The sequence below is a fragment of the Streptomyces marispadix genome (assembly GCF_022524345.1).
Taxonomy (GTDB): Bacteria; Actinomycetota; Actinomycetes; order Streptomycetales; family Streptomycetaceae; genus Streptomyces; species Streptomyces marispadix.
Map to the genome: position 1 here is coordinate 6,238,332 of NZ_JAKWJU010000002.1, position 57,671 is coordinate 6,296,002.

Here is a 57,671-nt window from a genome sequence, read left to right on the forward strand (position 1 = left end):
GGACGAACTCCAAGAGCCGGGCGCGGAGGGCGAGTTGCTCTTCACCTCGCTCAACAAGGAGGCCATGCCGGTCATCCGCTACCGCACGCGCGACCTGACGCGGCTGCTTCCCGGCACGGCACGCCCCGCCTTCCGCCGCATGGAGAAGGTGACCCGGCGCTGCGACGACATGATCATCCTGCGTGGCGTCAACATCTTCCCCAGCCAGGTCGAGGAGATCCTGCTGCGTACCCCTGGTCTGGCGCCCCACTTCCAGTTGCGGCTCGTCAACCGCGCCCGGCTCGACCACATGACGGTGCGCGTCGAGGCACGGCCGGACGCCGCCCACGTGGAGCGCGAGGCCGCAGCCTCGTCGGTCGCCGCCGCGATCAAGGACGGGATCGGGCTGAGCGTCGAGGTCGAGGTCGTCGAGCCGGAGACGCTTGAACGCTCTGTGGGCAAGATCCGCCGGGTCGTCGACGAGCGCTCAGGGCGCTGATTCGCCCCCGCCCCGGGGCGTTTCGTCCCTCGCGCCCCTCGGCAGGCTCAATCGCCGTCGCGCGCACCGAAGTTGACGGTGGTGAACTGCGGGTTGGCGATGAGGAAGCCGCCGTCCACCGGGTACGACTGTCCGGTCGCGTAGGCCGCGGCGTCCGAGGCGAGCCAGACGATGAGCGAGGCGACCTCGCGAGGGTCGCCGGGCCGTGAGACGGGCAGCGCCGGCCGGTGCACCGAGTGCACGTCCGCGTCCTCCAGGCCCGACATCCTGGTGGCGATCAGGCCCGGCGCCACCGCGTTCACGGTGATGCCGTGCTCGGCCAGCTCCAGAGCCATCGACTTCGTCAGTCCGCCCAGTGCGTGCTTCGCGGTGTTGTACGAGACGGAGGACGGCAGCGGCGTGTGCTCGTGCACCGATGTGACGTTGACGATGCGTCCGCCACGGCGCTGGGCGATCATCCGGCGTGCGGCCCGCTGGCTCAGCAGGAACGGCCCCTCCAGATCCACCCGCATCACATGACGGAAGTCCTCGAAGTCCGTCTCGGTGAACGGTGCCGCACGGTTGTCGCCCGCGGCGTTGACGAGGACGTCCAGGCGGCCGAAGCCGTCCGCGAACTCGTCGATCACGGTCTCCGCGCCCGGCAGTCGCGTCAGATCGAGGTGGGCTACCTCCGCGCGCCGACCGCGCTCTCGCACCAGCTCGGCGGTGCGATGGCCCGCGGCCTCGTCCGCGAACCAGGTCACGCCGATGTCGAAGCCGTCCCGGGCGAGCGCGAGGGCCGTGGCCCTGCCGATGCCCGACTCGGAGCCGGTGACGACGGCCGCCCTGGTTCCGGCGTCCGATGAGGAGGCGGTGGCGCCGCCGAGGTCCCTGCCGACGTCACTGCCGAGGTCGTGGTCCATGGTGATGCTGCTCCTGTCCGCCGAGACCGAACCTGCCTTACGGGTACGGAACTACGCGGCGGGGCACGGCACTTGGACGACGCCCCGGCGGTCCGCCGCCGCCCCGAAGGTGCCGTAGTCCGAAGGCTCCGCGCCCGGTCTCCGTGGAGCCGGAGGAGACGGCGTGAACTCCGCGACGCATGTTCCGAGTCGTTCATTCGTACCCCGCAAGTGTTCCCAGCCCGGGTCCGCGCCGATCATGCCGCGCCCTCCAGAGCCAGCAGCGTCCGCTTGGCCTCCGCGCCCCCCGCGTAGCCGCCCGCCGAACCGTCCGAACGGACCACCCGGTGACAGGGAAGGACGACCGGCAGCGGATTGGTCGCACACGCGGTGCCCACGGCGCGCACCGCCCGAGGGTTTCCCGCCGCCTCGGCGACCTGCGCGTAGCTCTCCGTACGGCCGTAGCCGATGGACGGCAGACGTGCGATCACCTCGCGGCGGAATCCCTTCGTCAGCCGCATGTCCAGGGCCAGTTCGAAGCTTGTGCGCCGCCCCTCGAAGTACTCCTCGATCTGCCGGACGGCCTGCTCCAGCCGCGCGGGCGCACGCAGTACGCGCGGGCTGACGCGACCGGCGAGATCCGCCAGCGCGGCGTCGTGGTCCTGCACGTCATACGCCACCCGCACCAGGCCCTCCTCCGTGGCGGCCAGCAGCAGCGACCCCACGGGTGTCTCCAGCGTGCGGTAGGCGACGTCCAGCAGCCCGTCGCGCTCTGCTGCACCCACGAGGCGTTCGTGGAGGCGCAGTTGTGCCGGCGTGTCCTCGACGGGCAGCGCCGCGAACACCGGCTCCTCCCGCCGCTGCGGTCCGGATGCCGAACCGGATGCCGAAACTGTCATCGCTTCTCGCCTTTCTCCTCGGCGTGGGTCCCAAGGCTGCTGCGCAGGGACTTGATGCCGTCGGCCGCGGCCCTGCGCGCGGCGTCGGCGGTGCCGCCGGTGATGGCGGCGATCTCCTTGTAGGGCAGCCCGGCGAGATGGTGGTACGCGACGGCGGCCCGCTGCCGCTGTGGCAGCGCCTTCAGCGCCTGCCAGAGCTCTCCGTCCCAAAGCTGCCCGTTCCACAGGTCCCCGTCGGAGCCCGACCCGGCCGCAGGGCCTTCGGCGAGTGCCCGCGGCCCGGGTTCGGGGACCTCGGGCACGGCGATGGGACGGCGTGAGTCCGCCCTCGCCGCGTCGACGGCCTTGCGGTGTGCGATCGTCACCAGCCACGCCTCGACGTCCGCGTCGCCGGGCAGGCCCGGATACGCCCTCAGCGCCGCCAGGAACGTCTCCGACCAGGCGTCCTCCGCGTCGACCGGTCCGACGACCGCGCGGCACACGCGCAGCACCATGGGCCCGTACTCGGCCACGACCTGCTCGAAAGGTCTCAGGGTCAACACCGGCTCCAGCTCAGAAGAGACGGGGCGTACGCGTCACCGATTCCGCCCCCTCCAGCTCCAGCAGTGCCCGCTTACGCTCCAGCCCGCCCGCGTAGCCCGTGAGCGAACCGTCCGCACCCACCACGCGATGGCAGGGCACGACGACCGAGAGCGGGTTGCGGCCGTTGGCGGCGCCGACCGCCTGGGCGAGCGCCGGGTCGCCCAGCTCGCGTGCGAGTTGGCCGTACGAGCGGGTCTCGCCGTAGGGGATGTGCCTCAGCAACTGCCATACGCGCTGCCGGAAGGGCTCGCCGCGTGGTGCCAGCGGCAGATCGAACTGCCGGCGCTCTCCCGTGAAGTACTCCTCAAGCTGCCGCCTGGCCTCGTCGAAGCCGCCGGGGTCGCGGGGGCCGAGCGCGCCGGGGGAGGGGCCGCGCAGATGGTCCTCGAAGTAGATGCCGGTCAGCGCCTCTCCGGACGCCACGAGTGTGAGGGCGCCGAGCGGCGAGTCGACGACGGTGTGCCGGACGGCGGTCCCGGCCTCGGTGCTGCCGAGCCGGAGTGGCCGGCCGGTGCCGCCGGTGCGGCTCGTGGTGCCGTCGTGAGTGTTCGCTGTCATGGGCCCCGCTCCCTTCGTGCCGTGTGGCCGATTCTTCCGCCCACACCAGGAAGACGTTCGCGGAGCCCCGAACGTGAGATCGCTGGCGGAGCGAATCCGGGCGCGGGCGCACGGGTGCCGTAGCCGGGGGTGGAGCGCCGCTCGCTCAGGCGCCGTCGCCGTCCTCCGCTGCCACCTGCTTCAGCGTCCGGCCGGTATGCGCCGAACGTGCCCGCATCGGGTCCGGCGTACGGCCCTCGCGCACGGCTCGCTCGTCGTTCTGCTTCACCAGCAGCCAGGCCTCGCGGTCGCCGTCGCCGCCACCCCGGAAGCGGGTGAGCGCATAGCCGCCGCGGACCTTCGCGCCGTCCATCCAGAACGTGGCATGCCCGTGGCGCAGTGCTTCGGCGAAGTTCTCCGAGTGCGGCCGGTAGGTGCCCTCGTCCCAGACGATGACGGTGCCCGCCCCGTACTCGCCCGGCGCGATGACGCCCTCGAACTCCCGGTATTCCAGGGGGTGATCCTCGGTGGGCATCGCCAGCCGCTTCTCGTGCGGATCGGGCGACGGGCCCTTGGGGACCGACCAGGACTTCAGCACCCCCTCCACCTCCAGCCGGAAGTCGAAGTGCATGGTGGTCGCGTCGTGGATCTGCACGACGAAGCGTGCGCTGCCGTCGCCGGAGGGCTCACCTTCGCCGCGTGGCTCGGCGGTCTTCTCGAAGTGCCGCTTCTCGCGGTACCGCTTCAGCGCGTCCTGATCCGCGGCGCCTCCGTCGCGCTTGTCGCGCCCGGCGCCCCGCGTCCGGGTGCTCTTCGCAGCGCTGCGTGCCGTGCCCCGTGCCGTGGTGCGCCCTCCCGTACCCCGTCCTGCGCTCTGACCTGCGCTCTTGGCGGGCTTCTGCACCGTGCTGCCCCGGCCTCGCGTGCTCTTGCGGGTCTTCTCGCTCACCGCGCCTCCTTCCGGTCGGACGGTCGTCCCGACGGGTGCCCGCGAGCGTGCCTCCCAGTACCCGTACGAGTACGAGTCAGTGTGCGCTTACGGGAAGAGCGCGGCCCCTGTGCGCGCTGTAGTGAACGGCGTGATTACGGGTACCTCCGCCCTTCCGGAGAGTCACCGGCCGCGCGGACTCCTCACGCGGCCCGGCCGCACTCACCGGCACGCGCATCCGAGAGACGCGAACCGAAGGGAAGCAACCACCGTGAAATTCGGCGTATCGACCTTCATCACCGATCAGGGGATCGCCCCCGACGCCCTGGGCCGCGCCGTCGAGGAACGCGGTTTCGACTCGCTGCTGATCGCCGAACACACGCACATCCCCGTCGAGCGCCGCTCGCCCTATCCCGGGGGCGGCGACCTGCCCGAGATGTACTACCGCACGCTCGACCCCTTCGTCGCACTGAGCGCCGCGGCCTCCGTCACCGAGCGGCTGCTGCTGGGCACGGGCATCGCCCTCGTCGCACAGCGGGACCCGATCATCACGGCGAAGGAGGTGGCCTCCCTCGACCTGGTCTCCGGCGGCCGTGCGATCTTCGGAATCGGCGTGGGCTGGAACCGCGAGGAGATGGAGAACCACGGCACCGACCCGTCGACGCGAGGTCGGCTGGTCAACGAGCGGCTGCGTGCGATCCGCGAGCTGTGGACGGCCGAAAAGGCCGAATTCCACGGGGAGTTCGTCGACTTCGACCCCGTCTACGCATGGCCCAAGCCCGTGCGGCGCCCGCATCCGCCCATCTGGATCGGCGGCGGCGAGGGAGCGTTCCCGCGTATCGCGGAGATCGGGGACGCATGGCTGGCCAACAGGACCCCGCCGGAGGACCTCGGCCCGCAGATCGAGCGGATGCGCCAAGTCGCCGGACGGGACGTGCCGGTGACCCTCTACGCGGCTCCCGACGACCCCGCCGCCATCGAGGCCTATGAGCGGGTCGGCGTGGAGCGGCTGCTGCTGTATCTGCCGACCCGCCCCGAGAACGAGACGCTCGCGCAGCTCGACCGGCTCGCCGCCGTGGCGGGCCTCGGCTAGGGCGCAGCCGTATGCCGACGATGACGGGCGACGAGGCGCGGGAACGCTTCGCGGCGGCGCGGTCCGCCACGCTGGGTACCGCCGACGCGGACGGAAGCCCGCACCTCGTGCCCGTCACCTTCGCCCTCGCCGGTGAGTCGGGAGACACGGTCGTATTCGCCGTCGACCACAAGCCGAAGCGTTCCCAGCGGCTCAAGCGGCTCGCCAACATCGCCGCGAACCCCGCCGTGACCCTGCTCGCCGACGCTTACGACGAGGACTGGGAACGGCTCTGGTGGGCCCGCGCCGACGGCACCGCACGCGTAATGGCGCCGCCGGAGCACTCCGCCGCATCCGCCCGGCATGTGGGACTGCTCGTCTCGCTCGTGCTCAAGTACCGGGAGCAGTACGGTCCCAGGCCGCCGCGGGGCCCCGTCGTGGAGATCACCGTGGACCGGTGGACGGGCTGGCGCGCCGTCTGACGTAGCCGCGGGCGAGCGGCCCGCCCTGATGCCGGGGAAGCACCGCGGAAGCAGCGATTCCATTTCCCGGGCCCCGCCTTTTCCGCTCTTCCGTGAACGTGCAACGATCCGCCCCATGGCGACAGTGAGTGATCTCCTGCCCAAGGACGCCGTGCGGCTGGACGCCTCGGCCGGGGGCTGGCGGGCGGCCGTCCGGCTCGCGGGCGAACTGATGACGAACACGGGCACGACCTCGGACGATTACACCGCCGAGATGATCCGGAACGTCGAGGAGAACGGGCCGTACCTGGTGATCGCGCCCGGTTTCGCGCTGGCTCACGCCCGTCCCTCACCGGCGGTGCGGCGTAGCGGAATGTCATGGGTGCGACTCGCGGAGCCCGTGGAGTTCGGGCACGAGTCCAACGACCCCGTGGATCTGGTCGTCGGCCTCGCCGCCGAGGACCAGGGCGCCCACCGGGAGGCACTGGCCGGACTGGCGAGACTGCTGGCCGATCCCGGCACCGAGCGGGCGCTGCGTGAGGCCGCCTCGCCGGACGAACTGCTCGCGGTGCTGGCCGGCGACCGCTCCGGTGCGGGCGCCGCGGCACCCGCCGGCACGGCCCGCGCGGACACCACCGCCGCACGGCAGAGCGGTGCGAGCGTGCACAAGATCCTCACGGTGTGCGGCAACGGACTCGGCACGAGCCTGTTCTTGAAGAACACCCTCGAGCAGGTGCTACAGCGCTGGGGCTGGACCGCGCACGTCACCGTGGAGGCCACCGACACCGTCTCGGCGAAGGGCAAGGCGTCCGAGGCCGTCGCCGTCTTCACCTCCCGTGAGATCGCCGCCGCCCTCGCGGACATGGCCGTACCGGTCCGCGTCATCGAGGACTTCACCAGCACCGCCGAGGTCGACGGTGCTCTCCGCGACACCTACGACGTCTGAGACCAGACGCCTGACGACCAGAAGGGAGCAGGCGGCACCATGGGCCCGCTCATCTCCACCGCCGAGTTTCTCGTCGACGAGATCCTCAGCCAGCCCCCGTATCTGATCGGCCTGATCACCGCCGTCGGCCTGATCGCGCTGAAGAAGCCCGCCGGCCAGGTCGCCGGCGGCGCCATCAAGGCGACCCTCGGCTTTCTGCTGATCAACGCCGGCGCGGGCCTCGTCGTCGACTCCCTCGCGCCACTGGGCGAGATGATCCAGGGCTCCACGGGAGCGCACGGTGTCATCCCCACCAACGAGGCCATCGTCGGCATCGCGCAGGAGCAGTTCGGAGCCCGCGTCGCCTGGCTGATGATCACGGGCTTCGCGCTGAGCCTGCTGCTGGCGCGCCTCACGCCGCTGCGCTACGTCTTCCTGACCGGCCATCACGTCCTGTTCATGGCCACGCTGATCACGATGGTGCTGGCGACTGCCGGTCTGTCGTCGGTGGTCGTCGTCATCGTCGGTGGCGTGCTGCTGGGCATCATGCTCGTGTCCATGCCGGCGTTCGCACACCCGTGGACGAAGCGGATCACCGGCGGAAACACCATCGCCATCGGGCACTTCGGCACGGCGGGCTATGTCGCGGCCGGTGCCGCCGGTCAGCTCGTCGGCAGGCGCAGCCGCAGCACCGAGGAGATGAACCTGCCCGAGGGGCTGCGTTTCCTGCGGGACTCCATGGTCGCCACCGCCCTGTCCATGCTGCTGATCTACGTGGTGACGGCGCTGGTGCATCTCGGGCACTCGGGCAAGAAGATCGCGTTCCAGGCGTTCGCCGCCGGTGGCGGGGAGGCCGCCGCCGACGTCGGCGACTACGTGATGAGCGCCGTCATGCAGGGGCTTCAGTTCGGCATCTCCGTCGCCGTCATCCTCTTCGGCGTCCGTACGATCCTCGGCGAACTCGTGCCCGCCTTCCAGGGGATCGCCGCGAAGGTCGTACCCGGTGCGGTGCCGTCGCTGGACGTGCCGATGGTCTTCCCGTACGCGCAGAACGCCGTGCTCATCGGCTTCATCGCCAGCTTCACCGGGGGCCTGGCCTCGCTGGGCCTGCTGACCGCCGTCTTCGGCCCGGCCTTCGGGCTCGCGCTCGTACTGCCGGGCCTCGTACCGCACTTCTTCACCGGCGGCGCCGCCGGTGTCTACGGCAACGCCACGGGCGGCAGGCGCGGCGCCGTCGCCGGCGCCTTTCTCAACGGCGTGCTGATCACGTTCCTGCCCGCGCTGCTGCTGAAGGTGCTGGGCGCCTTCGGCGAGGAGAACACGACGTTCGGGGACGCGGACTTCGGCTGGTTCGGCACGGTCATCGGCAACGCCCCCAAGGCGGGCGGCAGTTGGGGCGTCGTACTGATGCTGCTGACCGGAGCCGTCGTACTGGGCGGCGCCGTGGTGATGCAGAAGCGTGTGGTGGACACCGGCTGGGACCCGGGCGCACACCGCGACGCCCTGCTGCCGCGGCCGGACGAGGCGAACGAGGCGGACGAGGCGAACGAGGCGAACGACGACGATGCGGACACGGACCCGCACCGGGACGCGACGCACCCGGACCGGGCGAACGTCCCGGAAGCCCCCAGGGTCCCCGCCCAGGCCACGGGCGGTACGGACGCCGGCGCGAGGCACGGCTCGGCATCCGGCGGGAGGCGCGGCGCGGCCGGTTCGAAGATCGCACCGCCGCGCGGCGCCCCGGCCCCGCCGCCACCGCCGTCAGCGGACGACTGACCCCCGCCCGAATGTGCACCCGGCCCGAACGACCGTGACCCGTACGGCAGTTCAGACGGCCGGGGCCAGGCCGGGGCGTGCGGCGACGGCCGCCGGCGGCGACGCGGCGAGGCTGTCGAGGAGACGGTCCACGGTCTCCGTCACGCCGTCCGCGGCCTCCGCGGCGACGACCCCGGACCCCTCCGTCTCCGGGGCGTCCGGCGAGACGTGCCTGTCGAGCACGAACCAGCCGCGCAGCACGTTGTCCGTGCCGAGCGAGGTGAGGACGGGCCGCAGCGCGTAGTCGATCGCCAGTACGTGTGCGGTGCTGCCGCCCGTCGCCAGCGGCAGCACCGTCTTCCCTGCGAGTGCGAACTGCGGCAGCAGGTCGAGAAGCGTCTTCAACAGGCCGCTGTAGGCGGCCTTGTAGACGGGAGTGCCGACGACGAGGGCGTCCGCCCAGTCGACCGCCTCCACGACCTCCCGTATCGCGGGATGGGCGGCGTTCCCCGCGAGCAGCGGTTCCGGGGGCAGGTCTCGTACGGCGATGTGCCGCACGTCGTGGTGTTCGTCGGTGAGGAGCCTCCCTACGTGGCGTACCAGCGACGACGTACGTGAACGTGCCGACGGACTGCCGGAGAGGGTGAGGACGTTGGGCATCGTGAATCTCCTTGAAGGTCGGGGAAGTTCCAGGGCGGGAGGGCGAGGAGGCGGAGCCGGGCGGGAAGCACGAGGGCGAGCGAAGGACGCGTGAGGAGCGCTGCGGCCGTGCCGTCAGCCGGAGAGGGCCGCGGCCCGGCCCTGCCGCCGCTGCGAACCCCCTGTCTCCTCGCGCGACTTCGACTCCGTACGGGGGCCTCCGCCGGTGATCACATACAGGTCCCGCTCCCGTAGCCGCGACGTGGCCCACATGCTCACCAGCGCGGTCAGTGCGAGATAGCCGCACGCCGCCCAGGGCGTGCCGTCGCCGAGTGCCAGCAGCGCCGTCATGATCAGCGGGGTGACGCCCGAGGCGAAGATGCCCGACATCTGGTAGACGAAGGACATGCCGGTGTAACGCACCCGCGTCGCGAACAGCGCGGCGAACAGGGTGCCTTGGGCTCCGTAGAAGTACGCGTGCACCAGCCCGAGCGTCACCACGAGCACCGCCGCGAACCCCCATGGTCCGCCGAAGCCGAAAACCCAGAAGGCGGGGAAGACGGACAGAGCGAACAGGCCCATGCCCACGAAGTAGACGCGCCGCGCACCCTGACGGTCGGTGAGCGCGCCGGAGACCGGTATCACCACGGCCATCACCAGCGCCGCCGCCGTGACCGACAGCAGCACCGAACTGCGGTCCAGCTTCAGCGTGCCGGTCGCATACGTCAGGGCGAACACGGCCCAGGTGTTGAACGCCGCGCCCTCGCCCCAGCGGGCCAGCATGCCGAGCAACGCATGGCGGCGCGCGGGCCGTTCACGCAGCAGCTCCACCAACGGGGCCGACCGCGCGAGCTGCCGGGCCTCCCTCAGCTCCCGGAAGGCGGGCGTCTCGTCGATCTTCAGCCGTACGGTCAGGCCGACCGCGACGAGCACCAGCGACACCAGGAACGCCACGCGCCACCCGTAGCCGAGGAACGCATCGTCGCTCAGCACATTGTTCAGCAGCGCGAACGCGCCCGTGCCCAGGGCGAGTCCGAGCGCCAGGCCGATCTGCGGATAGCTGCCGAAGCGGCCCTTGCGGCCCCTCGGCCCGTACTCGACGGCGAGCAGCACCGCACCGGCCCACTCGCCGCCCAGGGCGACGCCCTGCGCTACGCGCAGCACCAGAAGCAGCGCCGGTGCGAGGAGCCCGGCTTGCTCGTACGTCGGCAGCACCCCGATCAGGGCGGTGGAGACGCCCATCAGGCTCATCGTGAAGGCGAGGGTGCGTTTGCGGCCGATGCGGTCGCCGATGTGCCCGAAGAGCAGCCCTCCCACGGGCCGGGCGAGGAAGCCCACGGCGAACGTGGCGAACGACAGCATCGTGCCGACGGGGCCGTCGGTCGTGGGGAAGAACAGCTCGCCGAAGACGAGACCCGCGGCGGTGCTGTAGAGGAAGAAGTCGTACCACTCGACCGTCGTGCCCAGCAGGCTGGAGAGCACGACCGTCCTGAGCCTGCGGGGGGCCTCGGCCGCAGGGGTTTCCGTGGCAGCGGTGATTTCCGTGGCCGCGGTGGTTTCCCTGGCCGCCGCGCTCTCCGTGGGCGGCGGCGTCTTGGGGGTGTCCGGTCGCATCGCGCTCACCGGCCCGCGAACGGGACGATGCCCGCCTCGGTCGCAGCGTCGCCGTCCGGGTGCTGCCACAGTCCGCGCTGCCGCAGCAGGGGCAGGACGCCCTCGCCGAACCAGTACGCCTCCTCCAGGTGCGGGACCCCGGAGAGGACGAACTCCTCGATTCCCAGGCGGTGATACTCCTCGACGAGGTCGGCGACCTCCGAGTGGCTGCCCACCAGAGCTGTGCCCGCGCCGCCGCGTACCAGCCCGACTCCCGCCCAGAGGTTGGGATAGATCTCCAGCCGGTCGCTGGTGCCGCTGCCGTGCAGCTCGCGCATCCGCCGCTGGCCCTCCGACTCGCTTGCGGCCAGGCCCTGTTGGACCGCCTTGATGCGCTCCGGGTCCATGCCCTCCAGCAGGCGCTCAGCCTCGGCCCACGCCTGTGCGGAGGTGTCGCGGCTGATGGTGTGCAGCCTTATGCCGAAGCGCACGTCCCGCCCCTGCGCCTCGGCGAGGGAGCGTATCCAGTCGATCTTCTGCTTCACCTGCTGCGGGGGTTCGCCCCAGGTGAGATACACATCCGTATGACGGGCGGCCACTTCGCCCGCGGCGGGGGAGGAGCCCCCGAAGTAGATCCTCGGGGCGGGCTCAGGGAGCCGGTTGAGCCGGGCGCCCTCGACGCGCAGATGCTCGCCCTCGTGGTCGACCCGCTCGCCGGTCCACAGGCGGCGCACGATGTCCAGGAACTCCCCGGTGCGCGCGTAGCGTTCGTCCTTGCTCAGGAAGTCGCCGTAGGCGCGCTGCTCTGCGGACTCGCCGCCGGTCACCACGTTCAGCAGCAGCCTGCCGTGCGACTGGCGCTGATACGTGGCGGCCATGTGCGCGGAGAGCGTCGGCGAGATCTGGCCCGGCCGGAAGGCCACGAGGAACTTCAGCCGCTCGGTGACCTGAGTGAGCATCGCGGTGGTGATCCAGGCGTCCTCGCACCACGCACCGGTCGGAGTGAGCGCGCCTGCGAAACCCAACTGCTCGGCGCTACGGGCGATTTGGCCGAGGTACTCCACGGACGCCGGACGGTCGCCGCCGGCGGCGCCGGGCGTGGAGCCATGGCCGCCGCCGACGACGTGGCGGCTGTCGCCCGTCGTGGGAAGGAACCAGTGGAACGTCAACGGGGGCGAGGATTCAGGTGAGGAGGCCGGTGAGGACGCTTGCGGATCAGCGGGCCGCGCGGTCGAGGCGGACGGGTCGGAAGACACGGAGACTCCAGAACTGGGAACGGGATGCTGGGAGTTGAGGGTTTGCTGGGATTGCGCGCTGTGAACTGCCGGCGGAGGAACGGCAGTCGGCCCGCGCAACGGCCCCCGCGAGACGCAGCCACGTACCGGCGTCCCCTACGCGCCTGCGTACGGACGTCGGGACGAAGGGCGCCATCGGCGTACGAGCGCACGGCTGTGCCCGCTACCGCACGGCCGCGCCCGTGCACCGGACCAGGGCAGGCGAGCCCCGGTCGGCGTCAACGGGACGGCAGGCGTCAACGGGCCGGAGAACCGGGCGACTTCGGTCGCGGGGAGATCCTGCGGGAATTCGGCCGCAGAAGGCCGCCGAGAGGCGGGCGGAAGACGGCGGGCCGAAGGGCCCTGCCGGAGAGTCAGCTCTGACAGGTCGCGCTGGACTGGCGGCACAGATCGACGTGGAGGCGTTCCACGAGGAGTCCTGCTGCGGCTGTCATGTCCGGCATTCTGTGCGAGCGACCCCGTCGGCTTCAACCCCAACCGGCCCACGTTTCAGCAGGTGAGACGGACGGCACGGGCGAGGCGAGCGCTGCCCGGGCGATGACGGGACCGCACGCCTCCTGTTCGGGGCACGTGGAGGACGCGTCCCGGGACGACTGCGGACGGTCTCTCAGGCGCCGCCCAGGACGCCCTTCGCCGCCTTGATCTGAAGCTCGTCGATGGTCTCGATCTGCCCGTGCGCACGCCGCAGCAGCTCCGCCAGCCGGTCCTCGTCGAGCACGGCCGACGGCGGTCCGTCCAGCGAACTCAGCGCCTGCCACATCAGCTTCTTGCCCTCGACTCCCAGGCGCAGCGCCTCCAGTTCGACGAGGTCGCTCAGCGGAGCCCGGCGTACCAGGGAGCCGTTGCTCTTGAGCCTGCCTGCCTTCTCCAGCAGCCATCCGGCGGTCATCCTGTACCGGCGTACGGGCACGCCCAGATCGCGCATGATCCGCAGCAGGGCCATGCGGTCCTGTGCGATCTCGTCTGCTACGCGGACGAGCGCCGACCCCGCCGGTGACGCCGCGTGCTGCTTGGCGATCCTGCGGGCGAGTTCCGAGCCGCTGGTCGCCCCGAGGAGATGGTCGTTGAGATAGATCGGCAGCGGCTCGGTCATCGGTCCGGCGGTACGTGTGCCCGCGCGGGAGCCGTTGCGGCCGTGCCGGCCGGAGTGGCCGGTCGCGCTGTTCGCGGTGTGCGTCATCGGTGGCTCCCGTCGGGGTGCGGAACCTCGGTGCTGCCACCGCCGTATTCGCCGGACCGGCGTCGCCGCGGCTGGGGCGCTGCCGCGTCGCGACGGGCGCCGCCACCTGCCGCGATCGTCGCCGCGACCCGGAGTCCGGCGAGGCGGTGGACCTGCTCCCTCCAGGCTCGCAGCCCGGCCCCGGCTGTCAATTCGCGGACGGTCTCCGACAGGCGCTGTCCGCGGGCCTGGGGCTCCGGGCGGTGTGCCGTGCCGCTGCCGTGCCGCCGCCGCGTTCCCGGCCGCCCGCCCCCCGCCCCGTTCCGCTCGCGACCCGCCCGCGAGGGCCTGCGACCGGCCACCACCCGCGGTGATCCGTCCAGGTGTGCCTTGGTCCGTTCGGAGGGCAGATCCGTTTGAGGATCGGTGCGGGCTCCGGTGAAGTGGTCGTAGCGGAGGTTCACGGCGGCCCACGGCCGTGCCGGGCCTCCTGTTCCGGACCGCCTCGCGAGACGGGAAGACCATGACCGACACCGCCCCCATCAGCACTCCCTTCACCGCCGAGTCCACCGCCGGAGAGGTCATCGAAGGCATCGATCTGACCGGACGGCGTGCCGTCGTCACCGGTGGCGCCTCCGGCATCGGCGCCGAGACGGCCCGGGCACTGGCAGGCGCCGGGGCACAGGTGACGCTCGCCGTGCGCGACGTGCAGGAGGGGCGGCGAAAGGCCGCGGAACTCGTCACGGCGACGGGCAACGAGGAGATCCGCGTCGCCCCGCTCGACCTCGCCGACCGCAAGTCCGTAGCGGGCTTCCTGGCCGCCTGGGACGGGCCGCTGGACATCCTCGTGAACAACGCCGGGGTCATGGCGTCACCGGAGGTACGCACGCCCGAGGGCTGGGAGTTGCAGTTCACCACCAACCACCTCGGGCACTTCGCGCTCTCCGTCGGGCTGCACCGGGCCCTGGCGGCGGCGAACGGCGCCCGCGTGGTGTCCGTGGGCTCGGGCGCACACCGGCAGTCGCCGGTCTGCTTCGAGGACATCCACTTCCGCGGCCGTCCCTACGATCCGTGGGCGGCGTACGCACAGTCGAAGACGGCGAACGCGCTGTTCGCCGTCGAGGCATGGGAGCGCTGGGAGAGCGACGGTATCGCCGTCAACTCCCTCACCCCCGGGGCCGTACGCACCAGAATCCGGCGCCACGTCGGCGAAGAGGAGGCCGAGCGCGGCAGCACCGAGGCAGGCGGCGGCGCCGTGGAGTGGAAGACGCCCGAACAGGGCGCGGCGACCTCGGTCCTTCTCGCGACCTCCTCGCTGCTGGAGGGCGTCGGCGGACGCTACTTCGAGGACTGCAACGAAGCACCGCTCGACGAGAACGGCTCCGGTCGCGGAGTGGCGCCGCACGCCGTCGATCCGGAAGCCGCCGCGCGACTGTGGGACGTCTCCGTCGCGACGCTCACAGCCTGAACGCGGACTCCCCGAGCACCGACGGCACTTCACCTTCATTGGGCGTACCTGCGGAATCCGCAGCATCCGCCTGTCGGCACAAGCCGTACTCCTGTCCGGATGCCCGAGTCCGCTTGTGCCCATCGCGTGAAGGAGTGTGGTCGCGGGGGTTGCCGCCGAGAAGGGCGGCACCAGGATGTGCCTGCTTCGGGCAGGTGGCCCGGGGCGGGTACAAAGCCCCCCACCAAAGAGGAGCGGAATGTCTTTGACGTCCCTCAGCCGGCGAGCACGTATCGCGCTGGCAGCCACGGCGGCAGGAAGCGCCGCCGTTCTGGGCTTCGCGGTGCTGCCGTCGTCCGCGACGGCGACCCCCGCCGAGAAGCCCGCCGCGTCCGCGGCGAAGAGCGAGAAGTCGGCCAAGGCCGATGCGATCACCCGGGCCCAGATGCTGGAGCGCGCGGCCACCTGGCTGACCGCGAACAACGGCGCGCAGGTTCCCTACAGCCAGACCGAGGTCTGGTCGGACGGGTACCGGCAGGACTGCTCCGGCTACGTCTCCATGACGCTGGGCCTGTGGAAGTCCGGGCCCAACACCGTCGAACTGGCGAGCAACCGGGACCTGACCACCCCGATCAACCTGGGTGACCTCAAGCCCGGCGACCTGCTCATCGACGCCGACGGCTCGAACACCACGCGCCACGTGGTGATCTTCGAGAAGTGGACCGACGACTCGCACACCGCCTACTCGGCCTTCGAGCAGCGCGGCGGCCACGGCACGGACCACCGGACGCTGGACTACGGTCTCTCGTCCGGCAGCGAGTACAAGCCCTACCGTCCGAACAACCTGACGGACTGAGGCGGTACGCCGCAACCAGGGCCGCCGGACGGCCCGTTGAGCACGACGAGCGCTCCCGTCCCCTCCTGGGGCCGGGAGCGCTTCGTGTCATGCGTGCCCGCACGCGGGCCGTTCCGACCGGTGCCGCTTCGCCTACTCCTTCACCGCCCCGGCGTTCGCCCCGCGGATGAAGTAGCGCTGGAAGCAGAAGAAGAGCACCGCCACCGGAATCGTGGACAGCAGCGCCGCGCCCAGCTTCAGCGGATACTGCGTACCGGCGCCGAGACCGCCGGAGACGAAGCGCGCCAGACCGGTGGTGAGCGTCTCGTAGTCGCTGGACTGCGTGGCCACGAGGAAGTGCGTGAACTCGTTCCACGAACCCTGGAACGACAGCAGCGTCACCGTGATCAGAGCCGGACGCGACATCGGCAGCACCACGTACCAGAAGGTCCGCCCGACGCCCGCACCGTCGATCCGGGCGGCCTCCTCCACCTCCCTCGGCACGGACTCGAAGAACTGCTTCATGATGAAGATGCCCGCCGCGTCGAAGAGCAGCGGCACGATCATGCCGGTGTAAGTGTCGAAGATGCCGAGGGTGTTGAGGACCAGGAACTTCGGGATGAGCAGCACCACCGGCGGCACCGCCATCACCGCGACGACGAAGGCGACCAGCAGCGCACGGCCCCGGAAGCGCAGCCGCGCGAGCGCGTATCCGGCCGCCGAGTCGAACGCCACCCGGCCCAGGGTCACCACCACCGTCACCAGCGTGCTGTTGCCCAGCCACCGCATGAACGGCACGCCTTCGCCGCCCCCGCCGGAGCCGGTGAGCTGCTCGAAGACCGCCGCCGTGGGCGCCGCAGGCAGCAGGGACAGCGGATGCGACGCGGCCTCCGGGTCGCTCTTGAAGCTCGTGGAGAGCTGCACCAGGAACGGCAGCGCGTACAGCAGGGCGAAGCCCAGCAGCAGCGCGTAGCCCGCGAGCCGCGCGGGGCGGGGGAAGCGTGCCAGTACGGGCCGCTCGTCCGTCGCGGCGGGTTTGTCAGTCGTGCGCACGGGGTGCCTCCTTCCCCTCGCCGTGCTCCGGCTTCCCGCCGGGTCCGGACTTCGCCGCGGCGGGCACGGCCCCCCGTGCCGCACCCGCCGCGAGCCTCTGCCTCAGCGGGCCCTGCCCCGACAGCCCCCGCCCCGACAGCCCCCGCCCTCCGCGCTCCCGCAGCAGGAAACGCTGAACTCCCGTCATCAGCAGCACGATCGCCAGCAGGATGAACGAGATCGCGGCCCCCTGCCCGAACTCCGCGTTGTCGAAGCCGTAGGAGTACGACAGATACGCGGGCGTGAGCGTGGTGTTGGCCGGATCGCCCTGACCGAGCACGTACACCTGGTCGAAGACCTGCCAGGTGGCGATCAGTCCCAGCGTCGTCACCAGGAACATCACCGGACGCAGGGCGGGCAGCAGCACATGGCGCAGCACATGCCTGCGGGAGGCGCCGTCGAGGGCGGCGGCTTCCTCCAGTTCGCGGGGGATGTTCTGGAGCGCCGCGAGGAAGATCAGCATGAACGTGCCCGAAGTCGTCCATACGGCAAGGAGGATGAGGGTGCACATGGCGACCGACGGTCCGGCCAGCCACTCCGAGAAGGGCAGGCCCATCATCCTGTGGTCGGCGAGGAAGCCGCCCGGCACCCCGTCGGTGATGCCCATCGCGTCCAACAGCACCCACAGCACGCCGCGTGAATCCTGGAACCAGTTCGGGCCCTTCACGCCGATCCAGCCGAGCAACTGGTTCACGGCGCCGCTGCCCTGGAAGAGGAAGAGGAAGACCGTGCACACCGCGATGGAGCTGGTGACGGAAGGGAAGTAGAACGTGGTCCGCAGCATGCTGCGGCCGCGCAGCATCCGCTGGTTGACGATGATCGCCAGGGTGAGCGAGAGCGCCGTCTGAAGAGGCACCGTCAGCAGCACGTAGTAGGCGTTGTTCCGCAGCGACGTGGCCAGCAGCGTACGGGCGAGCCCGTCCTCGGCAAGCAGGGAACGGTAGTTGTCCAGCCCCACGAAGTCGGCGTCCGGGGTGAACGGATTGGACTGGCCGTCCCAGTCGAGCAGGCTCACCCAGGCCGCCATCAGGATCGGCAGCGCCAGGAAGAGTCCGAGGCCCAGGACCATGGGGCTGACGAAGAACCAGCCCCACAGCCCCTCACGTCCGCGGATCGTACGGGTCGGAGAGCGCCCGGGAACCCGGGCCGGGCCGGGCCGCCGCTCAGCGGGCGGCGGCGCCGGGCGCTCGGTGGCAGTGGTCGGCATACGAGGTCAGTCGCCCTTCTTGATGGCCTGCTCGCCGTTGCGCTGAAGCGTGGAGAGGATGTCGGAGGGAGAGCCCGTACGCAGTGACTGCAAGTCGGCGTTGAACTGGTCGAGGACCTTGGTGAAGCCGGGCACGGTCACCGGGCTCTGTGCGTAGGAGTTGCCCTCCACCCATGCCTTGGACTCGGGGTGCTCCTCGGCGAAGGTCTTCATGATGCTCTCGCGTGAGGGCATCACGCCGATCGCGTCGGAGGAGGCCAACTGCTCCTTCTTCGAGGTGAGATGGCGTACGAGTTCGACGGCGGCCTCGTGGTGGGTGCTCTCCTTGGCCACGCCCCAGCAGTTGCTGAAGGCCAGGGTGCCCTTGCCGGCGGGGCCCGCGGGCAGCGGCAGGATCTTGTAGTCGACGTCCGGGAAGTCCTGCTTCATCGCCCCGGCCAGCCAGTTGCCCTCGATGATCATGGCTGCCTTGCCCTTGCCGAGCGCCTCACCGGCCCAGCCGGTGTCGACCTGCTTGGCGAACTTCATCGAGCCGGACCGCAGCAGCTTCCGTGCGAACTGAAGCCCCTTGGCGTTCTCTTCGCTGTCGGCGGTCATCTTCGACTCGTCGGCGTTGGTTATCCAGCCCCCGGCCTGCTTCATGAACACCCCGAGCCGCTGGTACTCGTTGGTCGTCACCAGGCCCGTGGTCTTGCCGGTCGTCAGCTTGTCGGCCGTCTTCTCCAGCTCGTCCCAGGTGGTGGGGTAGTCCTTCGAAGTCAGCCCGGCCTCCTTCCACTTCTTGGTGTCGACGGCCAGGCCGAGAGTGGAGGAGTCCTTCGGCAGGCAGACGAGCTTGCCGTTGTACGTGAACGCCTTGCGAAGCTGCGGGGCGAAGTCCTTCGCGTCGGGGATCTTGTCGCCGTAGGCGTAGAGGGAGCCCCCCTTGGCGTAGTTCGCGAACTGGTCGGAGTTGACGTAGAAGGCGTCCGGCGGGCGGTTGCCCGCGAAGGCCTGTGCGAGCTGCTGGTCCATGTCCTTGGCGAGCTGCACGGTGACCTTGTGCCCGGACTTCTTCTCCCAGGCCGCCGTCGCCTTCTTCACGGCCTTGGTCTCGGCGTCACCGGAGGTGGCGATCAGCACGCGCAGGGACTGCTTCTTGCCGTTGTCCTGCTCGGGTCCGTTCTTGTTCTTGTCGAACCCGGACGAACAGGCGGTCGCGGTGGTGGCCAGCACCGCGAGCGCGGTGACGGCCACTGTGGAGCGACGGAACATTCGGGCCTCCTGAGGGAGTGGATCGTGGGCTGGGAATTCCGTGGGATTACGGGAGTCGCGAGGAGTCCTCGTAGTACGAACTCGACGGGACGGGACGGGACTTGACGGGGTGGAGCTTGACGGGCGGTGGCGATGGCAGCCCGGCGTCAGCCGGAGGCGGCACCGAGGCTGGCCCGTACGACGAGAGCGGGCGGGAGCAGCACCCGTTCGGGAGGTTTCGCGGGATCGGCCATGCGGGCCAGCAGCATCCGCATCGCCTCCCGGCCGACATCGCCGAGCGGCTGCGCCACGCTCGCGAGTCCGGGAGAGAGCAGGGGGGCGACGGCCGAGTCGTCGAAGCCGACCACGGACACCTCACGCCCCGGGGTTCCTCCCGCGTCGGTGACGGCGCGGTAGCAGCCCAGGGCGAGCGTGTCGCTGGCGGCGACGACCGCCGTGACGCCCGCTTCGAGCAGTGGCCGCACGGCGCGGGATGCGGTGGCCACGTCGTCGAGACTGTGCACACGCAGGTCCGGGTCCTCCAGGCCGTGAGCACGCAGCGCACGCTGCCAGCCCTCGGCCCGGTCGTCGCCGACACCGGAACCGGGCGGCCAGCCGAGGAAGCCGATCCGCTCGTGGCCCTCGGCCACGAGCCGCTCCACGGCCGACTCGGTGCCCGCCGCGCCGTCGACGTCGACCCAGTCGCCGATCTTCTGCTCGGACCACATACGGCCGAACGCCACGAACGGGATGCCGCGTTCATGGAGCCACGCCTGGCGCGGGTCGCCGTGCGCGGTGTTGCTGAGCACGAACGCGTCCACGCCGTGCTCGCCCAACAGCTCCTCGTACGCGGCCAGTTCACGCTGTCCGGACCCGGCGGCGAACAGCAGCAGCCGGTAGCCAGCGGCGTCGGCCGTCTCCGACAGGGCGTGCAGAAAACGGTCGAGCACCATGTTGCCGGGGCCCGCCGGCTCTATCCCGAATCCGATGAGCCTGCTGGCACGCGTACGCAGCGAACGGGCCGCGCGATGAGGGCGGTAGCCCATCTCGTCGACCGCACGGCGGACACGTTCCAGGGTCTCCGGGCGCAGCAGATCGGGGGTGTTGAGCGCGTTCGAGACCGTCTGCGTGGAGACACCGGCGCGGCGGGCGACCATCGCCATGGTCACCGTTCCGGAGCCCGGACCCGAACCCGAACCGGAGCCCGTGCCCGTGCCGGAGCCCGCACCCGCACCCTGGCCGGACACGGGCGGCGACGGTTCGGAACGAGGCGGCATGGCGGAAGGACTCCCCGGGCGACGGCGGAACGACGACGGACCAACACTGAACGAACACTGACGTAACCGGACGATCTGGCCCTGCAAAAAGGGCAATTCGCGCCCTTGACCTCTTTGCTAGGGTCTTTTTTGATCGATCCAATGGCTGAGAGGTTGCGCCCACGTGGAGACAACTGTCAAGACTCATGACGGCACAGGCGCCACGAGCGCACCCCCCGCCCCGGCTGAGCTACAGCCCTTCCTGCACGACGCCTGCATCACCCTCTGCGCGCCGGGCATGGCGGTCTCACGGGCCGACGGCCAGATCAGCGAGGGCCCCGACGGCTTCTACCACGGCGACCGCCGCGCCCTGTCCATGCTGGTCGCCTTCGCCGAGGACGTGCCCAACGCCCCCATCAGCGGCGGCCCCGACTCAGCCGACCGCGCCTCGTTCCGTACGGTGCTGCGCGGACTCGCCGAGCACAGCCCGGACCCCGCCGTCACCCTGGAGCGCCGGCGGACCGTGGAGCCGGGGGAACTGCGGGAGACGATCACCCTGCACAACGCCGGTCTGACGTCCGTGCCCATACGCCTGACACTGCGGGCCGCAAGCGACTTCGCGCCGTTGGAGGCGGTCAAGTCCGGCCGCCCGGTGCCGGATTCGGCCCCGCGGATCGAGACGGACGGGCTGGCCTGGAGCGACGGCGAGCTGACGGCGCGGCTGGTGTGCGCTCCCGCGCCCGACGCCGCCGTACACGGCCCGGCTGAGGCCGCCGAGCTGCGCTACAGCGTCGAACTCGGCCCGGGAGAGCGCTGGCAGACCGAACTGCGCTGCACCGTCGACGACTCGAAGGGCGCCGCGTTCAGCCCCGCGGCACCCGCGGCACGCGCCGCACTGTCGTCCGGGGCGGCGCTGAGGACCGCCGACCGCGGCCTCGACCACTGGTTCGCCCGCTCATGCGAAGACCTCGGATCGCTGCTGCTGGCCGATCCGTTGGAGCCCGCCGACACCTTCCTCGCCGCAGGCGCACCCTGGTTCCTGACCCTCTTCGGACGGGACTCCGTCTGGGCCGCCCGCATGCTGCTGCCGCTGGGCACCGGGCTCGCCGCCGGCACGCTGCGTACCCTCGCACGCCGCCAGGGCGGCAAGAGCGACCCGGCGACCGAGGAGCAGCCCGGCAAGATCCTCCACGAAATACGCCGGGACGGGCTGGAGTTCGGCGACGGCCTGTCCGTACCGCCCTGCTACTACGGCACGGTCGACGCGACGCCGCTGTGGGTGACGCTGCTGCACGACGCCTGGCGCTGGGGCATGCCGCCCGAGGACGTCGAACTCCTGCTGCCGCACGCCGAGTCGGCCCTGAAGTGGATGGACGAGTACGGCGACGCCGACGGGGACGGCTTCCTCGAATACGTCGACAGCACCGGGCGCGGGCTGGCCAACCAGGGCTGGAAGGACTCCGGCGACGCGGTGCGCCGCCGCGACGGCACCCTCGCCCAACCGCCGGTCGCGCTGTGCGAGGTGCAGGCGTACGCACATGAAGCGGCCCTGTGCGCCGCGGAGTTGCTGCGCGCGTTCTCACGGCCCGGTGCGGATCGCTGGGAGGAGTGGGCGCAGCGGCTGAAGCTGCGTTTCCGCGAGCGCTTCTGGGTCGAGGACGCCGACGGGCCCTACCCGGCCATCGCCCTGGGACGCGACAAGAAGCCCCTGGACGCGCTGACTTCGAACATCGGCCATCTGCTGGGCACCGGGCTGCTGGACGAGGAGGAGAGCCGGCTCGTCGCCGGGCGCCTCGCGGGCCCGGACCTCGACTGCGGCTTCGGGCTGCGCACGCTCGCGGCCGGCTCCGGCGGATTCAGTCCGCTCGGCTACCACATCGGCACCGTCTGGCCGCACGACACCGCCATCGCCGTACACGGCCTCGTACGCGACGGGCACCACGACGTCGCCCGCTCGCTGTCGGCCGGGCTGGTGAGGGCGTCGGCCTCCTTCGACGGGCGGCTGCCGGAACTGTTCGCCGGTCATGGCACGGGCACCGACACCCGGCCGGCGCCCTACCCGGCGGCCTGCCGCCCGCAGGCGTGGTCCGCGGCGTCGGCGGTGACGGTCCTTCAGGCCGCACTGGGGCTGAGCGCCGACGCACCGGCCGGGCGCCTGACCGTGCAGCCGCGCATGGCCGCCGGATATCTGCCGCTGCGGGCGAGCGGACTGCGCCTGGGGGAGCGGGAGTTCGAGGTCACCGTGGACGCGGGCGGCACCGCCCGCGTGACGGGGCTGCCGGAGGGCGTGGCGACGGTGGAGCAGGCGGAGGAGGCCCAAGCGGCGCAGGGCGGCGAGGAGTCGTGATCGGCCGGTGCGCTCCCGAGCCTCATGTTCCTGCGGCCATGTGCCGTCCGAGGTAAGGAACGGGCCAACGTGCCGTAGCCCGGCTCGTAATGACTGGCAGCCGGATGCCCGCAGAACCGATGATTGGTGGTCCATACGGACAACGGGGGTCTGATGGCGGTCTTTCTGGTCGTCGACGCAGTACTGCTGCTGGTCATCGGTGTGTTGGCCTGGGTCCTGGTCCGCAGAGAACGCCGCCGGGGTGCCACGTGCGCCGACGGACTGCGGATCGAGGCGGCTGCCGGGAGCGAGTTGCGTGAGGCCCGGCGGCGTGCCCGTGCGGGCCGGGTGATGGGCACGGCGTCCGTCACGCCGTATCTGCGTGACCGCGAATGACGGCCCAACTCACGGGCCGCGCAAGCGAGTTCCGCCGTGGGCGGGCGAGGCCGCGCGCTCAGCGCCCCCGCACCAGTGTCGCCGCGTGGGCCAGCGCCAGGGCGTAGCCGTGTGAACCGGCGCCGCAGATCACGGTGTCGGCCACGGCCGAGACATAACTGTGGTGGCGGAACGGCTCCCGCTTGTGGATGTTGGACAAGTGGACCTCGACGACGGGCAGTTCGACGGCGGCGAGCGCGTCGCGCAGCGCGACCGAGGTGTGGCTGTATCCCGCCGGGTTGATCACGATCGCGCGGTGTGCGGTGCGGGCCTCGTGGACGGCGTCGATGAGGACGCCCTCGTGGTTGCTCTGCCGGCAGTCGGCCGTCAGCCCGTGTGCCCGCGCCGTCTCCCGGCACAGCTCCTCGATCGCCGCCAGGGTCTCCTTGCCGTAGATCCCGGGCTCCCGCAGACCGAGCAGATTGAGGTTCGGGCCGTTGAGCACGAGCACGGGGACGTCGTCGGAGTGCGGCATCTGCGATTCCCATCAATGTACGAACACGTTCGTTACTTATAGCTGGTTCGTCACTTATACCAATCCGCCGCGGTGCCGTGACGGCGGACCCTTGCCGGCCCATGCGGCCCATGCGGCGCATGCGCCCATAGGGACCCGCACGGCGGCGACACGGCCGCCTCAGGCGTGCTCGGTGTGCTCCCCGCCCGCGCCGAACAGGCGTACCTCGCGCTCCAACTCCGCGATCCGGTCGGAGAGTTCGGGCGCCCCGAAGGGCTCACGCTCACGCAGCATCATCTCGATCTGCACAAGCCGCTCGGTGATCGCCGCGAGCTGTTCAGCGCCGCCCCTTCCCGCGCCCATGCCTTGCCGCTGTACGCCCTGGCCCTCGGACCAGGTGCCCTCCAGCGGTCCCTCGGCCGCGGCGGCGCCGCCCTGGGGGCCGCGGGGTGAGTGCTCGGCGACCAGGAGACGGCGCAACTGCTCGGCCTGGACGGCCAGTTGCCGGTTCTTGCGGTCCAGGTCGAGGAACACGTTGACCTTCGTACGCAGCACCCACGGGTCGATGGGCTTGGAGAGGAAGTCGGCGGCGCCCAGCGCATACCCGCGGTAGGCGTAGTCGGCGTCCACGTCCGTACCCGTCAGCAGGATGATCGGGACGTCCTTGGTCTGGTCGAGGCGCTTGATGTTGCTCGCCGTCTCGAAGCCGTCCATTCCCGGCATCAGCACGTCCAGCAGGACCACGGCGAAGTCCTGCCGCAGCATCGCCTTCAGCGCCTCCTCGCCGGAGCGTGCGGTCACCAACTGCTGGTCCAGCGGCCCCAGTACGGCCTCGAGCGCGACGAGGTTCTCCTCCATGTCGTCGACGATGAGGATGCTCGACCTGTCGGGTACCGGCGCGCTCATCTCGTCCGCCCCGTGGGTCCGGCGGCCGGGCCCGCGCCGTCGGTGCCGTAGGTGCCGGTGCCGGGTGAGCCGGGGGGTGCGGGTGAGCCCTGTGTGCCCGGGGCCTCCGGGGTGCCGGTGGTGCCCGGTGCCGGCGGGGCAGCGGCCCCGGCTCCGTTCCCCGCGGCGTTATCTCCGCGGTCCCGGGCCAGCAGGTCGTACATGGCCTGAAGCAGTTCGTCCAGGTCGACGGGCTTGGCCACATAGAAGTCGGCGCCGCTGTCGAGCGCCTTCTGGCTGTCGCCGGACATCGCCTTCGCAGTGAGCGCGATGACGGGCAGACCCGCCAGACGCGGAGTGCGCCGGATGCTCTGGATCGCCTCGTAGCCGTTCATCTCCGGCATCATGATGTCCATCAGGACCAGCGACACCTCGGGGGAGCGGTCCAGTACGTCCAGGCCCTCGCGGCCGTTCTCGGCGTACTTCACGGAGATGCCCACCCGCCCCAGTACGTGGGTGAGCGCGAAGACGTTCCGGATGTCGTCGTCGACGATGAGCACGTGCGTGCCCGCGAGGACCTGGCCCATCGGCCCGCTCAGCCACTGCTTGAGCTGCGTCGTCTCGGGCCAGGCGTCGTGAGCGCCCTCGGCGTGCCGCGTCTCGGTGCCCGCGGCCCGTTCCGGACCGACCGGCTCGACCTGGGGTGATGCCGTCCCGGGCGGGGCGGCACGGCCCGGTGCGGGCGCCGGTTCGGAAGTCTCCGGCCAGGTCGCCGCCGTGGTTCCGCCCTGCCGCGTCCCCTTCGGCGCACGCTCGGGCGGCGGCTCCGGCCGCGCGGGGGCTCCGGTCCCGGCGGCTTCGGGCGCCGGGGCGCCCGGGGGACCCGTCGGAGCGCCCGGCTCCGGCGTCCTCGCGGCACCCGCGGGTCCGAGAGGCTCCGCCTCCGGCAGCGCGACGGGTGGCGGCTCGGCCGCGACTGCGCGGTCGGTGGCCCGCCCGCGTCCGGCGACCGCCGCGGCTCCCGTCGAGGGCTGGGGCTCGGTCGGCATGATGGCACCCGGGTAGACGGCCGGGATGTAGAGCGTGAACCGTGAGCCCACGCCCTCCTCGCTCTCGACGTCGATGCGGCCGCCCAGTAGCCCGGCGATCTCGCGGCTGATGGACAGCCCCAGCCCCGTACCGCCGTAGCGCCGGCTCGTCGTCCCGTCCGACTGCTGGAACGCCTCGAAGATCACCGAAAGTTTCTCCTGCGGAATGCCGCTGCCCGTGTCCTTCACCGAGAATGCGAGCACCGACTCGGCGTCGCGCAGCGTCGGTTCGGAGAACTGCATGTCGGTCGGCCGCTCCACGCGAAGCTCCACACCGCCGGTGGAGGTGAACTTCACCGCGTTGGACAGCAGGTTGCGCAGCACCTGCTGGATGCGCTGCTCGTCGGAGTACAGCTCGCGCGGCACGTTCTCGCCCACCGCGATCTCGAAGCCCAGACCTCGGTCGATGGTCATCGGCCGGAACGTCGCGTGCACGTAGTCCAGCAGCTTCGTCAGCGGCAGCCTGCGCGGCCGCACGTCCATCCGCCCGGCCTCGACCTTCGACAGATCCAGGATGTCGTTGATGAGCTGGAGCAGGTCCGAGCCGGAGCGGTAGATGGTCGTGGCGAAGTCGACCTCCTGATCGGAGAGCCGCCCGTCGGGGTTGTCGGCCAGCAGCCGCGCCAGGATCAGCAGGGAGTTCAGCGGCGTGCGCAGCTCGTGCGACATGTTCGCCAGGAACTCCGACTTGTACTGAGAGGACGTGGCGAGCAGCGCCGCCTTCTCCTCCAACTCGGCGTTGGTGCGCTGGAGTTCGTCGGAGCGCTGACGCAGTTCCTTCGTCAGCCGCTGGGACTCCGAAAGCAGCACCTCCGTACGGGCGTTGGCCAGGATGGTGTTGATGGAGACGCCGATGGTGTGGACGAACTGGTCGATGAACGTCAGATAGATCTCGTTGAACTTGCTGAACGAGGCGACCTCGATCACGCCGAGCGCCCTGTCCTCGAAGAGGATCGGCAGGATGAGGATGTTCGCCGCGGGCGCCGAGCCCAGCCCCGACTCGACCCTCACATAGTCCGTCGGTGCGTCCTCGATGAGGATGCGCTTCTTCTCCGCGACCGCCTGCGAGATCAGTCCGCGCAGCGGGGAGGAGGGCGAGCCGGGCGCATCGCCGCCGCTCGTGCCGTAGCCGGCGATGAACTCCAGCTCCTCGCCCGGCTTTCCACCCGAGCCGACCAGGAAGAACGCCCCTGCCTGCGCGTTCACCAGCGGCGTCAGCTCCCGCAGGATCAGATCGGCGACCTCCACGAGATCGCGCTGGCCCTGCATCAGTCCGGCGATGCGGGTCAGGTTGGACTCCAGCCAGTCCTTGGTACGGGTGGTCTCACGCAGGTTGGCCACCATCACGTTGATGTTGTCCTTCAGTTCGGCGACCTCGCCGCGTGCGTCGACCGAGATGGAACGGGACATGTCGCCCTGGGTGACGGCGCTGGCGACCTCGGCGATCGCACGGACCTGCGTCGTCAGGTTCAGGGCGAGTTCGTTGACGCTGGTGGTCAGGCCCTTCCAGGTGCCGTAGACGCCTTCGACCCGTGCCTGACCGCCCAACTGGCCCTCGCTGCCGACCTCGCGGGCGACGCGGGTCACCTCGGAGGAGAACGAGGAGAGCGTGTCGACCATGGTGTTGAGGGTCGTCTTCAGCTCCAGGAACTCTCCGCGTGCGTCGACGTCGATCTTCTTGGAGAGGTCTCCGTTGGCGACGGCCGTGGCGACCTGGGCGATGTTGCGCACCTGCGAAGTCAGGTTCGTCGTCATGAAGTTGACGTTGTCGGTGAGGTCCTTCCACACGCCGGAAACGCCGTGCACCTGGGCCCGGCCGCCCAGGTTGCCCTCCGTGCCGACCTCGCGGGAGACGCGCGTGACCTCGTCGGAGAACGCGCGGAGCTGGCGGACCATCGTGTTCACGGTGTCCTTCAGCTCCAGGATCTCCCCGCGTGCGTCGACGTCGATCTTCTTGGAGAGGTCTCCGTTGGCGACGGCCGTGGTCACCTGGGCGATGCTGCGCACCTGTGAAGTCAGGTTCAGCGCCATGGAGTTGACGCTGTCGGTGAGGTCCTTCCACACGCCCGAGACCCCGCGCACCTGCGCCTGCCTGCCGAGGTTGCCTTCGGTGCCGACCTCGCGTGCGACGCGGGTGACCTCGTCCGCGAAGTCCGAGAGCTGGTCGACCATCGTGTTGAGCGTGGTCTTGAGCTGGAGGATCTCGCCCTTGGCGTCGACGGTGATCTTCTGGCTGAGGTCGCCCTCGGCGACTGCCGTGGCGACCTGGGCGATGCTGCGTACCTGTGAAGTGAGGTTGGACGCCATGAGGTTGACGTTGTCGGTGAGGTCCCGCCACACGCCGGAGACGTCCCGTACCTCGGCTTGTCCGCCGAGGTTGCCTTCGGTGCCGACTTCGCGTGCGACGCGGGTGACTTCGTCGGCGAACGCGGAGAGCTGGTCGACCGTCGAGTTGACGGTGCCCATGAGCTGGAGGATCTCGCCCTTGGCGTCGACGGTGATCTTCTGGCTGAGGTCGCCCTGAGCGACCGCGGCCGACACCTGGGCGATGTTCCGTACCTGTGAAGTGAGGTTGGACGCCATGAGGTTGACGTTGTCGGTGAGGTCCCGCCAGGCCCCGGACAGGCCCCGCACTTCGGCTTGTCCGCCGAGGTTGCCTTCGGTGCCGACTTCGCGTGCGACGCGGGTGACTTCGTCGGCGAACGCGGAGAGCTGGTCGACCATCGTGTTCACGGTGAGCTTCAGATCCAGCAGCTCACCCGAGGTCTCCACCATCACCTTCTGCGAGAGATCGCCGCGGGCCACGGCCGTCGTCACGCCTGCGATGTCCCGGACCTGCCCGGTGAGGCGTTCGGCCATGACGTTGATGGCTTCTGCGACCCGGCGCCAGTCGCCCGAGAGTTCCCCTACGTCCGCACGCCCGCCGAGGTTGCCCTCGGTGCCGACCTCGCGTGCGACCCTCGTGATCTCCCCGGTGAACATGGAGAGCTGATCCACGAGGCGGTTCAGGCCGTCGTCGAGACGGCCGAGGTCCCCGTTGCGCCCCCGCCTGCCGTCGTACCGCTCGACGTGCTGGGTGAGATCGCCGTCGGCGACCGACTCCAGTACCCGGGTCGCAGTCGTCACGGGCGTCGCGAGGGAGTCGACGAGCTGGTTCAACTCGTCGACGTTGGTGGCCCAGGAGCCCTGGCCCGGGCTCGCCGAGGCCCGCTCGTCGAGCCGGCCCTCCTTGGCCACTTCACGTCGTATTCGCCGCAGCTCTGAGGCCAGGTGTTCGTTGCGCGCGGCTATCTGGTCGAACGCCCCGGCGATCTCGCCAAGGACTCCCTCGCTCCCGGCAGGGGCACGCACCGAGAAATCGCCGTCACTCAACGAACGCATGGCCCCCAGCAAGGGGCGCAGCTCAGCCTCGCGCACCGACCGGCCCTGGGGGTCGTCCATGGCATCCCATCCCAACCATCCTGGATGTATGGCTTTATCCTATTGTAGAGGCTTTATCGCTGTGACATCCGAGTCAGGAGAGGCTTGTGCGACTGCCGTCCGCCGGCCTGAGCGATTCCGCGTCGCGGAGGGCCCTGCCCACGAGTCAGCTCGCACCATCCACTGCTCGTGCGCTCGTACGTTCCGAGATCGAGAAGTGGGCACGAGCGAGCGCTACGCCGGGGCGGCTGACCGCACGGCTGGCCGAGGACGCCGAACTCCTCGTCAGCGAACTCGCCACCAACGCCCTCATGCACGCCGGGACCCTGATCGAGGTCGCCTGCGGCGTCGAGACGGAACCGGCGTCGGCCGGGGCCTCCGGCGCCACGCCCCGCCCCACGTCGGGCGCGGGGTCCCCTGCACCTGACCGCGACGCCGCGGACACGGGTACCGGCGGCGAGCGGGGAGGGGAAGAGAGCGAGGGCCGAGGCAGGGCCGAAGGCGGCGACGAGGCCGGGCCGGGCTGGGCCACCACGCCGGACCGGAGGCCCGTCGACATCACGGCCGTACTGGTGGAGGTGACCGACCGGCAGCCCACCGGCCGGGTCACCGGAGACTCCTCCGCACGCCGCGGGGGCCGCGGGCTCGGGCTTCAGATCGTCGGCGCCCTCTCCGAGTCATGGGGCGTGACGTACCGGCGTACGGAGAAGGTCGTGTGGTTCCGGCTGGCTCTGTCCGAGATGGTGCCCAAGCCGTCGGGCTCGCTGAGCGAGGCCATGCACCGGGAGCTGGACGCCGCGGAGATCTTCTCCTCCTCGCCCAGGGCCGACCAGCGCCGCAGCGCCGAGTGGGCCGACCACGGCGGGGCGTTCCTGGCCGAGGCCAGCGAGCTGCTCTCCGGACAGCTCGACGAGGACATGGTCGCGGCGCTGGCCGGGCAGTTGCTGGTGCCCCGGCTGGCGGACTGGGTCGCCGTATGGCTGACCACCGAGGCCGGTGCGATGCGCCTCTCCCGCGTATGGCACGTCGACGAGCGCAAGGTGGACGCGCTCCGCTTCGCCTTGGAGCCGGAGCCGCCGCCCGCGAATCTGCGCACCGTGGGAATCCCCTGGCCATGGCCGGAGAGCGCGGACCAGTCGGGGCGCGGCGGTGCGGCGCTGGCCTTCTCCCTGGTCTCCGGCGGCACCTGCCTGGGATCGCTGGTGATCGGACGCGCGGGCCCCACGGAGATGACCGGCTCGGTGGCCCGAACGGTGGAGGACGTGGCCCGGCGGGTGGCACAGGCGGTGGTCACGGCCCGCCAGTACACGCGGCAGACCAGCATCAGCCGGGCCTTGCAGCGCAGACAGCTTCCGCCGTCGCTGGCCAGCCTGCCGGGCGTGGAGACCGCGATCGTCTACGAGCCGCACGCCATGGGGCAGACCGTCGGCGGCGACTTCTACGACCTCTTCCCCATGAGCGACACCCGCTGGTCGTTCCTGCTCGGCGACGTACAGGGCAAGGACCCGGAGGCGATGTCCGTCACCGGGCTGACCCGTCATCTGGTGCGGCTGCTCGCCCGTGAGGGCCACGGTGTGGAGTCCGTGCTGAGCAGGCTGAACGGGGCCATGGCGGAGGAGGGCGCCGAGGCCGTGGCCGTCGGCGGGGAGAGCGCTCAGCCGCGCTTCCTGAGCCTCGTCTACGGGGAGCTGGAGCCCCACCCCAACGCGGGCGGCGCACGATGCACCATCGCCAGCGCCGGGCATCCGCCGCCGCTGAAGCTGTCGCAGGACGGCAGCGTGATGGCGGTGGTGGAGTCGCAGATGCTGCTCGGCATCGACGAGGGCACCGACTTCACCGCCTACGACTTCGAGCTGGCGCCGGGGGAGACCCTGCTGTGCGTCACCGACGGCGTCACCGAACGGCGCAGCGGGCAGCGGCAGTTGGACGACGACGACGGCCTGGCGGAGATCTTCGCGGGCTGCGTCGGCATGGGGGCGATGGCGGTGGCGGAGCGAGTGCGTCAGGCGGCGCACGACTTCGGGCCCGAGCCGGTGGAGGACGACCTGGCGATCCTGGTGCTGCACGCGGTGGTGAGCTGAGCCCCCGGGCCGCCGAGCCGACCTGATGCCGGGCAACGAGCGCCGCGTGCACGGGCATCCGCGGCGCGCTCCCCGCGGACCCGGAGCCGGGACGTCACGCATGCCGAGCACCGGGAACGGCGGCGTCAGGGAATGATGCCCGCCCGCCGCGCCGCCACCACCGTCTCCAGCCGGGTGTGCGTGCCCAACTTCCGCATCGCGGACCGCAGATACGCCTTCACCGTCTCCGGCCTGAGCCCCGTACGGGCCGCGACCGCGGCGTTGGTGCCGCCTCCCGCGACGCACGAGACGACGTCGACCTCCCGCGGGGTGAGCGAGACCGTCTCCGCCGCCCGGCCGGCACGGGCCGTGCCGGGGCCGCACGCGGAGGCCAACCGCCCGCAGGCGTCGAGGAGTTCCTGCCGCAGCTCGCCCTCCGGCACACGGTTGGCGAGGGTACGCAGCTCGGCGTGCGCCTCGCGCACCTCCTCCCACGCACGCGGGTCGCCGACGGCGGTCTGCTGGGTCTCCATCAGCCGCTGCGCCTCCTCCCGTACGGCGAGCGTCTGTTCCAGCTCCCGTACGGCGTCGGCGGCGGTGTCCATGGCACGGTCGCCCAGCGCGAGCGACTCCCGCAGCGCCGCGTACACCACGCCCCGCACCCGGCGGCGCACCACCACGGGCACCGCCAGCACCGAGCGCAGCCCTTCGGCCGCGACGGCGGCGTCGTACTCGTGGCTGATCACGCGTGAGGAGCGGTAGTCGGTGACGGACGCGGGTCTCGCGAGGGCGACGGCCTTGCCGCCGAGACCGTTGCCCGGTGCGATGGCCAGGCCCCGCAGCGCCTGGGTCGTCGTACCGGTCAACTCCGTGATGCGGAATCCGCGGCCCTCTCCGGTCATTCCCGCGAAGGCCACCGGGATCTCCGTCGTCCGGCGCAGCCTGGCCAGTGCGGCGCGTATGGCGCCGGACTCGGCCGGATCCGTCATGGCAGTCCCCTCTCGCGCTCTCCGCGCGACCTCACCCCCGTTCGGGGGTGGTGAGGCGCAGATCACTACCAGACGATGCTAAAGCCATGGCACGAGGAGAAGGAGGTCCCGGTGACCGGAGAATCGACGGCGCTCTCGTACGCGAGCGGGACCGGCACCACGCCGCTGCTCGGCGAGACCATCGGAAGCAACCTGGACCGCACCGCGGCCGCCCACCCCGACCGTGAGGTCCTCGTGGACGTCCGCGAGGGCAGGCGCTGGACATATGCCCAGTTCGTGGCGGATGTCGACCAGTTGGCGCGGGGACTGCTGGCGCGTGGCGTCGGCAAGGGCGACCGGGTGGGCATCTGGGCGGTCAACTGCCCGGAGTGGCTGCTCGTTCAGTACGCGACGGCACGCATCGGCGCGGTGATGGTCAACATCAATCCGGCATACCGTACGCATGAACTGGCCTATGTACTGCGTCAGTCGGGCGTACGTCTCCTCATCGCGTCCACGGAGTACAAGACGAGCGACTACCGCGCCATGGCACGCGAAGTGGCCGGTGAATGCCCGCAGTTGCTGGAGACCGTCCACATCGGCACCCCGTACTGGGAGGTGCTGACCAACGCGGGCGCGGAGATCAGCGACGAGCAACTGCGCGCCGCGGAGGCCGTGCTGAGCTGCGACGACCCGGTGAACATCCAGTACACCTCCGGGACCACGGGCTTCCCCAAGGGCGCGACGCTCTCACATCACAACATCCTCAACAACGGCTATTTCGTAGGGGAGTTGCTGGGCTACACCGAGCAGGACAGGGTGTGTCTGCCGGTGCCCTTCTACCACTGCTTCGGGATGGTGATGGGCAATCTCGCCGCCACCAGCCACGGCGCGTGCGTCGTCATCCCCGCCCCCAGCTTCGAACCGGCCGCGGCGCTCCATGCCGTGCAGGAGGAGCGCTGCACCTCGCTGTACGGCGTGCCGACGATGTTCATCGCCGAGCTCGGGCTGCCCGACTTCCCCTCCTACGACCTCGGTTCGCTCCGCACGGGCATCATGGCGGGCTCGCCGTGCCCGGTGGAGGTCATGAAGCGCGTCGTCGCGGAGATGCACATGGAGGAGGTGGCGATCTGCTACGGCATGACCGAGACGTCGCCGGTCTCCACCCAGACGCGTACGGACGACGACGTGGAGCGGCGCACGGAGACCGTCGGCAGGGTGCTGCCGCATCTGGAGGTGAAGATCGTCGACCCGGGCAGCGGCGTGACGCTGCCGCGCGGCGAACCCGGCGAACTGTGCACCCGCGGCTACTCGGTGATGCTCGGCTACTGGGAGGACGAGGAGCAGACGTCGCAGGTCATCGACCCGAGCCGCTGGATGCACACCGGTGATCTCGCGGTGATGCGCGAGGACGGCTACGTCGCCATCACCGGACGCATCAAGGACATGATCATCCGCGGTGGTGAGAACGTCTACCCGCGTGAGATCGAGGAGTTCCTCTACACCCACCCCAAGATCTCCGACGTGCAGGTGGTGGGAGTGCCCGACGAGCGCTTCGGCGAGGAGATCCTGGCCTGCGTCATCCCGATCGACCACGCCGATCCCCCCGAGCAGGAGGAGATCGCCGCGTACTGCCAGGGGCGGCTCGCGCACTACAAGATCCCGCGCTATCTGCGGGTGATGACGGAGTTCCCCATGACGGTGAGCGGCAAGGTGCGCAAGGTCGAGCTGCGGCGGCAGGCGATGGAGGAAGCGGGGGCCGTGCCGGGGCTGCTGCTGTAGCGCGTCCGCCGGTGCGGTGTCGGTGTGCGGTGCGTGCGTTGCGGTGCCGGGGCATCGTCTGCAAGAGACTCAACTCCGCTGTAGCAGCAGCCGGGTTGGGCTGCCTGGATGGGTCTCAGTTTCCTGTCGCCGGTGATCCAGCCGTTCTCCGTAACGCGATCGAGGACGGGTACACCGTGCCTTTCGGCGAGCGGTCGTTTCGCTGTGCCCGTCGCTCACCTACACGCTCACGACCGGCGGTTCGGCGGGCGCGCTCGCCGCGCTGATCTCCGCTCGGGTCCGGCGTGCCCGTTCCCCGCGGCGGATGCGGGCTCGACGGCGGAGACCGCCGCCGCACTGGACGCCTCGGGTGATCGACCGGGAGGCACGGACGACCGGGTCCCCGGACCCGGGGGCGGAAGGCTCGCTGACCGGGGGTCCAACTCGTCTGCTTTCCAAGTCTGTTGACCGGACCGCCGGTAGGTTCTGCGGGCCGGCCCGCCCCGAGGTGCCCGTGCGTCCGCGGCTACGGCGGATACGACGGCACCCAGGGCGGGGGATTTCGATGAGGTGACGACGCCGAAGTCTCCGCCCTCGTCCCGTCCGACCAGGGAACAGGTCACGCCGACCGGTCTGAGCGGGCCGCTGCCCTGGGTTAACTCCAGGTAATAGTTGCGGGCGCCGTCTTGACCCGCGCTGGCTGGGGTTCGTAGCGTGCCCATGCTTCGCAATAATGACGCACCTTCATTATAGTGATGAGACTCGGAGCCGCGACCAGGCGATCGAAGCGGGGGAGGTCAGGCGTGAGACGCCGATTCGGGGGACAGGTGCACCCGGCCGCCTTCATTTGCGGCAGGCCCGGCTTCGCCGAGTGTCGTCGGCGCGCAGCCTCGTGGATCGCGGTCCTGGATCGGGCGTACCCCCGGCACACCACACGATTCCGTGTCGTAAAGCGCGTCGTGCCAAGTGAGTTGGCCAGGGGATGGAACGGCCAGGCCGACCCGTGCGGGAAGCGACGATGCACGGCTTCGAACTCCGTCAAGCGCAACAAACCCACGAACCGGCGCTGAACGCGCGGCGGTCGAGGAAAGGAAGACGAATGGCAGGACGTCATGGCCGTCAACCGGCGGCGATTCGCCGCGTTTTGTCCAGATACGCCACCAAGCGCAGCGGCTTTGTCATCGCGGGTGCCTTCGTTGCGAGTCTCGCGGCCGCCGGGACGGCGGCCGCGGACGACTCCGGACCCGGGGCCAACTCGAGCGCGAGTTCTCCGGACTCGAGTACGAGTGCTCAGGGGAGCGTCCGATCGAGCACCAAGGCGACCCCCGGGAACCCAGGCGGCGCGAGCGCACAGCAGACGCGCACGGGCGGGGTGACCGCACATGACGCACCGAGGTCGAGCAACACCCAGATATCCGTCCGGGACAACGGGGACGGGACGAGGACGCTGACCAGCCAGCACAGTACCCACCGCTTCTCCTCGCCGGATCGGAAACCCGCGGGGGGACCGGAATCACCGGTCGGCGATGGTCCGGCATCGTCGCTCGGCGACGCGCTCTCCGGAGCGGCTGCGTCGTTGTCGGACGCTCCGGCTCCGGCTCCGGCTCCGGCGAATGACCGTCCGGCTCCGCCGCCTGCACCGGCTCCGGCACCGGCTGATGCTCCGCCACCGGCACCGGCTGATGCTCCGGCTCCGCCGCCCGCACCGGAACCGGCCGCTGATGCTCCGGCTCCGCCGCCTGCACCGGCTCCGGCACCGGCTGATGCTCCGCCACCGGCACCGGCTGATGCTCCGGCTCCGCCGCCCGCACCGGAACCGGCCGCTGATGCTCCGGCTCCGCCGCCTGCACCGGCTCCGGCACCGGCTGATGCTCCGCCACCGGCACCGGCTGACGCTCCGGCTCCGCCGCCCGCACCCGCCCCCGCACCGGCCGCCGATGCTCCGGCTCCGCCGCCCGCTGGCGCTCCGGCTCCGGTTGCCGAGCCCGAGCGTCACGCAGCCGACGGCCTCCCGGCGGCCGAGGCTCCGGCTCCGGCGCCTCCGGCTTCGGGGCCTGACGGCCCGGCTCCGGCACCGGCTGATGCTCCGCCACCGGCACCGGCTGATGCTCCGGCTCCGCCGCCCGCTCCGGCACCGGCACCGGCCGCCGATGCTCCGGCACCGCCGCCCGCACCCGCACCGGGGCCTGCTGGTCCCCCGCCGGGTGGTGGGGTTCCGGCTGCGGCACCCGCGGGTCCGCCGCCCGCACGTGCCAGTGACACTCCGGCCCCGGCTGCTCCGGCCCCGGCTGCTCCGACGCCTGCTGGTCCTCCGCCTCCCCCCGCTCCGGCGCCCGTCGCGGAGCCTGAGCGTCACGCGGCGGACGGTCTTCCGGCCGCCCCGGCACCGGCTCCCGTTCCAGCGCCTGCGGGCCCGGGGCCGGGGGCTGTGGCTCCCCCGCCGGGGGCTGTCGCGCCGACCGACCTCGGTGGTCTGCTCGGGGCCCCGCCTGCTCCCGCTCCGGCGCCCGTCGCGGAGCCCGAGCGTCACGCGGCGGACGGTCTTCCGGCCGCCCCGGCACCGGCTCCCGTTCCAGCGCCTGCGGGCCCGGGGGCTGTGGCTCCCCCGCCGGGGACTGTCGCGCCGACCGACCTCGGTGGTCTGCTCGGGGCCCCGCCTGCTCCGGCTCCGGCGCCCGTCGCGGAGCCCGAGCGTCACGCGGCGGACGGCCTTCCGGCCGCCCCGGCACCGGCGGAGCCGGGCCCGCTGCCTACGGCTCCGGGAAACATCCCCGATCAGGATTATCAGCGGGGGCCGGACGTCCTCGCGCCGACGTCCGAGGTGCCCGGGGTGGACGCCTACAAGCTTCCGCCGAATCCCGAGGGGAGCGCCACTTCCCCGTATTCGGCCAGTGTGTACCTGCCTGGCCATGTCGTCCCGCCCAGTGCGGGCCCCCTGCCCGAAGCCAGTTCGGACAACGGGCTGTTGAGCGCGTGGCACCCCAATATCAAGGGCCAGACGATGAGCATCCCCGTGAAGGAAGCGCCCACGTACGAGCCGACATACCGCGGGGGCAGCATCAAAACGCCGGGCAAACTCGGTTCCATCGACGTCTCCGTGGACCAGAGTTACCAGATTCGAGCGGTCGGGATGGAACCGGTGGAATCACAGCAGATGGTCACGCCGGACGGTCGCCCCGTCACGCGGGTCAACTACGAGTATCAGTACGAGGTTCGAAAGCGGACCGTAGGAACTGTGCAGGGCATCCACGGCTGGGGCGAGTCGGACTGGAAGCGCGTCTCGGCGGACGAGGTCGCCAACCTTGTCAGGAACGACAGAGTGGCGGCAGCGAATCTGCCCGGCAGGGAAGGGACATGACCGCCCGCCTTACGGCCCGAGCTGTCCGGTAGGCGCTCACTGAAGGGGGAGAAGTGCTTCTGGCCCGAGCGGTCAGAAGCACTTCTCGCCTCGTCACGGGCGCACGTGCTCGGCTCAGGGCTTGCGGGAACGCGCTGTCGACCGCAGTGATGCCGAACGTGGCGCGGTGAACTCCCCGTTGCTGTACGGCTTGTGGGGCTCCGCGCACCAGGGCGCGGCGTGCGACTGCTGGGCCGCACTACCGGCGGCTCTTCGCCGGCGCCCGGAGACCGGAAGGCAGGGACGCGACCGGTGAGCGTGGGTGCAACCGCTGTGGGTGAGGAGGTCGCGCCCGCTGCCGGCCGGTCCCGGCTCAGCGTCCGAACAGCGGCTCCAGCCGGGCGGCCGTCTCCCTGAGCGCCTCGCGCAGCGCCAGCACCTCCTCGCGCGACACCACGAAGGTGACGGTCGAGATGCTTACCGCGGCGGCCACTTGGTGCCCCGCTGTGCGTACGGGCACGGCGAGGCAGCGGACGTTGGCCTCGTTCTCCTCCTCGTCCAGCGCGTAGCCCTGTTCCCTTACCCGCGCCAGCTCCTCGTCCAGTGCGGCACGTGTGGTGATCGTCGCGCGGGTGCGGGACTCCAGGCCGACGCGTTCCACGAGGCCGTCGAGTGCGCCGGCGGAGAAGCCGGAGAGGACGCACTTGCCGATGGCCGTCGAGTGCAGGGGCTGATGCATGCCCACCCTTGAGGCCATGGCGAAGGGCTGGTCGCCCTCGACCTTGTGCGTGTAGACGATGCGGTCGCCGCTGCGCACCCCGACGTGGACGGTCTGGCGCACCTCCTTTTGAAGTTCGGTGAGTATGCGCTCGATTCCTCCGCCGCTGCCGGAACCGGTGACCGCGGCGCCCAGGGCGCGCATCGCGGGCCCGATTCCATAGCTGCCGCCTTCGTGTGCGACCGCCCAGCCCTCCTCGGTCAGTACGCGCAGCAGCCGGTGAGCGGTCGGCTTCGACAGCTCGGCCGAGGCCGCGAGCCCGGCGAGCGGGGCGGGCGTCTGCGACGAGCACAGCGCGTCGATCAGCCGGAGCAGCCGCCGCGGACCTGCGCCGTCGCCCTTCGGGGCGTCACCGCCGGGGGACGGATCGCGGGAGGTCGGGTCGGCCGAAGTCATTGACACCACCAGGCACTCTCCATAGGTTGCCGCCTGATTCTAGTTCCCGGAACTGCGTTCCGCGAGACGGAAAGCCAAGGTTTTCCGCGGTGGGGCGGACGACGTGAGGAGGCCGAAATGACTGCCCAGGCAGACGTGCGAAACCTCTCGGACGTCGCCGCCAGACACGTACTGGCCAGGCACGGAACGGACACCGGCCGCCGTACGGGATGGCTGATGATCTCCACGATCCTCATCGAGGCGTGGGACCTGTATGCCATCTCCTTCCTCCTGCTCTTCGTCAAGGAGGACCTGCACCCCAGCGCGAGCATGCTCGGGCTGGCCTCGGCCGCCGTACAGCTCGGGGCGCTCATAGGCGCGGTCTGCGGAGGCTGGTTCGCCGACAGGTTCGGGCGGCGGAAGGTCTTCATCACCACGATGGTGCTGTTCGTGATCCTCGCGCTGGCCCAGGCGTTCGCCACCAGCATGTGGGAGCTGGTGATCATCCGCTTCCTGCTGGGACTGCCGCTGGGGAGCGACATCTCCACCGGCTACACGTACATCATGGAGACGATGCCCAAGGGCAAGCGGGAAGTGATGGGCAACCGCTGGCAGGGCATGTTCGGCCTCGGCGAGATCGCCGCGATCGCCGTCATCACCGTGATGTACCTCAGCGGCATGGACCACAGCCTGCTGTGGCGCGTCGGTCTCGCTCTGGGCGCCGTGCCCGCACTCGTCCTGCTCATCGGCCGCCTGGACGTGCCGGACACCGCGCTGTGGCTCATCCAGCGCGGAAAGTTCAAGCAGGCCAAGGCAGTCGCGAAGAAGATGTTCGACGACGACCTGCCGATGCTGCCCGACGAGGACTTCACGATGGAGCGCCCGCGCACCCGTGACTTCCTCGCCGGCATCCGCGGGGACCCGGTGCGCAGGCGCGCCAGTGTCTTCGCGTGGATATCGAACGCCATGCAGGGCGCGGAGTTCGCCGCCTTCGCGTTCTATCTGCCGGTGATCCTGGTGCTCACCGGCGTCTCGGGGATCGGCGCGACGAACTTCATCACCGGGGGGATCTACGTCATCGCCACCGTGAGCGGATTCGTGGCGCCCGTCGTCACCCCGAAGCTGGGCCATCGCGGCGTCGCACGCTGGGGATTCGGCATGTCCTTCCTCTCCCTGCTGCTGGCCGCGCTCTTCCTCCACCTCGACTGGAAGCCGCTGGTGCCCCTCGCCGCTGCGGGCCTGATGTGGGGCCACTACTGGGCGGCGTCCAACGGCATGACCATCGCGTCGATGGTCGCGCCCAGCCGCTACAAGGCGACCGCCTCCGGCTTCGGATACATCTTCGTGAAGCTCGCCGCGTTCGTGACGATCTTCTTCTTCCCGGTCCTCTTCGAGGAGTTGGGGGTCCCGCTGGCCACCGTCATCGTCTCGGTGCTGTCGCTGACCGGCTATCTCGCCGCGACGTATGTGCTGCCCGAGGTGTACGGCTACGTGGAGCAGGAGGACGAAGCCGCGGGCGACCCGGCGGGCGGCTCCACGGGGGCCGACGCGGGCGGTGGCATGGGCGCCGGCACCGTGGACGCGGCCGCGGGCAGGGCGGGCGCCGCCAAGTCCCGTGCCGAGGAGGGCCCTTGAGCGCGCACGGCGAAGTGCGCCGCATTCTGCACCTGGGCCTGGGCAATTTCCACCGAGCCCATCAGGCCGCGTACACCCAGGACGCGGGAGCCCACGGCGGCCCCTGGGAGATCACGGGGGTCGCCTCCCACTCCCGGGGCGTCGTGGAGGCCCTGCACCGCCAGGGGATGCGCTACCACGTCCTCACCCTCGCGCCCGGCAGCACGGAAGTACGCCAAGTCGCAAGCATCACGGACGCGTTCGTGGCCGCCGACGAACCGCTGCGCGCGGTAGAGGAGATCGCCGACCCCCGGACTCGTGTCGTCTCGCTGACGGTCACCGAGAAGGGGTACGGCATCAGCCCCCTGACCCGGCGTCTCGATCTCGACGCACCGGACGTACGGGCCGACCTGGAAGGGGGAGCGCCGCCGCGCAGCACCGTCGGGCGCCTCGCCGCCGGGCTGCTGCGCCGCGCACAGCGGCAGGCCGCCCCGGTCACGGTGCTGAGCTGCGACAACATCACCGCCAACGGAGCCACGCTCGCCGGGCTGCTGCGCGACTTCGCCGAGGCGATGCCGGGGCCCGGCGGGGCCGAACTGCTGGCCTTCCTCGACGGGTCGGTGGCCTGCCCGGACACCATGGTCGACCGCATCGTCCCGGCCACCACGGACGCCCATCGGCGGATGGCGGCCGAAGCCGGGCGACGGGACCAAGTGCCAGTGCCCGCCGAGCCGTTCTCGATGTGGGTGATGAGCGACCGCTTCCCGGGGGGACGCCCGGCATGGGAGAAGGCCGGTGCCGTGATGACGGACCGCGTGCACGACTACGAGACCGTCAAGGTCCGTCTGCTCAACGGCAGTCACTCGCTGCTGGCCTATCTGGGGCTGCTCACCGGGCGGGCCCTGATCGCCGAGGCCGCCGCCGACCCCGTCGTCGCGCGGGCGGTGCGTCGTCTCGGCGACGAGTACGAGCCCACGCTCACCCTCCCCGAGGGCTTCGAACTCCCCGCCTACCGCGCGGAGTTGGACATGCGTTTCGCCAACCGGCGACTGGCGCACCGCACCGTGCAGGTCGGTGCCGACGGCTCGCTCAAGCTCGCCCAGCGTGTGCCCGAACCCGCGCTGTGGCACCTGGAGCGCGGCCGGGTCCCGGCGGCGCTGGCGCTGACCGTAGCGGCATGGCTGTGCTGCACCGCGTACCCGGAGCGCCTGGAGGCGGACCGTACCGGAGTACCCGCCGAACCCGCCGGGGAGCGGATACGCGAACTGGCCGCCCGGGCCGGCACCTCGGGCGGTCCGGCGCGACGGGCACGGCGTCTCGCACACGCCGTGCTGGCCGACGAGGCGGTGCTGGGCCAACGACTCGGCCGCCACGGGGAGTTCACGGACGCCGTCGCCGCGCTGCTGGAGACGCTGGAGGCCGGGGGAGTCACGGAGGCGGTCCGCGCGGCCTGCGATACGCCGGACTGGCAGGGCAATTGAGCGGTGACAGGGCAGTGGAGCGGTGCCAGGGCAGTTGAGCGGTGACAGCAGTGGAGCGGGAGCTGACGGAGCGGTGGAGCAGAAGATGACAGAGCGATAGAGCAGCAGTCGCCGGGAAGCAGGGGCGAGGCCGCAGAGCGGCGGAGAGGAGGTGCGTGGTGCGGGCCGTTGTCGTGCACGGTGCGGGCGATCTGCGCGTCGAGGAACGCGCCGCTCCACGCCCGCGGCCCGGCGAGGTACTCGTCGCGATGACCCACGGCGGCGTCTGCGGCTCGGATCTGCACTACTACCGCGAGGGCGCCGTCGGTTCGTTCGCCGTACGCGAGCCGCTGACCCTCGGTCACGAGGTCGTGGGGAGAGTCGCCGAGGACCCCACGGGGACGCTGCCGCCCGGCACGCCCGTAGCCGTGCATCCGGGCACCTCGTGCGGCTCATGCCGGGAGTGCCGGAAGGGGCATCCCCAAGTCTGCCGGGACGCACGCTACTTGGGGTCGGCGGCCACGTTCCCGCACACCCAGGGCGGGTTCACCGGCCGACTCGCCGTGCCTGCCGGTCGTCTGCGCACCCTGCCCCCTCGGCTGCCGCTCTCCCGGGCCGTGCTGGCCGAGCCTCTCGCCGTCGCCCTGCACGCCCTGCGCCGTGCGGGCGGCGTGACCGGTGCGCGTGTGCTCGTCAACGGTGCCGGGCCGATCGGTGCGCTGACCGCCGGAGCCGCCAGGGCGGGCGGCGCCGAGGAGGTGTGGGCGGGCGACGTACTGGAGCCGCAGTTGCACATCGCCGAACTCGCCGGTGCGCACACGACCGTGCGGATCGGCAGGGACACGCTGCCGCCCGAGCACTTCGACGTGGTGATCGAGGCGTCGGGTGCGCCCGCCGCACCGGCGACGGTGATGGACGCGGTGGCCCGGCGCGGAGTGATCGTCCAGCTCGGCTCGCCGCCCGCGGAACCGGTACGCATACCCTTCGCGCCGCTCGTGGCGAAGGAGATCGCGGTGCGCGGCACGTTCCGCTTCGAGGGCGAACTCGGCGCCGCCGTCGCCATGTTGGCCTCGTCCGACCATCTGGAGTCGGTCGTCACCCGTACCTTCCCGCTGGAGGAGGCGGTGGAGGCGATGCGGACCGCTGCCGACCCCGCCGTACCCGGGAAGGTCGTCCTCCTCCTCGATGAGGAGACCGGCACGGACTCCGGTCCAGGCGACACCGCCGTTGCGTCTGCGTCCGCGACGAGCGATTCCCCCTCGACGGCACGGCCCAGCACGGCAACCACTCGCCCGCGCACGGAAGTTACGACCGCGAGCCCCGGCAGCACGACCGGCATCACACGGAGAGCAGCACCATGACCCGACTCGAACGGCGAATCCCGCGACCCAAGGACCTCGCCCCCCTGCTGCGGCTGAAGACCCGGCCAAGGGGCGCCGTTGAGCGCAGGCTCGCAAGCGCCCATACCATCTGGGACCTGCGCCGCATCGCCCGGCGCCGCACCCCCGCGGGGCCGTTCGACTACACCGACGGCGCCGCCGACGGCGAGGTCGGAGTGCGCCGGGCCCGGGAGGCCTTCGAGGACCTGGAGTTCCGTCCCGGCGTACTGCGGAACGTCGAGCACGCCGACACCTCCACGACCGTCCTCGGCCGTACTTCGGCGCTGCCGTTCGGCCTCGCCCCGACCGGATTCACACGCATGATGCACTCCGCCGGCGAACGTGCCGTCGTCGCGGCCGCCGAGCGGGCCGGCATCCCGTATGCGCTGTCCACGGTGGGCACCACCTCGATCGAGCAGGTCGCCGAGACGGCCCCCTCGGCGCGCAAGTGGTTCCAGCTCTATCTGTGGAAGGACCGCGACCTCTCCCGCGAGCTGGTGGCCAACGCGAAGGCCGCCGGATACGAGGCGCTGGTCGTCACCGTCGACGTCCCCGTCAACGGCAACCGCCTGCGTGATCTTCGCAACGGCATGACGATCCCGCCCCAGTTGACGCTCAGAACGTTCCTCGACGCCTCCTACCGCTGGGAGTGGTGGCTGAACTTCCTCACCACCGAGCCGTACACCTTCGCCTTCGACAAGGGCGGTCACGGTGCGCTCACCGACCTCGTCAGCAAGCTCTACGACCCGACCGTCACCTTCGGCGACCTGGAGTGGATAAGGGAGGAGTGGGACGGCCCGATCCTGGTGAAGGGCATCCAGACCGTACGGGACGCGGAAGCCGTCATGGACCACGGCGCGGACGGCGTGATCGTCTCCAACCACGGCGGGCGCCAGCTCGACCGCGCGCCGGTGCCGCTGCATCTGCTTCCCCGTATCGCCGAGGCGGTGGGGGAGCGGGGCACCGTCATGCTGGACACCGGGATCATGAACGGAGGCGACATCGTGGCGGCGCTGGCGCTGGGCGCGGACCTCGCGCTCGTGGGCCGTGCGTATCTCTACGGCCTGATGGCCGGAGGCGAGGCGGGCGTGGCACGGGCGATCGCCATTCTCGCCGCCGAGGTCGAGCGCACGATGAAGCTGCTCGGAGTCACCGCTGTCGGCGAACTCGGCCCCGAACACGTGCGGTTGATGACGCGGCGAGGTCCCGTCGCGGTCGACGCCGAGAGCTGAGCAGGGACGCGGAGGGAGGCGGGGGAGAGCCGGGAAGCCAGGGGTAGCGCCGGGGCGGCGCCGGAGTGCGGCGGCGACGCGGCCCCGGCCGCTGGTCGGTCGCCCGGTCCGGTCGCCTTCCCCGCCACGTCCGGCCGTCCGGCCGTCCGCCGACCCCTCGCCGGTCACGGCCGTACGGGTCTGGTGGCGGCCGTCCATCTGTGGAAGCGTGATCGCGACGCCGCCGACGGGGACAACGCCGCACACCGCACACCGCTCCCGGCACGCGCAGTCCGCGTACTGCTCGCGACTCGCGCCTGCCGACCGCGGTGCCGTGCGGGCGCGCGCTGCGTCGGGCCGCAGCAGACCGCGCCGCCGAGGCGCACCGCACCAGGAGGAGCAGAACCGTTGGACACCCCCGCCCACGCCGCCGTCCGCGTGCTGCCGACGGAGACGACCGGCGACACGGCTGAGCGCAAGGCCACCGTGGCTCTCCTGCCCGTCGGGAGCTATGAACAGCACGGGCCCTACCTGCCGTTGTCCACGGACACGCTCATCGCATGCTCCGTGGCCGAGCGGGTCGCGGCCTCCTACTCGGTGCAGCCGCTGCCGCCGCTGACGTTCTCCTGCTCCCAGGAGCATTCGGACTGGCCGGGCACGGTCAGCATCACCGCCGCCACCCTCGGCGCGGTCGTCAGGGACATCGCGCACTCGCTGCGCCGCGCGGGCGTGCCCGGGCTGGTCCTCGTCAACGGCCACGGCGGCAACTACGTACTGCGCAACGTCGTTCAGGAGGCCACCGCCGAGGGGCACCGCATGGCGCTCTTCCCCGTCGCCGCCGACTGGGACGAGGCCGCCGCGGCGGCCGGAGTCGAGACGCCCGCACGCAGCGACATGCACGCCGGCGAGCTGGAGACCTCGATCCTGATGCACACACGTCCCGACTGCGTACGCGAGGGCTACGAGACCGCAGACCACATCAGCGACGACCGCAGGCATCTGCACGCGCTGGGACTGGGCCCGTACACCGGGTCGGGGGTCGTCGGCAGGCCCTCGCTGGCCCGCGCCGAGAAGGGCGACGCGGTGCTCGCCTCGCTCGCGGACGCCTTCGCCGGTCATCTGCGCGCACTGGAGTCGCGGTGACCCCGGGGGCCGGCACACACCGGCATCCGACGGCGCCGCCGAGTCCGCCGCGCTGAGCGGCGACGCCGCCTGGGAGAGGCTGCTTCGCCTGCGTAGGCCGGAAGAGGCCGCGCAGGCGGGGCTCGTCAGGGACGAACACGGGCCCTGGCGCTGGTCCGTGCCCGCCTCGGCCGAGGCACAGACCCTGGCCTCGCTCTACGTCCCGCTCTGCCTCGGCGGCCCCGACTTCGCCTTCGCCCAGCTCGGCCAGAGCATCGACGGCTTCATCGCCACCCGCACCGGCCACTCCAACTACGTCACCGGCGAGGAGGACCGTCTCCATCTGCACCGGCTGCGCGCCCTGGCGGACGCCGTCCTCGTCGGGGCGGGCACCACGGTCGCCGACGACCCGCAGCTCACCGTGCGTGCCTGTGCCGGTGCCAACCCCGTACGTGTGGTGCTCGACCCCCGCGGCAGAGCCGGACGCGACAGGCCCGGGGCGAAGCTCTTCACCGACGGCAAGGCCCCCACGCTGCGGCTCGTGGGCGGCGACGGCGGCCCGGGCGCGGGCGCGGACGAGGGCGCGGGCGCGGCGGCGACACCGCCGACGGCGGGCGGCGGCACGGGCCCCCACGGCGAAGAGGTCGTCGAACTCCCGTGCGGCGAAGCCGGATTCGAGCCCCGGCTAGTACTGGAGACCCTCGCCCGCCGCGGCCTTCGCCGGGTACTTGTGGAGGGCGGCGGCGCGACGGTGTCCGGGTTCCTCCGGGCGGAAGTGCTGCACCGGCTGTACGTCACGGTCGCGCCGGTTCTCCTCGGAGACGGCGTACCCGGGCTGCGCTTCCCAGGGCCCGTAAGGATGGGGGAGGCCCTGTGGCCCAAGTCCCGCGCCTTCCCCCTCGGCACGGACATGCTCTTCGAACTCGACCTCCTCGACCGCGCCGGCGGCCCTGCGTGAACGCCGCGCCGCGAGCAGCCGGAAGACCAGTACGGCCGCTCCCGGCAGGCTGGACAGCAGCGCCAGCGCACCGTAGACCACCGCGGAGGCCAGGCCCTGCGCGGCGCCGAGCCCAGCGGCGCCGAAGGCCAGAGCGCACATGCCCTCACGGGGGCCCCACCCGCCGACGTTGACGGGCAGCGCCATCACCAGCAGCGCCATCAGCAGCGGCGCGACCAGCGCATCGAGCGGCGCCGAGGAACCGGCCACGCGCGCCGAGGCCACGAAGAGCCCCAGATGACCGCAGAGAGCGAGCACCGAGAAGGCCAGCACCGCGGGAAGGCTGTCGCGTGCGAACAGCGCGGCACGTGCGTCCACGAGGAACACCCCGAGGTCGCGGCGCCACTTCGCGGAGCGGCCACCGCGTCCCGCGAGCAGCGCACCGGCGACCGCGGCCACCGCGCACAGCACCAACGCGGCGGTCGCGAGCGGCACTTCGAGGGCGTCCAGCACCGGCAGCGGCGGAGTCGCGACCAGAAGCACCCCGACGCCCGCGGCGACGATCACGGCCTGGCCCGCGGTGCGTTCGAGTATCACCGCGCGCACGCCGCGGCCCACGTCGCCTGCCTCACGCCCGTTGCGCACCGCGCGGTGCACATCGCCCAGCACGCCCGAGGGCAGCGTCGCGTTGAGGAACAGCGCCTGGTAGTAGTCGGCGACGGCCGTCCCCAGCGGCAGCCGTATGCCGAGCTTCCCCGCCACCACACGCCACCGCCATGCGCTCAGCACGGTGGCGGGAACGCTGAAGGCGAAGGTCAGCAGCACCGCCTCCGCGTCGATACGGCCAAGTGCCCCCAGCAGCGCGGAAGTTCCCAGCCGGTGCACCACCACGCCGAGAATGAGCAGGGCCACCGGCACGCGCAGGCGCCGCCACAGCGCGCCCTTCGCACCGCCCTTCCCCCGGCCGCCCGAGCCGCCGCATTCCGTCGTGGATTCGGCGGCGGCTTCCGTACGGGCCCCCGCGCCGGTCTCCGTACCGTCGTCCAGGCGGTCCGCCGTACGGTCTTCCGCACGGGCCGCCGTATGCCCGCTCATGCCGGAACGTTCCCCGCCGGGCCTCCGGGCAGCGCCAGCAGATCGCGGTGGTGAACCACGGCCCGCAGCGCGCCCGCATCGCAGGCGTCGAGTCTGCGGCGCAGATACTCCTCGCTCGCCGCCTCCAGCGACGGCTCCTGCGCACATGCCGCCGCCACCCAGCCCAGCAGCCACTGCGCGGTCAGCGCACGGTCGGCGGGGCCCAACTGCCAGGGGGTGGAACGGGTGTGGACCGTGGCGCCGTTGCGTTCGAAGGCGGCCGTCGCGGCCTCGACCGCGTCCGGGCCGAGCAGCCTCCGGCCGCCGTCGGTGCGCCGCTGGTGTGCGTTGAACGCGGCCGTGAACTCCTCGTCCAGCGGATCGTGCGGATCGATCTCGACGCGTCCCTCGACCGAGAGCGCGAGCAGCACCGCACAGCCCGCCTGTGCGCAGGCAGCCGCGAGCGCCTCCACCTCGTCCGCCGTCAGCAGATCGAGCAGCGCGGACGCCGTCACCAGTGAGGTACCGGCGAGGTCGTCGGCGGTCAGCCGTGTGATGTCCCGCTGCTGCGGCACCACTTCGAGCCGTCCGCCGTCGGCGGACTCCCGCGGCATGCGGGCCGCGATGTTCTCCAGCAGCGTCGGGTCGCGGTCGTACATGAACCAGCGCTGCGGACCGTTGAGACGGGAGGCCAGCCAGCGCCCCATCGAGCCCGTTCCGCACCCCAGGTCCTGGACCGTCAGCGGGCCGCCTGACGCGGCGGCCTCCGCCAGGAAGCCTTCGAGGGGGCCGAGAAGCTGCTCCGCGCGGGCGCGGGCGTCCGCGTCCTCACGCAGCGCGAGCCACTCGGGGGCGTAGCGGGGCGAGCCGACAGTGTTCAAGCGCTACTCCGTTATTCGAGCCGGAGCCGCTCCAGCACTCCGGCCATCTGACGAGAGCTTTCGGCCCAACCCTGCAACTCTGTGCGGCGCCCGTGTGCGGATGTTGTCAGATGCGAACGAATTCCTGAATCTGTGAGCCATCTGTGCAGCGCAGCCGCTAGAGCTGCGACGTTTCCAGGTGGCACCAGAATGCCCGGAATGGTCCCGTCGGGTGCCGTGCCCACGGTGTGGGGGACGGCGCCCGCGTCCGTCGCGAGCACCGGCAGGCCCCGGGCGAGCGCCTCGGTGAGGACCATGCCGTAGGTCTCGGTGTGGGACGCCAGCACGAAGAGGTCCGCCGCGTCGTACGCGGCGGCAAGGCTCCCGCCCTCCTTCGCGCCGGTGATCCGCACGCGCTCGCCCAGCCCGTGCTCCTCGACACGGCGCCGCAGATCCGCCACGAACCTGGGGGCACGGTCGAGCGGACCGGTCAGCTCACATGTGAAATCGAGGCCGGGCTCCAGCCGGGAGAGGGCGTCGACGAGCACGTCCTGCCCCTTTCGGGGTGTGAGCGCCGCGACGCACAGCAGCCGTGAGGCCCCGTCGGTGCCGTGTGCGAGCGGAGCCGGGTCGGTGCCCGGCAGCACGGAGTGGACGCGCGTCCCGTCCAGCCCGTGCCGCACGGTGACCTCATGTGCCGCCCAGTCGCTGGTGACGACGACGGCGGCGGCCGCGTGCAACGTCCGCCGCTCCAGCCGCTCCAGCTCCGCCGCCTCGGCCGGGTCCAGACCCGTCTCGTCGGCGAGGGGCAGATGCACCAGCACCGCGAGGCGCAGCCGCCGGGCCTGCGGCACCACTACGTCCGGAACTCCGCACGCCACCAGCCCGTCGACGAGCACGGCCGCACCGTCGGGCAGACCGCCCAGCACGGCGGCGAGTTCATCGCACGCCGCCGGGCCGGGACGCGGCCACGCCCCGGGGACGGCCGTCTCCCGCACCGGAGTGCCCGCCGCGCTCATCTCGCGGCACACCCTGCGGTCGTAGGCGTTGCCGCCGCTGACGGAGCGCGGATCGTGGACGTCCCCGGGCATCACCACATGGACGGGCGGCGCGGGCGTCACGCCGCCCGCGCGCCCGGCGCCGCCCGCACCGCTCACAGCGCTCGCTCGTAGCTCGCCCAAGCGACATGCGATTCGTGCAGGGTCACCGTGATGCCCTCCAGGCCGCGGGCGTTCTCACCCAGTGCGCCCTCGTGCACGCGCTCGGCGAGGCGGTCGGCGACGAACCTCGCGAGCATCTCCGTGGAGGTGTTGACCCCCTCGAAGGCCGGTTCGTCGTCGAGATTGCGGTAGTTGAGGCCCGCCAGCACGTCCTTGAGTTCCTGGGTTGCGGCGCCGATGTCCACGACGATGCCGTCGGCGTCGAGTTCGCGCCGGCGAAAGGCGGCGTCGACGACGAACGTCGCGCCGTGCAGGCGCTGCGCCGGGCCGAAGACGTCACCGCGGAAGCTGTGGGCGATCATCATGTGGTCACGAACGGTGATGCTGTACATCGGCTCACTTTCTCTCTACGGGTCCTGCTGCGGGTTCCGCCGCGAAATCGGCCGCGGACCCCCATGGGCCCACTGCGGATTCCACTGCGGCATTCCGGGACGGACGGTGCCGCCCGGCGGCCTGTCGCGAGTCGTTGCGGGGATCGTCCGGCTCGCCGGGCGGGTCCGGCCCGGCGGGTGCGCGCTCAGCGGGCCGCCGTGCCCGCGCCGTCGCCGGTGTGCTCGTCGTCGTAGGCGATGAGGTGGCACAGCGCGGGCAGTTCGCCGGACGCGATGCGCGACATCACCTCAGGCAGTTCGCCGAAGCGCGACTCCCCGGTGATCAGCGTCTCCAGTGCGGGGTCGGCGAGCAGCCCGAGCGCGAGCGCCATACGGTCGGAGAACGTACGGCGCGCACGCATCGCCGGTGGCAGCCCGCCGACCTGGCTTCCGGCCAGCGTCAGACGACGTGAGTGGAAGGCCTCGCCCAGCGGGACGCTGATCCGCCGGTCGCCGTACCAGCTCAGTTCGACGATCTTCCCGTCGGGCGCGGCCAGTTGGAGCGACCTCGTCAGGCCCTCCTGCGAGGCGCTGGCGTGCACGACGACGTCGCACTCCCCGGTGGCGTCCTCCGGCAGCGCGAAGGGCACGCCCAGTGCCTCGGCGACCGCGGCACGGTCCGGGTCGGCGTCGATCAACTCCACGCGTGCGGCCGGGAAACGCGAGAGCACCGACGCCACACAGGAGCCCACCATGCCCGCGCCGATCACGGCGATCCGGTCGCCGAGCGCGGGGGCGGCGTCCCACACGGCGTTCACCGCGGTCTCCACCGTCCCCGCGAGCACCGCACGCCGCGCGGGGACCTCGACGGGCACCGGTGTCACGGCGTCCGCGGGCACCACGTAGCGGGTCTGATGCGGGTAGAGGCAGAAGACGGTACGGCCCACGAGATCCGGGTCGTCGCCCTCTTCGACGACGCCCACATTGAGATAGCCGTACTTCACCGGGCCCGGGAAATCGCCCTCCTGGAAGGGCGCCCGCATCACCTCGTGCTGGCTTTCCGGTACACGCCCGCCGAAGACGAGCGTTTCCGTTCCGCGGCTTACGCCCGAATACAGCGTGCGGACGAGGACTTCGCCCGGCTCGGGAGAGCGCAGTGAGAGGGGCCGAATCTCGCCAGAACCGGGGGAGCGCAGCCAGTAGGCGAGAGCGGTGCGCTCCATCTATGTGTCCTCCAGGTATGACGACAACTGCTAAGCCTTCACATCTCGGAGGCCACTCGTACCATAATCAGCCCCCTTCGACTCCGCCATATGCACCAGGAGGCGTGATGAGCAGCCAGCACAGGCAGGTCAGGCGGGCCACGGACCAGTTGAAACTCCAGACGGCGATCGGAATGGCCGGGCAGCTTCTGCTCCTGGGAATCCTGTGGGGCGTCACCGGCCTCGGACCGGTGGGCTGGGTGGTGGGGGCGGCATGCGGCGCGGCCGTCTGCTTCTTCCTGCTGCGGTCGGGCAAGTCGGCCCTCGGGCCCGCGGACCTCGTCACGTTGAGCAGAGCCGTACTCGCGGGCGGCACGGCCGCGCTCGTCGCCGACCAGGGGCGGGACGCCTCCCTCGTGGTGGTCGCGGTCGTGGCCAGCTCGGCGCTGGTGCTCGACGCCGTCGACGGGCTGGTGGCCCGCCGCACCGGGACGGCCTCCGCGCTCGGTGCGCGCTTCGACATGGAGGTCGACGCGTTCCTGATACTGGTGCTCAGCGCCTTCGTCGGCCTGTTCGTCGGGATGTGGGTGCTGGCGATCGGCGCCATACGGTACGCATTCGTCGCCGCTCAGCAGGTACTGCCGTGGCTGCGGGGGCCGCTGCCGCCGAGCCGCGCCCGCAAGACGGTCGCGGCGGTGCAGGGCATCGCTCTGGTGGTGGCCGGATCCGGACTGGTGCCGGGGCCGGTCGCGGTATTCGTTGCGGGTGGTGCGCTCGCCGCGCTCGTGTGGTCCTTCGGGCGCGACATCGCCTGGCTCTGGCACGTACGCACGCTGCCGGTGATCGCCGAAGGCGCCCTGGAACTGGCGGTGGTGCAACCCGGCTCGGGCTCGCCCGCGGCCGGCGGGAACCAGGGATGAGCGCCGTGACGGGCGGCGAAATGCCCGGGAAACCGCACAATCCCACCGGGTCCGTGCAATCAATTGCACGTACATGCAACCCGGTTGAGGATTCTCCTAAAAAATCCGATGCGAAGTTGGCCGACGGGTATGCTCAGCGCATGGCGTACCAGGAACTCTCTGTGAACAGCTCCCCGCGGCAAACCGCCGCTGTCGAGAGGGTGGTGGAGGTCCGGCTTCCCACAGTCCATGGAGAATTCCGGGCCATCGGATACATGGACACCCGCACCAACCAAGAGCAAGTCGCCCTCGTGCACGGCGAGATTGCCGACGGCGCACTCACGCGCGTGCATTCGGAGTGCCTCACCGGCGAGGTCTTCGGTTCCACGCACTGCGAGTGCGGAGACCAGCTCGGCACGGCGATGCGGATGATGGTCGCGGACGGCTCCGGCATCCTCATCTACATACAGGGGCACGAAGGCCGGGGAATCGGACTGCTGGCGAAGCTGAAGGCGCTGCAACTCCAGCAGGCGGAAGGGCTCGACACCGTCGAGGCGAATCTGGCGCTCGGTCTTCCCGTCGACGCCCGCGAGTACACGGTTGCGGTGGAAATTCTCAACGACCTCGGCGTGGAGTCCGTACGTCTCCTGTCGAACAATCCGAGAAAGCGCGACGCCCTGGAGGCGAACGGCATAAACATCGCCGAGCGCATTCCGCTGCTGATCCCGCCGAACAAGGAGAACCACCAGTATCTGCTCGCGAAGCGGAAGCGGCTGGACCACAGCCTTCCGCATCTAGACGGCCTGCTCGGCTGACACCTGCCCGCCCGGCCGAGGCCGGGCGGCGGCGGGGAGAAATCCCGGCGGCCCACGAACTGCGCGGCGGCACACGCCTCGTGATGGATGTCATGAGTCTGCGCTGAATTCCCGCCGGAGCTTCACGGCCCCCAGTGCGCTCCAATACGGTCCCTGCCGACCGTTCACCTTGCGCTCTGGGGGTCTTGTGAAGTTCGGGATCGGCAGTATCCGCTCAGGAAGGCGCACGAAAACGGCAGTCACCGCGGGCGTCGTCGCGGCCGGTGTGATCGCCGGATTCGCACTCGGAAGCTCTTCCGGGCAGGCGGCACCGGGCTCCGCCTCCGGGCCGGACCGGCGGGGAGCGTCGGCGGCGGGCGCAGCCGACGAGTCGAAGGACTTCAGGTTCCCGGGCGCCGACACCATGGCCCTGCACGACGGGTCGGGCAAGTACATCACCTACGGCGCCAGTTCACGCGGCAAGAAGGTGCCGTACTCGGTGAGCGGCTCCGGCGATGTCGTCGGTACGTCACCGAAGATCGGCCGGCGATGCCATGCCGCACGGCGGAGGGGACTGGGCGAAGAAGGGCGGCGTGTGGACGCCCGGCGCCTTCCACCACACCGAAGGCGGCGTCGCGCGCTACTACCTCTTCTACACGGCGGTGCCGAAGAGCGGCCCGGAGCGGCACTGCGTGGGCGTCGCATCGTCGAAGAAGCCCGCATCCGGATTCAAGGCCGAGCCGAAGCCGCTGGTCTGCCCGCCGAAGCGGTGGGCGATCGACGCCGACGTCACCACCGGGCCCGGCGGCACCGTGTGGATGACCTGGCGGGACGGAGGAGCGGCCGAGGGAGCGGAGTCCGCGCTCTCCGCGATGCGGCTGAAATTCCGTCAGGACGGCACCGTGGACCGGGCGTCCAGGACCCACGTTCTGCTGCGCAGCGACAAACTCACCTGGGCCCACTACAAGGACGGCGCAGGCGTCACCGTCATCGAGAATCCCAGCGCCCTTTACAACCGCGGCAGTTGGTATCTGTTCTACTCCGGCAATTCATGGCCCACGAACTACTACGCCACGGGCATCGCGAATTGCGGCGCCGAACTCGGCAAGGGCGCCTGCGAACCCATGCCGGGTCCGCAGAAGGCGTGGTTCTCCTACTCCGGGCCGAAAAAGCATCTGCCCGCGAAAATGCGCAAGTACGGCCTGCCGGGGAACAAGCGGGGGCCGGGTGCGATGGATGTGTACCGCGCACGGGACGGAAAGCCGTGGGTGACGTGGAATTACCTCTCCGACGAGAGCAAGCGGAAGAGCCGCACCGGGCGTTTGAGCATCACGGGCAAGGGCTCCTCGGCCGACTTCAAGGTCAGCCTGCCGTAAGGGAGTTGCCGGGCTGAGCACCGGGACCGGCAATGCGGGCCGATCACGGGAACGCGCTGTGTGGACCGACCGACGGGACCGGCCGCTGGAATCGCGGGCGGTCCCGGCCGGTCCCATGCGGATCACCATGCGGATCAACTCCGGATGGGGCCGGGTCAGGTCGGTACGGGCTCCGCCTCGTGCTCGGGCGCACCGGGCGGCGTCTCCAGCAGCCCCTCGACCGCCTCCGCGCTCCAATATCCGGCGGCGCCCCTTCGTGAGGCGAGATATCCGGCGATGCGCCGCCCGGACCAGCCGTGCGACTCGGCGAGCCCCGAGGCGAGATGCCTGAGATAGGCGGCTGCCGGCGGATTGCCCGGCACATCGTGGCACCCCCAGGGCGCGGTGAACGTCAGGACGGGATGCCCGTCGAGAGTTCCCGCGCACACCAGCGTCTCGTAGCGTCCGCTGCCCGTCTCGGCCCTGCCCGAGGCCAGCACCTGCCGCAGGTCGAGATCCGGGCCCGGCTCGCGGTGCATCTCCTGCGCGGCGATGTCGGAGAACTGCTCCGCCGTCACCAGCCAGGCCCGTGCCGCCGTGCCGCCACCCTCGTCGTCGCCGCCGGGACTCCCGTCCCCCTCCGCACCGGGGGCGGGGTCGTAGAACGCGGTGCCGCCCGTCCACACCGACGACTCCAGGGCGAAGTACAGCTCGCCCGGGAGCATCACCGGCAGCGCACGCTCCGGGGGACGCGGGTCCCGGCAGCCGGGCTGCGCACGCCGCCCGCCGGAGGGCCTGCCGCCGTTGAGATAGCAGCTCAGCCGGGACAGATGCATGTTGGAACCGAACGCCGCATACCAGACCTTCCGGGGCGCGGTGAACTCCCGCTGCGGCGGAGTCGGTCGGTGGGGGACGATCACTGTGGCTCCGTCTCGGTCACGCGGCCTTCGGCCTGGTCCTCTCACTCGTCAGCCGCGGGCCGGGGCCCGGACGGCCGACCGGGTGCCTACCCCGGCCGCCGGAGCGCCGAACAGTGTGCCTGGTCACCCGACGGGCGACTCTCGCGCGAGCGTGCCCCGCCATGCCTGTGAGCAGGCGCGTCACCGGACATGTGACCAGGCGTGTGACCGGCGTGTGATCAGGCCCGGAACGAGGCGTGTTCCGCGCTACGTAAGGCGACGATCACCGTCCGTGCCACCGGACGGACGGCGACCGGCCGGGGCGTCCAGGGCGTACACCGTGACCGGCCTGCCCAGGAACTCGTCCCGCCGGAGCGGGGCGAACCCCAGACGTCCGGCGACCCGGGCCGAAGCCGCGTTCTCCGGACTGATCATCGCTGTGACGCGGTCGAGCCGCAGGTGTGAGAAGCCCCGGTCGACGACTGCCGCCCCTGCCTCGGTGGCGTAACCATTGCCCCATGAGGCCGGTTTGAGGGCCCAGCCCGCCTCGACCTCGTCGAACTGCGGCCAGTGGTTGAGCCCGGACCGCCCGATGAACTCGCCGCTGCTCCGCAGCTCCACCGCGCACAGGCCATGGCCGCGCTCGGCCCACTGTTCCTCGGTCTCCATCAGCCGCTTGAGCGCTTGCTCGTGGGAGAAGGCCGGTACGAACCGGTTCACGAGCGGATTCGCGTGCAGTTCGACGAGCGCGCCCACATCGCGCCGCGTCAGCGGACGGCAGCAGGAGCCTGTCAGTCGTCAGCACGCGAACCTCCCTTGTCCTCATGCGAGTCGGGCGCGCTCGATCCCGGTCGGGCAGCCGCCCCCGCATTCGCACCCGCTTTCCGGCCGCGGTGCTCCGTGCCCGAACCGGGCAGCAGTACGCCCGCGACTGCCGCCAGGGCGAGAGCACCCGCGGCGAGCACCTGCACCCGGTAGTCGAGCACGGCCACCATCGCGGTGCCCAGCAGCAGCGCCAGGCCCGTGGGCGCGAACATCAGGGTGTCCGCGGTGGCGGCGACACGCCCCCTCAGACCGGCCGGGGTCTCGCGTTGCACAGCGGTGGAGGCCGCGACGAGCGGGCACGGCAGGCCGGTCCCGATCAGCACGCTTCCCGCGACCACCACCGTCGGCCACGGCGCCGCCCTCGCCAGCGAACCCAGCGCGAAGACCGCCAACCCCGTTGCCGCGAAGGCGCGTTCGGGCATCCGGCGCAGCAGCGCACCGGCGGCGAGCCCGCTGACGACGGAGCCGAGCCCCTGGGCCGTGGTGAGGACACCGGCGTACGCGGGGGAGCGGTGCAGCCCGTCGTCCAGCAGCGCGTAGGTCGCGGTGCTGCTCACGCCGGAGACGACGAGGGCGGCGGACCCCGCGAGGACCAGGGTGCGCAGCACACCGTGCCGCCACAGGTACCGGATGCCTTCGGCCGTCTCCCTCGTCCAACTACGCCTATGGGCGAGGGGCGTTGCGAAGGGCGCGGAAGGCCCGGAGGGCGGGGGCCGCCCGGGAGGCCCGTCCGCCCCGGGCATCCCCGCGTGCCGCACGCGGATCAGGGTGAAGGCCGCCGCCGCGAGGAGGAAGGTCGCGCAGTCCAGCAGCGCCACTGCCTTTCCGCCGAGCGCGGTGAAGAGTGCCGCCCCGGCGAGCGGCGCACACAGCTTCCCGCTCTCGACGGCGGTACGGGCCAGTCCGTTGAGGTCGCCGCGGAGTTCGGCCGGGACGACTGTCGCGCACAGCGCCGTCCCTGCCGCTCCCGTGAGCACCGATCCCGCGCCGACGACGACGAGCACGGCGAACAGCAGCCAGACCTGCCGTGCCGACTCCACCGCGAGGGGCAGGGTCAAGGCCGCGGCCAGAGCCAGGTTGGCGGCCGCCAGCAGCGGACGATGCGGGAAGCGGTCGGCGAGGACGCCGATCGCGGGACCCGCGAGCACCGGCAGCCAGAAGCAGAAGGTCACCAGGGCGGCGAGGCTGTCGGAGCCGGTCAGCGTCTTCACCCAGACACCGGCGGCGAGCGACATCGCGGAGTCACCGAAGGCGGAGGTGACCACTCCGCCCAGATAGAGCGCCGCGTTGCGGTCCCTCAGGACCCGGGCCCCGGTCCAGTTCAACTCCGCCCCCACCCCGCCGTCTTGGCGAGCCACACTACCCCCAATCAGTCGCTTGGGGGTAGTGGAACGGCCGAGCACCCGGGCGGTGGCCATGCGCTTTACTGGCCTGCGTGACCGGCATCGACCCCGTACTGCGCGCGCTCGCCCATCCGGTACGGCTGCGCATGATGACGCTTATGTGGCCCGGCCCGATGTCCGCGGCCGAACTCGCCCGCGAGCTGGACATCTCACATGCGCTGGCCAGCCAGCATCTGCGCCGTCTGGACGCCGCCGGACTCGTCGAGCTGGCAGAGCAGCGCACCAGACGCGGCGGCCGGGAACGCCGCTACCGCGCCGTGCACGGCGCGCCCCTCTCCGAACAGCGCGAGGGCGCCGAGATGCTGGCCGGGACTCTGGCGCACACCCTCCGCGAAAGGGCGGCGCAGCGTGCACCCGAGGGCGAAGGCGTCACCACCGACGCCGAGTTGTGGGTCGACCCCGGCGTATGGGAGGACGTCCGCAGACGTCTCGCTGACCTCGCCATGGAGCTTCACGACGCCGCCCGGCCGCCGCGCACCCCGCACACCTCACGCGTCGGCCTCACCGTCATGGCCTTCCCCATGCGGCAGGAGGAAGCCCCCGCGGGGGAGGAGGGGACCGGCTGACCCGCCACCGCGCGTTCGGTCCTGCACACCGCTGGCCCGTATACCGCTGCCGCTTGTACGTACCGCTGCGGTGCGTGCCTCCGCTTCGCCGGACACGCTGCGTAAGGAGACGTCAACGTGACTAGTATCAACGGTAGTTGGTGACGACAGCAGCCCAGAGGGTGACCGAGGAGCCCGTGATGGACGAGATGCCCGTGTGGATGCACACGGAGCCCCGGCCTCCAGTGGATCTACAGGTCGACAGGCCGCACGGCGCACGCATCTACGACTTCCTCCTCGGCGGCAAGACCAACTACGCGGCCGACCGCGAGCAGGCCGAGAAGGTCCTCGCCAGCATCCCCTCGGCGGCCGAAAGCGCCAGGGAGAACCGGGCGTTCGT

At 71.3% G+C, this 57,671-nt stretch carries 49 protein-coding genes and 1 pseudogene (2 of these 50 cut by a window edge); 23 read left to right on the forward strand and 27 right to left on the reverse strand.

The genetic code is table 11. The features are described from left to right. A protein-coding gene (paaK, locus tag MMA15_RS25915; protein WP_372498377.1) for a phenylacetate--CoA ligase PaaK crosses the window boundary here: on the forward strand, positions 1-478 show its final stretch. The gene continues 869 nt to the left of window position 1, outside the view; the window shows 478 of its 1,347 coding nt (coding positions 870-1,347); its start codon lies off the left edge, out of view; its stop codon occupies positions 476-478. A 47-nt stretch (positions 479-525) separates the two neighbouring features. On the opposite strand, the gene MMA15_RS25920 is transcribed toward paaK, so the two are convergent. From MMA15_RS25920 to MMA15_RS25940, 5 genes are all read right to left on the reverse strand, one after another. Then, the gene (locus tag MMA15_RS25920) at positions 526-1,380 is read right to left on the reverse strand and encodes an SDR family oxidoreductase (RefSeq protein WP_241062578.1); all 855 of its coding nucleotides are present in this window, start codon (positions 1,378-1,380) and stop codon (positions 526-528) included. Positions 1,381-1,616: 236 nt separating this feature from the next. Then, a complete protein-coding gene (locus MMA15_RS25925; RefSeq protein ID WP_241062579.1) occupies positions 1,617-2,258 on the reverse strand; it encodes a methylated-DNA--[protein]-cysteine S-methyltransferase in 642 nt (213 codons plus the stop codon). Further along, on the reverse strand, positions 2,255-2,797 hold the full coding sequence (locus MMA15_RS25930) for an RNA polymerase sigma factor (protein WP_241062580.1): 543 nt from the start codon (positions 2,795-2,797) through the stop codon (positions 2,255-2,257). Before MMA15_RS25930 ends, MMA15_RS25925 begins: the two co-directional genes overlap by 4 nt. Positions 2,798-2,810: 13 nt before the next feature. Further along, positions 2,811-3,398, reverse strand: coding sequence for a methylated-DNA--[protein]-cysteine S-methyltransferase (locus tag MMA15_RS25935; protein ID WP_241062581.1), 588 nt, complete (start codon positions 3,396-3,398; stop codon positions 2,811-2,813). A 145-nt stretch (positions 3,399-3,543) separates the two neighbouring features. Then, a complete protein-coding gene (locus tag MMA15_RS25940; protein ID WP_241063506.1) occupies positions 3,544-4,125 on the reverse strand; it encodes a DNA polymerase ligase N-terminal domain-containing protein in 582 nt (193 codons plus the stop codon). A gap of 451 nt (positions 4,126-4,576) precedes the next feature. Here MMA15_RS25940 and MMA15_RS25945 point away from each other — a divergent pair, with 451 nt between their 5' ends. From MMA15_RS25945 to ulaA, 4 genes are all read left to right on the forward strand, one after another. After that, on the forward strand, positions 4,577-5,398 hold the full coding sequence (locus MMA15_RS25945; protein ID WP_241062582.1) for an LLM class F420-dependent oxidoreductase: 822 nt from the start codon (positions 4,577-4,579) through the stop codon (positions 5,396-5,398). A gap of 11 nt (positions 5,399-5,409) precedes the next feature. Further along, complete coding sequence (locus MMA15_RS25950; protein ID WP_241062583.1) at positions 5,410-5,859, forward strand: TIGR03668 family PPOX class F420-dependent oxidoreductase; 450 nt, start codon at positions 5,410-5,412, stop codon at positions 5,857-5,859. 115 nt (positions 5,860-5,974) lie between these two features. Continuing rightward, complete coding sequence (locus tag MMA15_RS25955) at positions 5,975-6,784, forward strand: PTS sugar transporter subunit IIAB (RefSeq protein WP_241062584.1); 810 nt, start codon at positions 5,975-5,977, stop codon at positions 6,782-6,784. A 39-nt stretch (positions 6,785-6,823) separates the two neighbouring features. Then, the gene (ulaA, locus tag MMA15_RS25960) at positions 6,824-8,539 is read left to right on the forward strand and encodes a PTS ascorbate transporter subunit IIC (RefSeq protein ID WP_241062585.1); all 1,716 of its coding nucleotides are present in this window, start codon (positions 6,824-6,826) and stop codon (positions 8,537-8,539) included. 51 nt (positions 8,540-8,590) lie between these two features. Here ulaA and ssuE read toward each other — a convergent pair whose 3' ends face one another. The 5 genes from ssuE to MMA15_RS25980 form a co-directional block, all read right to left on the reverse strand. Then, entirely contained in the window at positions 8,591-9,178 is a 588-nt protein-coding gene (gene ssuE, locus MMA15_RS25965) for an NADPH-dependent FMN reductase (RefSeq protein ID WP_241062586.1), read from the reverse strand. A 114-nt stretch (positions 9,179-9,292) separates the two neighbouring features. Beyond that, positions 9,293-10,771 (reverse strand): MFS transporter, encoded by a 1,479-nt coding sequence (locus MMA15_RS25970; protein WP_241062587.1) that lies wholly within the window; start codon positions 10,769-10,771, stop codon positions 9,293-9,295. A 5-nt stretch (positions 10,772-10,776) separates the two neighbouring features. Next, the gene (locus tag MMA15_RS25975) at positions 10,777-11,919 is read right to left on the reverse strand and encodes an LLM class flavin-dependent oxidoreductase (protein ID WP_241062588.1); all 1,143 of its coding nucleotides are present in this window, start codon (positions 11,917-11,919) and stop codon (positions 10,777-10,779) included. A gap of 479 nt (positions 11,920-12,398) precedes the next feature. Then, complete coding sequence (locus tag MMA15_RS28595) at positions 12,399-12,488, reverse strand: putative leader peptide (RefSeq protein ID WP_372498304.1); 90 nt, start codon at positions 12,486-12,488, stop codon at positions 12,399-12,401. Between the two features lie 164 nt (positions 12,489-12,652). Continuing rightward, on the reverse strand, positions 12,653-13,225 hold the full coding sequence (locus MMA15_RS25980) for a hypothetical protein (protein WP_241062589.1): 573 nt from the start codon (positions 13,223-13,225) through the stop codon (positions 12,653-12,655). 502 nt (positions 13,226-13,727) lie between these two features. Here MMA15_RS25980 and MMA15_RS25985 point away from each other — a divergent pair. After that, entirely contained in the window at positions 13,728-14,672 is a 945-nt protein-coding gene (locus tag MMA15_RS25985; protein WP_241062590.1) for an SDR family NAD(P)-dependent oxidoreductase, read from the forward strand. A gap of 244 nt (positions 14,673-14,916) precedes the next feature. Next, on the forward strand, positions 14,917-15,507 hold the full coding sequence (locus tag MMA15_RS25990) for an NlpC/P60 family protein (RefSeq protein ID WP_241062591.1): 591 nt from the start codon (positions 14,917-14,919) through the stop codon (positions 15,505-15,507). 132 nt (positions 15,508-15,639) lie between these two features. On the opposite strand, the gene MMA15_RS25995 is transcribed toward MMA15_RS25990, so the two are convergent. The 4 genes from MMA15_RS25995 to MMA15_RS26010 form a co-directional block, all read right to left on the reverse strand. Then, positions 15,640-16,539, reverse strand: a complete 900-nt coding sequence (locus MMA15_RS25995; RefSeq protein ID WP_241062592.1) for a carbohydrate ABC transporter permease — start codon at positions 16,537-16,539, stop codon at positions 15,640-15,642. Then, on the reverse strand, positions 16,526-17,785 hold the full coding sequence (locus tag MMA15_RS26000; protein ID WP_241062593.1) for a carbohydrate ABC transporter permease: 1,260 nt from the start codon (positions 17,783-17,785) through the stop codon (positions 16,526-16,528). Before MMA15_RS26000 ends, MMA15_RS25995 begins: the two co-directional genes overlap by 14 nt. A 6-nt stretch (positions 17,786-17,791) precedes the next feature. Next, the gene (locus MMA15_RS26005; protein WP_241062594.1) at positions 17,792-19,039 is read right to left on the reverse strand and encodes a sugar ABC transporter substrate-binding protein; all 1,248 of its coding nucleotides are present in this window, start codon (positions 19,037-19,039) and stop codon (positions 17,792-17,794) included. 146 nt (positions 19,040-19,185) lie between these two features. Beyond that, entirely contained in the window at positions 19,186-20,295 is a 1,110-nt protein-coding gene (locus MMA15_RS26010; protein ID WP_308290593.1) for a LacI family DNA-binding transcriptional regulator, read from the reverse strand. A 163-nt stretch (positions 20,296-20,458) separates the two neighbouring features. Here MMA15_RS26010 and MMA15_RS26015 point away from each other — a divergent pair, with 163 nt between their 5' ends. Further along, positions 20,459-22,621 (forward strand): amylo-alpha-1,6-glucosidase, encoded by a 2,163-nt coding sequence (locus MMA15_RS26015; RefSeq protein WP_241062595.1) that lies wholly within the window; start codon positions 20,459-20,461, stop codon positions 22,619-22,621. A gap of 153 nt (positions 22,622-22,774) precedes the next feature. Then, on the forward strand, positions 22,775-22,996 hold the full coding sequence (locus tag MMA15_RS26020) for a hypothetical protein (protein ID WP_241062596.1): 222 nt from the start codon (positions 22,775-22,777) through the stop codon (positions 22,994-22,996). A gap of 58 nt (positions 22,997-23,054) precedes the next feature. On the opposite strand, the gene aroQ is transcribed toward MMA15_RS26020, so the two are convergent. The 3 genes from aroQ to MMA15_RS26035 all read right to left on the reverse strand — a co-directional run bounded on the left by aroQ (position 23,055) and on the right by MMA15_RS26035 (position 28,903). After that, the gene (gene aroQ / locus MMA15_RS26025) at positions 23,055-23,510 is read right to left on the reverse strand and encodes a type II 3-dehydroquinate dehydratase (protein ID WP_241062597.1); all 456 of its coding nucleotides are present in this window, start codon (positions 23,508-23,510) and stop codon (positions 23,055-23,057) included. A 159-nt stretch (positions 23,511-23,669) separates the two neighbouring features. After that, on the reverse strand, positions 23,670-24,395 hold the full coding sequence (locus MMA15_RS26030; protein WP_241062598.1) for a response regulator: 726 nt from the start codon (positions 24,393-24,395) through the stop codon (positions 23,670-23,672). Next, complete coding sequence (locus MMA15_RS26035; RefSeq protein WP_241062599.1) at positions 24,392-28,903, reverse strand: HAMP domain-containing protein; 4,512 nt, start codon at positions 28,901-28,903, stop codon at positions 24,392-24,394. The genes MMA15_RS26030 and MMA15_RS26035 overlap by 4 nt, the downstream gene beginning before the upstream one ends. Positions 28,904-28,989: 86 nt before the next feature. Between MMA15_RS26035 and MMA15_RS26040 the strand changes: the two genes are divergently transcribed. After that, a complete protein-coding gene (locus MMA15_RS26040; protein WP_241062600.1) occupies positions 28,990-30,963 on the forward strand; it encodes an ATP-binding SpoIIE family protein phosphatase in 1,974 nt (657 codons plus the stop codon). Positions 30,964-31,088: 125 nt separating this feature from the next. Here MMA15_RS26040 and MMA15_RS26045 read toward each other — a convergent pair whose 3' ends face one another. After that, positions 31,089-31,931, reverse strand: coding sequence for a helix-turn-helix transcriptional regulator (locus MMA15_RS26045; RefSeq protein ID WP_241062601.1), 843 nt, complete (start codon positions 31,929-31,931; stop codon positions 31,089-31,091). Positions 31,932-32,042: 111 nt separating this feature from the next. Here MMA15_RS26045 and MMA15_RS26050 point away from each other — a divergent pair, with 111 nt between their 5' ends. After that, a complete protein-coding gene (locus tag MMA15_RS26050) occupies positions 32,043-33,692 on the forward strand; it encodes an AMP-binding protein (RefSeq protein WP_241062602.1) in 1,650 nt (549 codons plus the stop codon). 2,809 nt (positions 33,693-36,501) lie between these two features. After that, positions 36,502-37,029 (forward strand): hypothetical protein, encoded by a 528-nt coding sequence (locus tag MMA15_RS26055; RefSeq protein ID WP_241062603.1) that lies wholly within the window; start codon positions 36,502-36,504, stop codon positions 37,027-37,029. A gap of 352 nt (positions 37,030-37,381) precedes the next feature. Here the strand turns inward: MMA15_RS26055 and MMA15_RS26060 are convergent, their stop codons facing one another. Then, positions 37,382-38,182 carry an IclR family transcriptional regulator gene (locus MMA15_RS26060; protein ID WP_241063510.1) on the reverse strand — a complete coding sequence of 267 codons (801 nt, stop codon included), beginning with the start codon at positions 38,180-38,182 and terminating at the stop codon, positions 37,382-37,384. Positions 38,183-38,299: 117 nt separating this feature from the next. Here MMA15_RS26060 and MMA15_RS26065 point away from each other — a divergent pair, with 117 nt between their 5' ends. The 6 genes from MMA15_RS26065 to MMA15_RS26090 all read left to right on the forward strand — a co-directional run bounded on the left by MMA15_RS26065 (position 38,300) and on the right by MMA15_RS26090 (position 45,905). Next, on the forward strand, positions 38,300-39,796 hold the full coding sequence (locus tag MMA15_RS26065) for an MFS transporter (RefSeq protein WP_241062604.1): 1,497 nt from the start codon (positions 38,300-38,302) through the stop codon (positions 39,794-39,796). Continuing rightward, on the forward strand, positions 39,793-41,256 hold the full coding sequence (locus MMA15_RS26070; RefSeq protein WP_241062605.1) for a mannitol dehydrogenase family protein: 1,464 nt from the start codon (positions 39,793-39,795) through the stop codon (positions 41,254-41,256). The genes MMA15_RS26065 and MMA15_RS26070 overlap by 4 nt, the downstream gene beginning before the upstream one ends. A 158-nt stretch (positions 41,257-41,414) precedes the next feature. Further along, positions 41,415-42,596: an L-idonate 5-dehydrogenase gene (locus MMA15_RS26075; protein WP_241062606.1), complete on the forward strand. Its 1,182-nt coding sequence runs from the start codon at positions 41,415-41,417 to the stop codon at positions 42,594-42,596. Next, a complete protein-coding gene (locus tag MMA15_RS26080; RefSeq protein ID WP_241062607.1) occupies positions 42,593-43,846 on the forward strand; it encodes an alpha-hydroxy acid oxidase in 1,254 nt (417 codons plus the stop codon). The genes MMA15_RS26075 and MMA15_RS26080 overlap by 4 nt, the downstream gene beginning before the upstream one ends. A 387-nt stretch (positions 43,847-44,233) precedes the next feature. After that, the gene (locus MMA15_RS26085) at positions 44,234-44,968 is read left to right on the forward strand and encodes a creatininase family protein (RefSeq protein ID WP_241062608.1); all 735 of its coding nucleotides are present in this window, start codon (positions 44,234-44,236) and stop codon (positions 44,966-44,968) included. 157 nt (positions 44,969-45,125) lie between these two features. Then, the gene (locus MMA15_RS26090) at positions 45,126-45,905 is read left to right on the forward strand and encodes a RibD family protein (RefSeq protein WP_241062609.1); all 780 of its coding nucleotides are present in this window, start codon (positions 45,126-45,128) and stop codon (positions 45,903-45,905) included. A gap of 105 nt (positions 45,906-46,010) precedes the next feature. Here the strand turns inward: MMA15_RS26090 and MMA15_RS26095 are convergent. The 5 genes and pseudogenes from MMA15_RS26095 to MMA15_RS26115 form a co-directional block, all read right to left on the reverse strand. Next, positions 46,011-46,979: pseudogene (locus MMA15_RS26095) on the reverse strand (lysylphosphatidylglycerol synthase transmembrane domain-containing protein); the annotation flags it as partial. Then, positions 46,976-47,839, reverse strand: a complete 864-nt coding sequence (locus MMA15_RS26100; protein WP_241062610.1) for a class I SAM-dependent methyltransferase — start codon at positions 47,837-47,839, stop codon at positions 46,976-46,978. The gene MMA15_RS26100 and the pseudogene MMA15_RS26095, both read right to left, overlap by 4 nt. 11 nt (positions 47,840-47,850) lie before the next feature. Further along, positions 47,851-48,975: a glycosyltransferase family 4 protein gene (locus MMA15_RS26105; RefSeq protein ID WP_241062611.1), complete on the reverse strand. Its 1,125-nt coding sequence runs from the start codon at positions 48,973-48,975 to the stop codon at positions 47,851-47,853. Then, positions 48,972-49,370, reverse strand: coding sequence for a 6-pyruvoyl trahydropterin synthase family protein (locus tag MMA15_RS26110; protein ID WP_241062612.1), 399 nt, complete (start codon positions 49,368-49,370; stop codon positions 48,972-48,974). The genes MMA15_RS26105 and MMA15_RS26110 overlap by 4 nt, the downstream gene beginning before the upstream one ends. Before the next feature lie 185 nt (positions 49,371-49,555). Then, positions 49,556-50,572: a zinc-dependent alcohol dehydrogenase gene (locus tag MMA15_RS26115; protein ID WP_241062613.1), complete on the reverse strand. Its 1,017-nt coding sequence runs from the start codon at positions 50,570-50,572 to the stop codon at positions 49,556-49,558. A 107-nt stretch (positions 50,573-50,679) separates the two neighbouring features. Here MMA15_RS26115 and MMA15_RS26120 point away from each other — a divergent pair, with 107 nt between their 5' ends. From MMA15_RS26120 to MMA15_RS26130, 3 genes are all read left to right on the forward strand, one after another. Beyond that, on the forward strand, positions 50,680-51,471 hold the full coding sequence (locus tag MMA15_RS26120) for a CDP-alcohol phosphatidyltransferase family protein (protein ID WP_241062614.1): 792 nt from the start codon (positions 50,680-50,682) through the stop codon (positions 51,469-51,471). A 140-nt stretch (positions 51,472-51,611) separates the two neighbouring features. Continuing rightward, positions 51,612-52,265 carry a GTP cyclohydrolase II gene (gene ribA, locus MMA15_RS26125; RefSeq protein WP_241062615.1) on the forward strand — a complete coding sequence of 218 codons (654 nt, stop codon included), beginning with the start codon at positions 51,612-51,614 and terminating at the stop codon, positions 52,263-52,265. Positions 52,266-52,759: 494 nt separating this feature from the next. Then, positions 52,760-53,620, forward strand: a complete 861-nt coding sequence (locus MMA15_RS26130; RefSeq protein ID WP_277400578.1) for a family 43 glycosylhydrolase — start codon at positions 52,760-52,762, stop codon at positions 53,618-53,620. Positions 53,621-53,775: 155 nt separating this feature from the next. Here the strand turns inward: MMA15_RS26130 and MMA15_RS26135 are convergent, their stop codons facing one another. The 3 genes from MMA15_RS26135 to MMA15_RS26145 all read right to left on the reverse strand — a co-directional run bounded on the left by MMA15_RS26135 (position 53,776) and on the right by MMA15_RS26145 (position 56,648). Then, on the reverse strand, positions 53,776-54,519 hold the full coding sequence (locus MMA15_RS26135; protein WP_241062617.1) for a histone deacetylase: 744 nt from the start codon (positions 54,517-54,519) through the stop codon (positions 53,776-53,778). 246 nt (positions 54,520-54,765) lie between these two features. Further along, on the reverse strand, positions 54,766-55,254 hold the full coding sequence (locus MMA15_RS26140) for a GNAT family N-acetyltransferase (protein WP_241062618.1): 489 nt from the start codon (positions 55,252-55,254) through the stop codon (positions 54,766-54,768). A 35-nt stretch (positions 55,255-55,289) separates the two neighbouring features. Continuing rightward, positions 55,290-56,648 carry an MFS transporter gene (locus MMA15_RS26145; RefSeq protein ID WP_241062619.1) on the reverse strand — a complete coding sequence of 453 codons (1,359 nt, stop codon included), beginning with the start codon at positions 56,646-56,648 and terminating at the stop codon, positions 55,290-55,292. Positions 56,649-56,758: 110 nt separating this feature from the next. Here MMA15_RS26145 and MMA15_RS26150 point away from each other — a divergent pair, with 110 nt between their 5' ends. After that, the gene (locus tag MMA15_RS26150) at positions 56,759-57,292 is read left to right on the forward strand and encodes an ArsR/SmtB family transcription factor (protein WP_241062620.1); all 534 of its coding nucleotides are present in this window, start codon (positions 56,759-56,761) and stop codon (positions 57,290-57,292) included. Between the two features lie 179 nt (positions 57,293-57,471). Then, on the forward strand, positions 57,472-57,671 hold the 5' portion of the coding sequence (locus MMA15_RS26155) for an SAM-dependent methyltransferase (protein WP_241062621.1). It continues 649 nt past the right edge of the window; the window shows 200 of its 849 coding nt (coding positions 1-200); the start codon lies at positions 57,472-57,474; its stop codon lies off the right edge, out of view.

Bases quoted from the DNA above. Each gene is read 5' to 3' on its own strand.
- MMA15_RS26080 (WP_241062607.1), top strand. From the start codon at position 42,593: ATGACCCGACTCGAACGGCGAATCCCGCGACCCAAGGACCTCGCCCCC.
- ulaA (WP_241062585.1), top strand. From the start codon at position 6,824: ATGGGCCCGCTCATCTCCACCGCCGAGTTTCTCGTCGACGAGATCCTC.
- MMA15_RS25955 (WP_241062584.1), top strand. From the start codon at position 5,975: ATGGCGACAGTGAGTGATCTCCTGCCCAAGGACGCCGTGCGGCTGGAC.
- ssuE (WP_241062586.1), bottom strand. From the start codon at position 9,178: ATGCCCAACGTCCTCACCCTCTCCGGCAGTCCGTCGGCACGTTCACGT.
- MMA15_RS25925 (WP_241062579.1), bottom strand. From the start codon at position 2,258: ATGACAGTTTCGGCATCCGGTTCGGCATCCGGACCGCAGCGGCGGGAG.
- MMA15_RS26115 (WP_241062613.1), bottom strand. From the start codon at position 50,572: ATGGAGCGCACCGCTCTCGCCTACTGGCTGCGCTCCCCCGGTTCTGGC.
- MMA15_RS26110 (WP_241062612.1), bottom strand. From the start codon at position 49,370: ATGTACAGCATCACCGTTCGTGACCACATGATGATCGCCCACAGCTTC.
- MMA15_RS26000 (WP_241062593.1), bottom strand. From the start codon at position 17,785: ATGCCGACCACTGCCACCGAGCGCCCGGCGCCGCCGCCCGCTGAGCGG.
- MMA15_RS26120 (WP_241062614.1), top strand. From the start codon at position 50,680: ATGAGCAGCCAGCACAGGCAGGTCAGGCGGGCCACGGACCAGTTGAAA.
- MMA15_RS26010 (WP_308290593.1), bottom strand. From the start codon at position 20,295: ATGCCGCCTCGTTCCGAACCGTCGCCGCCCGTGTCCGGCCAGGGTGCG.
- MMA15_RS26060 (WP_241063510.1), bottom strand. From the start codon at position 38,182: ATGACTTCGGCCGACCCGACCTCCCGCGATCCGTCCCCCGGCGGTGAC.
- MMA15_RS26045 (WP_241062601.1), bottom strand. From the start codon at position 31,931: ATGACGGATCCGGCCGAGTCCGGCGCCATACGCGCCGCACTGGCCAGG.
- MMA15_RS26035 (WP_241062599.1), bottom strand. From the start codon at position 28,903: ATGGACGACCCCCAGGGCCGGTCGGTGCGCGAGGCTGAGCTGCGCCCC.
- MMA15_RS26005 (WP_241062594.1), bottom strand. From the start codon at position 19,039: ATGTTCCGTCGCTCCACAGTGGCCGTCACCGCGCTCGCGGTGCTGGCC.
- MMA15_RS25920 (WP_241062578.1), bottom strand. From the start codon at position 1,380: ATGGACCACGACCTCGGCAGTGACGTCGGCAGGGACCTCGGCGGCGCC.
- aroQ (WP_241062597.1), bottom strand. From the start codon at position 23,510: ATGCCGCACTCCGACGACGTCCCCGTGCTCGTGCTCAACGGCCCGAAC.
- MMA15_RS25985 (WP_241062590.1), top strand. From the start codon at position 13,728: ATGACCGACACCGCCCCCATCAGCACTCCCTTCACCGCCGAGTCCACC.
- MMA15_RS25970 (WP_241062587.1), bottom strand. From the start codon at position 10,771: ATGCGACCGGACACCCCCAAGACGCCGCCGCCCACGGAGAGCGCGGCG.
- MMA15_RS25935 (WP_241062581.1), bottom strand. From the start codon at position 3,398: ATGACAGCGAACACTCACGACGGCACCACGAGCCGCACCGGCGGCACC.
- MMA15_RS25980 (WP_241062589.1), bottom strand. From the start codon at position 13,225: ATGACGCACACCGCGAACAGCGCGACCGGCCACTCCGGCCGGCACGGC.
- ribA (WP_241062615.1), top strand. From the start codon at position 51,612: ATGGCGTACCAGGAACTCTCTGTGAACAGCTCCCCGCGGCAAACCGCC.
- MMA15_RS26020 (WP_241062596.1), top strand. From the start codon at position 22,775: ATGGCGGTCTTTCTGGTCGTCGACGCAGTACTGCTGCTGGTCATCGGT.
- MMA15_RS26130 (WP_277400578.1), top strand. From the start codon at position 52,760: ATGTCGTCGGTACGTCACCGAAGATCGGCCGGCGATGCCATGCCGCAC.
- MMA15_RS26030 (WP_241062598.1), bottom strand. From the start codon at position 24,395: ATGAGCGCGCCGGTACCCGACAGGTCGAGCATCCTCATCGTCGACGAC.
- MMA15_RS28595 (WP_372498304.1), bottom strand. From the start codon at position 12,488: ATGCCGGACATGACAGCCGCAGCAGGACTCCTCGTGGAACGCCTCCAC.
- MMA15_RS26065 (WP_241062604.1), top strand. From the start codon at position 38,300: ATGACTGCCCAGGCAGACGTGCGAAACCTCTCGGACGTCGCCGCCAGA.
- MMA15_RS25950 (WP_241062583.1), top strand. From the start codon at position 5,410: ATGCCGACGATGACGGGCGACGAGGCGCGGGAACGCTTCGCGGCGGCG.